At 41.7% G+C, this 57,671-nt stretch carries 54 protein-coding genes and 1 other RNA gene (2 of these 55 only partly in view); 27 read left to right on the forward strand and 28 right to left on the reverse strand.

Going from position 1 to position 57,671, the window contains the following annotated elements; genetic code table 11:
- The 3 genes from CDH51_RS06840 to CDH51_RS06850 form a co-directional block, all read right to left on the reverse strand.
- A protein-coding gene (locus CDH51_RS06840) for a hypothetical protein (protein ID WP_100627972.1) crosses the window boundary here: on the reverse strand, nt 1-504 show its 5' portion. It extends 168 nt beyond the left edge of the window; only the first 504 of its 672 coding nucleotides appear in the window; the start codon lies at nt 502-504; the stop codon falls past the left edge of the window.
- 354 nt (nt 505-858) lie between these two features.
- Nucleotides 859-1,509, reverse strand: a complete 651-nt coding sequence (locus CDH51_RS06845; protein ID WP_100627973.1) for a hypothetical protein — start codon at nt 1,507-1,509, stop codon at nt 859-861.
- 38 nt (nt 1,510-1,547) lie between these two features.
- Nucleotides 1,548-2,648: a serine hydrolase domain-containing protein gene (locus tag CDH51_RS06850; protein ID WP_157807060.1), complete on the reverse strand. Its 1,101-nt coding sequence runs from the start codon at nt 2,646-2,648 to the stop codon at nt 1,548-1,550.
- Between the two features lie 244 nt (nt 2,649-2,892).
- Here CDH51_RS06850 and CDH51_RS06855 point away from each other — a divergent pair, with 244 nt between their 5' ends.
- The 11 genes from CDH51_RS06855 to CDH51_RS06905 all read left to right on the forward strand — a co-directional run bounded on the left by CDH51_RS06855 (nt 2,893) and on the right by CDH51_RS06905 (nt 12,652).
- A complete protein-coding gene (locus CDH51_RS06855; protein ID WP_157807061.1) occupies nt 2,893-3,204 on the forward strand; it encodes an AraC family transcriptional regulator ligand-binding domain-containing protein in 312 nt (103 codons plus the stop codon).
- 120 nt (nt 3,205-3,324) lie between these two features.
- Nucleotides 3,325-3,549 (forward strand): helix-turn-helix domain-containing protein, encoded by a 225-nt coding sequence (locus CDH51_RS06860; RefSeq protein ID WP_100627976.1) that lies wholly within the window; start codon nt 3,325-3,327, stop codon nt 3,547-3,549.
- Nucleotides 3,550-3,766: 217 nt separating this feature from the next.
- A complete protein-coding gene (locus tag CDH51_RS06865; protein ID WP_100629365.1) occupies nt 3,767-4,471 on the forward strand; it encodes a DUF4386 domain-containing protein in 705 nt (234 codons plus the stop codon).
- On the forward strand, nt 4,468-5,424 hold the full coding sequence (locus CDH51_RS06870) for an NAD(P)-dependent alcohol dehydrogenase (RefSeq protein ID WP_100627977.1): 957 nt from the start codon (nt 4,468-4,470) through the stop codon (nt 5,422-5,424). The genes CDH51_RS06865 and CDH51_RS06870 overlap by 4 nt, the downstream gene beginning before the upstream one ends.
- Nucleotides 5,425-5,657: 233 nt before the next feature.
- A complete protein-coding gene (locus CDH51_RS06875; RefSeq protein ID WP_100627978.1) occupies nt 5,658-7,439 on the forward strand; it encodes a tetratricopeptide repeat protein in 1,782 nt (593 codons plus the stop codon).
- Nucleotides 7,440-7,444: 5 nt separating this feature from the next.
- Entirely contained in the window at nt 7,445-8,668 is a 1,224-nt protein-coding gene (locus tag CDH51_RS06880; protein ID WP_100627979.1) for an MFS transporter, read from the forward strand.
- Between the two features lie 97 nt (nt 8,669-8,765).
- Nucleotides 8,766-9,386 carry a CatB-related O-acetyltransferase gene (locus CDH51_RS06885; RefSeq protein ID WP_100627980.1) on the forward strand — a complete coding sequence of 207 codons (621 nt, stop codon included), beginning with the start codon at nt 8,766-8,768 and terminating at the stop codon, nt 9,384-9,386.
- 224 nt (nt 9,387-9,610) lie between these two features.
- A complete protein-coding gene (locus tag CDH51_RS06890; RefSeq protein ID WP_100627981.1) occupies nt 9,611-9,826 on the forward strand; it encodes a hypothetical protein in 216 nt (71 codons plus the stop codon).
- Between the two features lie 132 nt (nt 9,827-9,958).
- Nucleotides 9,959-10,519 (forward strand): hypothetical protein, encoded by a 561-nt coding sequence (locus CDH51_RS06895; RefSeq protein ID WP_100627982.1) that lies wholly within the window; start codon nt 9,959-9,961, stop codon nt 10,517-10,519.
- 83 nt (nt 10,520-10,602) lie between these two features.
- The gene (locus CDH51_RS06900) at nt 10,603-11,772 is read left to right on the forward strand and encodes a serine hydrolase domain-containing protein (protein WP_100627983.1); all 1,170 of its coding nucleotides are present in this window, start codon (nt 10,603-10,605) and stop codon (nt 11,770-11,772) included.
- Nucleotides 11,773-11,788: 16 nt separating this feature from the next.
- A complete protein-coding gene (locus CDH51_RS06905) occupies nt 11,789-12,652 on the forward strand; it encodes an SDR family oxidoreductase (RefSeq protein WP_100627984.1) in 864 nt (287 codons plus the stop codon).
- Between the two features lie 33 nt (nt 12,653-12,685).
- Here CDH51_RS06905 and CDH51_RS06910 read toward each other — a convergent pair whose 3' ends face one another.
- The 3 genes from CDH51_RS06910 to CDH51_RS06920 form a co-directional block, all read right to left on the reverse strand.
- On the reverse strand, nt 12,686-13,837 hold the full coding sequence (locus tag CDH51_RS06910) for an aspartyl protease family protein (RefSeq protein WP_100627985.1): 1,152 nt from the start codon (nt 13,835-13,837) through the stop codon (nt 12,686-12,688).
- Nucleotides 13,837-14,517, reverse strand: coding sequence for a DUF2306 domain-containing protein (locus tag CDH51_RS06915; RefSeq protein WP_100627986.1), 681 nt, complete (start codon nt 14,515-14,517; stop codon nt 13,837-13,839). The genes CDH51_RS06910 and CDH51_RS06915 overlap by 1 nt, the downstream gene beginning before the upstream one ends.
- Before the next feature lie 118 nt (nt 14,518-14,635).
- The gene (locus CDH51_RS06920; RefSeq protein ID WP_100627987.1) at nt 14,636-15,511 is read right to left on the reverse strand and encodes a LytR/AlgR family response regulator transcription factor; all 876 of its coding nucleotides are present in this window, start codon (nt 15,509-15,511) and stop codon (nt 14,636-14,638) included.
- Between the two features lie 331 nt (nt 15,512-15,842).
- Here CDH51_RS06920 and CDH51_RS06925 point away from each other — a divergent pair, with 331 nt between their 5' ends.
- Nucleotides 15,843-16,760, forward strand: coding sequence for a hypothetical protein (locus CDH51_RS06925; protein WP_100627988.1), 918 nt, complete (start codon nt 15,843-15,845; stop codon nt 16,758-16,760).
- Nucleotides 16,761-16,972: 212 nt separating this feature from the next.
- Nucleotides 16,973-20,116 carry a PKD domain-containing protein gene (locus CDH51_RS06930; RefSeq protein ID WP_100627989.1) on the forward strand — a complete coding sequence of 1,048 codons (3,144 nt, stop codon included), beginning with the start codon at nt 16,973-16,975 and terminating at the stop codon, nt 20,114-20,116.
- A gap of 312 nt (nt 20,117-20,428) precedes the next feature.
- Here CDH51_RS06930 and CDH51_RS06935 read toward each other — a convergent pair whose 3' ends face one another.
- Nucleotides 20,429-20,977: an outer membrane beta-barrel protein gene (locus tag CDH51_RS06935; RefSeq protein WP_100627990.1), complete on the reverse strand. Its 549-nt coding sequence runs from the start codon at nt 20,975-20,977 to the stop codon at nt 20,429-20,431.
- A gap of 86 nt (nt 20,978-21,063) precedes the next feature.
- On the opposite strand from CDH51_RS06935, the gene CDH51_RS06940 reads away from it, so the two are divergent.
- The 3 genes from CDH51_RS06940 (at nt 21,064) to CDH51_RS06950 (ending at nt 24,100) form a co-directional block, all read left to right on the forward strand.
- Nucleotides 21,064-21,624 carry a Crp/Fnr family transcriptional regulator gene (locus CDH51_RS06940; protein WP_035483143.1) on the forward strand — a complete coding sequence of 187 codons (561 nt, stop codon included), beginning with the start codon at nt 21,064-21,066 and terminating at the stop codon, nt 21,622-21,624.
- Nucleotides 21,625-21,701: 77 nt separating this feature from the next.
- Nucleotides 21,702-22,997, forward strand: a complete 1,296-nt coding sequence (locus tag CDH51_RS06945) for a parallel beta-helix domain-containing protein (RefSeq protein WP_100627991.1) — start codon at nt 21,702-21,704, stop codon at nt 22,995-22,997.
- Nucleotides 22,997-24,100, forward strand: a complete 1,104-nt coding sequence (locus CDH51_RS06950; protein WP_100627992.1) for an SO2930 family diheme c-type cytochrome — start codon at nt 22,997-22,999, stop codon at nt 24,098-24,100. The genes CDH51_RS06945 and CDH51_RS06950 overlap by 1 nt, the downstream gene beginning before the upstream one ends.
- A gap of 1 nt (nt 24,101) precedes the next feature.
- Here the strand turns inward: CDH51_RS06950 and CDH51_RS06955 are convergent, their stop codons facing one another.
- The 6 genes from CDH51_RS06955 to CDH51_RS06980 form a co-directional block, all read right to left on the reverse strand.
- A complete protein-coding gene (locus CDH51_RS06955) occupies nt 24,102-25,175 on the reverse strand; it encodes an alanine racemase (protein ID WP_100627993.1) in 1,074 nt (357 codons plus the stop codon).
- A 1-nt stretch (nt 25,176) separates the two neighbouring features.
- Entirely contained in the window at nt 25,177-25,617 is a 441-nt protein-coding gene (locus tag CDH51_RS06960) for a GNAT family N-acetyltransferase (protein ID WP_024281459.1), read from the reverse strand.
- Nucleotides 25,604-27,055 carry a sodium:solute symporter family protein gene (locus CDH51_RS06965; protein WP_100627994.1) on the reverse strand — a complete coding sequence of 484 codons (1,452 nt, stop codon included), beginning with the start codon at nt 27,053-27,055 and terminating at the stop codon, nt 25,604-25,606. Before CDH51_RS06965 ends, CDH51_RS06960 begins: the two co-directional genes overlap by 14 nt.
- Before the next feature lie 338 nt (nt 27,056-27,393).
- Nucleotides 27,394-28,143, reverse strand: a complete 750-nt coding sequence (locus tag CDH51_RS06970) for a succinate dehydrogenase/fumarate reductase iron-sulfur subunit (protein ID WP_026945459.1) — start codon at nt 28,141-28,143, stop codon at nt 27,394-27,396.
- Nucleotides 28,144-28,161: 18 nt separating this feature from the next.
- Nucleotides 28,162-30,096 carry a fumarate reductase/succinate dehydrogenase flavoprotein subunit gene (locus tag CDH51_RS06975; protein ID WP_100627995.1) on the reverse strand — a complete coding sequence of 645 codons (1,935 nt, stop codon included), beginning with the start codon at nt 30,094-30,096 and terminating at the stop codon, nt 28,162-28,164.
- Nucleotides 30,097-30,125: 29 nt separating this feature from the next.
- Nucleotides 30,126-30,809, reverse strand: a complete 684-nt coding sequence (locus CDH51_RS06980; RefSeq protein WP_100627996.1) for a succinate dehydrogenase cytochrome b subunit — start codon at nt 30,807-30,809, stop codon at nt 30,126-30,128.
- Between the two features lie 314 nt (nt 30,810-31,123).
- Between CDH51_RS06980 and CDH51_RS06985 the strand changes: the two genes are divergently transcribed.
- Complete coding sequence (locus CDH51_RS06985; RefSeq protein WP_100627997.1) at nt 31,124-33,901, forward strand: T9SS type B sorting domain-containing protein; 2,778 nt, start codon at nt 31,124-31,126, stop codon at nt 33,899-33,901.
- Nucleotides 33,898-34,326 carry a thiol-disulfide oxidoreductase DCC family protein gene (locus tag CDH51_RS06990; protein WP_100627998.1) on the forward strand — a complete coding sequence of 143 codons (429 nt, stop codon included), beginning with the start codon at nt 33,898-33,900 and terminating at the stop codon, nt 34,324-34,326. The genes CDH51_RS06985 and CDH51_RS06990 overlap by 4 nt, the downstream gene beginning before the upstream one ends.
- On the opposite strand, the gene CDH51_RS06995 is transcribed toward CDH51_RS06990, so the two are convergent.
- Nucleotides 34,314-35,276 (reverse strand): sodium-dependent bicarbonate transport family permease, encoded by a 963-nt coding sequence (locus CDH51_RS06995; RefSeq protein ID WP_100627999.1) that lies wholly within the window; start codon nt 35,274-35,276, stop codon nt 34,314-34,316. The genes CDH51_RS06990 and CDH51_RS06995 overlap by 13 nt on opposite strands.
- An 86-nt stretch (nt 35,277-35,362) precedes the next feature.
- Here CDH51_RS06995 and CDH51_RS07000 point away from each other — a divergent pair, with 86 nt between their 5' ends.
- Together CDH51_RS07000 and fabD are read left to right on the forward strand one after the other, a co-directional pair.
- Nucleotides 35,363-36,277 (forward strand): LysR substrate-binding domain-containing protein, encoded by a 915-nt coding sequence (locus tag CDH51_RS07000; RefSeq protein ID WP_100628000.1) that lies wholly within the window; start codon nt 35,363-35,365, stop codon nt 36,275-36,277.
- A gap of 57 nt (nt 36,278-36,334) precedes the next feature.
- Nucleotides 36,335-37,210: an ACP S-malonyltransferase gene (gene fabD / locus CDH51_RS07005; RefSeq protein WP_100628001.1), complete on the forward strand. Its 876-nt coding sequence runs from the start codon at nt 36,335-36,337 to the stop codon at nt 37,208-37,210.
- A gap of 36 nt (nt 37,211-37,246) precedes the next feature.
- Here fabD and folK read toward each other — a convergent pair whose 3' ends face one another.
- On the reverse strand, nt 37,247-37,732 hold the full coding sequence (folK, locus tag CDH51_RS07010) for a 2-amino-4-hydroxy-6-hydroxymethyldihydropteridine diphosphokinase (protein ID WP_100628002.1): 486 nt from the start codon (nt 37,730-37,732) through the stop codon (nt 37,247-37,249).
- Nucleotides 37,733-37,800: 68 nt separating this feature from the next.
- On the opposite strand from folK, the gene sppA reads away from it, so the two are divergent.
- Nucleotides 37,801-39,567, forward strand: a complete 1,767-nt coding sequence (sppA, locus tag CDH51_RS07015) for a signal peptide peptidase SppA (protein ID WP_100628003.1) — start codon at nt 37,801-37,803, stop codon at nt 39,565-39,567.
- 40 nt (nt 39,568-39,607) lie between these two features.
- On the opposite strand, the gene CDH51_RS07020 is transcribed toward sppA, so the two are convergent.
- On the reverse strand, nt 39,608-40,501 hold the full coding sequence (locus CDH51_RS07020; protein WP_100628004.1) for a flavin reductase family protein: 894 nt from the start codon (nt 40,499-40,501) through the stop codon (nt 39,608-39,610).
- 113 nt (nt 40,502-40,614) lie between these two features.
- On the opposite strand from CDH51_RS07020, the gene CDH51_RS07025 reads away from it, so the two are divergent.
- On the forward strand, nt 40,615-41,466 hold the full coding sequence (locus tag CDH51_RS07025) for an endonuclease/exonuclease/phosphatase family protein (RefSeq protein ID WP_100628005.1): 852 nt from the start codon (nt 40,615-40,617) through the stop codon (nt 41,464-41,466).
- A gap of 3 nt (nt 41,467-41,469) precedes the next feature.
- Here CDH51_RS07025 and vapC read toward each other — a convergent pair whose 3' ends face one another.
- The 3 genes from vapC to CDH51_RS07040 form a co-directional block, all read right to left on the reverse strand.
- Complete coding sequence (gene vapC / locus CDH51_RS07030) at nt 41,470-41,871, reverse strand: type II toxin-antitoxin system VapC family toxin (RefSeq protein ID WP_100628006.1); 402 nt, start codon at nt 41,869-41,871, stop codon at nt 41,470-41,472.
- Nucleotides 41,871-42,077 (reverse strand): type II toxin-antitoxin system VapB family antitoxin, encoded by a 207-nt coding sequence (locus CDH51_RS07035; RefSeq protein ID WP_232724772.1) that lies wholly within the window; start codon nt 42,075-42,077, stop codon nt 41,871-41,873. Before CDH51_RS07035 ends, vapC begins: the two co-directional genes overlap by 1 nt.
- 72 nt (nt 42,078-42,149) lie before the next feature.
- Nucleotides 42,150-43,439 (reverse strand): aminopeptidase P family protein, encoded by a 1,290-nt coding sequence (locus CDH51_RS07040; RefSeq protein ID WP_100628007.1) that lies wholly within the window; start codon nt 43,437-43,439, stop codon nt 42,150-42,152.
- A gap of 201 nt (nt 43,440-43,640) precedes the next feature.
- Between CDH51_RS07040 and CDH51_RS07045 the strand changes: the two genes are divergently transcribed.
- The 4 genes from CDH51_RS07045 (at nt 43,641) to CDH51_RS07060 (ending at nt 48,341) form a co-directional block, all read left to right on the forward strand.
- Nucleotides 43,641-44,867 (forward strand): M16 family metallopeptidase, encoded by a 1,227-nt coding sequence (locus tag CDH51_RS07045; RefSeq protein WP_100628008.1) that lies wholly within the window; start codon nt 43,641-43,643, stop codon nt 44,865-44,867.
- Between the two features lie 2 nt (nt 44,868-44,869).
- Nucleotides 44,870-45,514: an O-methyltransferase gene (locus CDH51_RS07050; protein ID WP_100628009.1), complete on the forward strand. Its 645-nt coding sequence runs from the start codon at nt 44,870-44,872 to the stop codon at nt 45,512-45,514.
- 233 nt (nt 45,515-45,747) lie between these two features.
- A complete protein-coding gene (locus tag CDH51_RS07055) occupies nt 45,748-47,328 on the forward strand; it encodes a LysM peptidoglycan-binding domain-containing protein (protein WP_100628010.1) in 1,581 nt (526 codons plus the stop codon).
- A 20-nt stretch (nt 47,329-47,348) separates the two neighbouring features.
- Nucleotides 47,349-48,341, forward strand: coding sequence for a DUF3078 domain-containing protein (locus CDH51_RS07060; RefSeq protein WP_100628011.1), 993 nt, complete (start codon nt 47,349-47,351; stop codon nt 48,339-48,341).
- Here the strand turns inward: CDH51_RS07060 and CDH51_RS07065 are convergent.
- Nucleotides 48,338-48,688, reverse strand: a complete 351-nt coding sequence (locus CDH51_RS07065; protein ID WP_100628012.1) for a hypothetical protein — start codon at nt 48,686-48,688, stop codon at nt 48,338-48,340. The genes CDH51_RS07060 and CDH51_RS07065 overlap by 4 nt on opposite strands.
- Nucleotides 48,689-48,912: 224 nt before the next feature.
- The gene (locus CDH51_RS07075; RefSeq protein ID WP_100628014.1) at nt 48,913-50,058 is read right to left on the reverse strand and encodes a DNA polymerase III subunit gamma/tau; all 1,146 of its coding nucleotides are present in this window, start codon (nt 50,056-50,058) and stop codon (nt 48,913-48,915) included.
- Between the two features lie 324 nt (nt 50,059-50,382).
- On the opposite strand from CDH51_RS07075, the gene ssrA reads away from it, so the two are divergent.
- Nucleotides 50,383-50,785: a transfer-messenger RNA gene (ssrA, locus tag CDH51_RS07080) on the forward strand.
- A 98-nt stretch (nt 50,786-50,883) separates the two neighbouring features.
- On the opposite strand, the gene CDH51_RS07085 is transcribed toward ssrA, so the two are convergent.
- The 7 genes from CDH51_RS07085 to tcmP form a co-directional block, all read right to left on the reverse strand.
- A complete protein-coding gene (locus tag CDH51_RS07085) occupies nt 50,884-51,393 on the reverse strand; it encodes a hypothetical protein (RefSeq protein ID WP_087939351.1) in 510 nt (169 codons plus the stop codon).
- 26 nt (nt 51,394-51,419) lie between these two features.
- The gene (locus CDH51_RS07090) at nt 51,420-51,866 is read right to left on the reverse strand and encodes a JAB domain-containing protein (protein ID WP_100628015.1); all 447 of its coding nucleotides are present in this window, start codon (nt 51,864-51,866) and stop codon (nt 51,420-51,422) included.
- A 54-nt stretch (nt 51,867-51,920) separates the two neighbouring features.
- Entirely contained in the window at nt 51,921-52,892 is a 972-nt protein-coding gene (locus tag CDH51_RS07095; RefSeq protein WP_232724773.1) for a DUF3871 family protein, read from the reverse strand.
- Nucleotides 52,852-53,748, reverse strand: coding sequence for an AAA family ATPase (locus tag CDH51_RS07100; protein WP_100628016.1), 897 nt, complete (start codon nt 53,746-53,748; stop codon nt 52,852-52,854). Before CDH51_RS07100 ends, CDH51_RS07095 begins: the two co-directional genes overlap by 41 nt.
- A 267-nt stretch (nt 53,749-54,015) precedes the next feature.
- Nucleotides 54,016-56,103 carry a hypothetical protein gene (locus CDH51_RS07105; RefSeq protein WP_100628017.1) on the reverse strand — a complete coding sequence of 696 codons (2,088 nt, stop codon included), beginning with the start codon at nt 56,101-56,103 and terminating at the stop codon, nt 54,016-54,018.
- A gap of 51 nt (nt 56,104-56,154) precedes the next feature.
- Entirely contained in the window at nt 56,155-56,865 is a 711-nt protein-coding gene (locus tag CDH51_RS07110; protein WP_100628018.1) for a DUF5131 family protein, read from the reverse strand.
- A gap of 1 nt (nt 56,866) precedes the next feature.
- Nucleotides 56,867-57,671, reverse strand: the 3' portion of a protein-coding gene (tcmP, locus tag CDH51_RS07115) for a three-Cys-motif partner protein TcmP (protein WP_100628019.1). Its footprint extends 38 nt past the window's final position; 805 of the gene's 843 nt are visible here — the last part of the coding sequence; the start codon falls outside the window, past its right edge; its stop codon occupies nt 56,867-56,869.

The following is a 57,671-nucleotide window of genomic DNA, read 5'->3' on the forward strand; positions in this document are numbered from 1 at the left end:
ACCATTGGACAAACTTACCCCAGCAAAAACTGAGCTTTGAAAAAGATTCACCCGATCGCTAAACCAAACGTTGAATTTGTCTGTCTTTCGCTCGTCTACGAAAGTTTTTTCTTTGTAGTTAAAGGCTATTTCTAATTCATAGCCTAGGTAGAAAAAGGTTTTATCCAAATTCCCAAATTTCAAACCTAGTGGAACTCCTAGGTTGTAGGTTCTAAATTTCTTACGGATGGAAGGGCTCTCGTCATAGATAAAACCCACATTTCTCAGATTCACTCCGGTGAACCATCCAAAGTTTTGACTTCTGTCGAAGTTGAGAAAATTCTGAAGGTTGATCACGGGAGACCATCGAACGACATTATTTTGTCCCTCAACGTTTCCAGTAGAAAAAATCCATTCCCCTCCAGAACTCCAATACTTGCTGGGATAGGCGGGTTCAGAATCTTGGGCCTGCAAAAAAGATGTGGAAAGAAATAATACTAATGCAAAGGAGATAAAATATTTCATGGTTGAGGTTTTTGATGATTTGAAAATTAACCAAGAATTTTAAATATGGTTCTAATCAATCAATTAAATCGCAAAATTTTTTATTTAAAAATTGAAATATTACCATTCATTTCAGTGGGAAATCCTTACTAGAATAGATAAAATAGGCTGACCAAAAAATGATCTTTGTTGCCTTGAGTAAAGCAAACCGGAGTTAAATAGAAATCTTGGCTTGGCTTGGCCCAAACTCTGCCTGGAAAAATCCCACCCTCCTTGAGAAATGAATCTTAAAAAAATAAGAACCTGAGCCTGTCTGAAAAAAGCTCCAGACAAACTCAGGAAATTCTACTACAAACCCCTTCACTTTCTAGGCAATCAAAACTTCAGCCCTAAGTAAATATTGGGCTCAAAGAGGAAGTAATTCCTCCATTTATCATCCAATTGTTTGAATGCATCCGGGGTATTTGTATCAAAAACCCAAAACTGGGAATGAACCTGAGGCTCCACGAAGAATCGCTTTTTCTTGCCAAATGCCAAATGATAGCCAAGGTGAAAGGAATTATAGAGTTTAAACCCGTTCCCTATTTTTTCACCCTCCTCATCTAAATAGGTTTTGAATTGTGGCAGAACTTCCACGGTGGCAAAAAGACCTTTCCAAAGCATCCGTTGATAGCTCACTCCCACACCGCTTTCTCGAACGTGCCCGGGATAAAATTCCGTTTCGGACTCTACTTTGTCCAAAAGCCCATCCCACCAAAGAATCCCCATTGGCTGAAATAAACGCCAAGTGGCAAACTTCAACCCGATGATGTTTTTATCATCAATATTGCGCTTAATATGAAATTCTATATGTTGGGTATTGGTTCTATCGTTCCATGATTTCTCAAATAACTGAGGGATGATAATCCCTGGAAAACTGACCCGGTATTCGTTAATAACATCGGATTTTTTTCCTTTTTCAAAATTGCTCTGAGCAAAGGTGTTAAATGTGACTAGTGCAAAGAGGATAAATAACTGCTTTTTCATTTTAGTAAATATTTAATGTTGAGATAGATTTTAGTAATTCAATAATTCTTGAAGAATTCAGTAATGGCTTTGTCGACGTTTTCAGCCAATTCAAAAAAGGCCTTCTCATGTTCTTCGGTAGAAGCATCCATATTTGTCAAAAGGAGATAACCGGCATTTTTACTTTTGTCGAATTGCAAACTGCATGTCGTTCCGGGGTCGCTACCACTATGCTCGATTTCACTCCCGTCCAAAAACCAAAACACACCTTGATTTTCAGCTAACCCTGATGGAACTACACCTTCGGGAAGTAAAGAATTGAATAGCATTTGATATGCTGTATTTGAAAACAATGCAGTTGATTGCCCTCTTAGCCCTTTCATTATATCTATAAGGTATTTGGCCAAGTCTTCATTGCTGGTATGGATACTTCCATCCGGGTAAGAGTCATTGGCGTAATTTGGAAGTGGAGTCGTTTTATCCCAATACAATTTGGCAATGTTGTTTGGAGAAAGTTCTGCCAAACCGTAAGCCGTTTGATTCATGTTCAAAGGGTCCAATAAGTTTGTTTTCACATAGTCTTTGAAGGGGATTTTTGTAGCCGACTCGATCAAAAATGCAGTCAATGAGGTAGCGATATTGGAGTAATTCCAAGCTGTTCCTGGGGTAGTTTGAGCAAAATTTCCCAAACTATAATGATCACCATCTGGAAGGTAGTATTCTGCCAAAAACTCTTGTAAGGCGATGGTTTCCCGCTGTTGGATACCTAATCCATCTATCATCAATTGAGCACCTTCAGTTGATAAATTTTCACCAGGTAAAATATGGTAGGCTTTAAAGTACGTTTCTGGGTTGTCTAGGAGTCCTGAGGTGTGTGTTACAAGATGCTTTACCTGGATGATAGCATTAGGCAGTTTGGGATTTTGTATTGTGAAGGGCAAAATGTCATTGATGTCCGTGTCTAAAGAAAAATACCCCTGCTCTATTGCTTTCACGATTGCTGCCCCTACAAAAGTTTTGCTGATCGAACCTATAGGTTGGGTAGTCTTATTGGTATATGCTTTGCCATTTTGGATATCCGCTTCTCCAAAGGAATGTTGATAAAGCAGACTATCATCTTTTACCACCGAAACTGCAAAACCGGGAACATTCCCCTTCATATAAATTTCCGTTAAAACCGAGGTCAGTTCCGAAGGTGATGATACGGCACTTGAATTTAGGGGTGGACTTTCATTATTCTCGGCACACGATGAAAGAATGAACATCACAAGAAATGAGAAAATGAAAACTTTGAAAGGCTTTTTCATAGATTGACTTTATTAAAATTTTAATTCAAAAGGATGCTTTCCTCTTTCTCCTCCCGAAGAATCAGCAGAAAAACAAATCCTTATCAACTGATCTGTAATGCTTATTTATCAAGTTGACATTGCAAAAATGAAGTTGAAAAACAGGTCAATCGTCCCAAAATGTAATTGCGGACGTTTTGGTGAGATTCGGGACTTTTTGGAATATGTGAAGGGTCAAAAAATTCTTCCCAATGGTGTCACTTTTCAGCACATCCCATCGTCTTCCTCTGGTACTATGGAAGAATTTTTCCAAAGTCCGGTAGAATTCGGTGCTATGAATAATATGCTTCAATTTCGAACAGAAAGTCTTCATATTCGGACAATCAAAGCTGATAAAAGCATCCATCGATTTATTGTGGAACGGTTGTAGGAAGAAAAAAATGGGATAGTTACTGAGTCAGGTCAATGCTTAAAGACATCTGTAAATTAATCTCAGAACGTCTTCCCTAGTGGTATTCCAAGCATCATTCAAATTATAGATCACCTTCATATGAGTACCCGAACGCTCAAGCGTAGATTGGCAGAAAAGGAGCTGACCTTTCGAAATCAGGTACAATTGATTCAGCAAAAGTCTGCGCAGGACTTGTTGACTAATTCATCCCTAAGCGTTGCTGAAATCGCCTTTCAGACTGGTTTTTCGGAGCAAAGTGCTTTCAATCGGGCTTTCAAAAGATGGACTAAACTTTCTCCATTGGAATACAGAAAATCCAAGTAAAAAATCTATTGGCCCCTAAGGTCAAGGAATTGGCCCAAAACGGCAACACTACTTTTCCATCCTACTTTACCTTTACAGCCATAAGCTATTTCCATTTTGAATTAAGGCAATATCCAGATCTCCCCACTTCTCTTAAAGGAATCCATTTATTAGGGGAAATTGAATTGGAATGATTTTTCCTGATTCGAAGGCGATTTCATGCACAACCAACAAAATCATGGAAAAACAAATCCTAAATTCGTCATCTATAAGACTTATTGGACTACTTTATGTCTTGGTCATCATTTTTGCTGGCTTCAGTCAGGGCTTTGTAAGAGAAGGTATTTTTATCCCTGGAGACCCAGTTACTTCAGCCTCTAATATTCTGGAAAATGAGGATCTCTTCAGGATTGGACTAGTCACGGACCTTTTGGCTTTTCTGCTGGATGCCATTATATCTGTTTTGCTTTATTTGCTTTTTAAGCCCTATGGAAAAACATTGGCTTTTATCTCCTCTTCCCTTCGACTCTTAGCCCATCCGGCGATTGGGACACTCAATCTCCTCAATCATTACCTGGCGCTGCATGTACTGAAAAGCGAAACTTTAAGCCTTTCCTTTGACCCGGGACAAATCAAAGCTTTGAGTCACTTTTTTATGGAAACACATGGCTACGGATACCTAATAGCCGGAGCTTTTTTTGGAATTCATTGTATTCTTCTGGGTACTCAGCTCGTCCAAAGCGGTATTTTCCCGAAATTACTGGGAATCCTAATGTTCTTTGCAGGCTTGGGTTATTTAATCGAAACATTTGGTGACTTTGCTTTTCCGGGAAATGAAACGGCATTTGCCTGGATCGTCGGCATTTCTGCTGCACTGGGCGAAGTCACACTCGCATTTTATTTTCTGATCAAAGGTCAACCAAGCAAATCTATTCCATCATGAAAGCTATCATTTATCAAGAATACGGTACTGCCAAAAACCTTACACTCCAAGAGGTGAATCGCCCCGAACCAAAGGAAGATGAAGTTCTGGTAAAAGTTTTGGCTGCTTCAGTCAACCAAGCTGATGGACACCTTTTGAGTGGCACCCCCTTTCCCGTTCGTTTTACAGCTGGATTTTTCAAACCAAAGCATCAAGTTCTCGGGGCGGATATTTCCGGAGTGATTGAGCGGGTTGGAAAAAATGTCACACAGTTTAAAATAGGGGAGCATGTGTATGGAGATCTTTCAGGGATTGGCTTTGGTGGATTTGCAGAGTATGCTTTAGCGAAGGAAAAAGCACTGGCTAAAAAGCCAAATAACCTGACATTTGAGGAGGCTGCTGCCTTACCAATGGCCTCGGTCACAGCTTTGCAGGGATTGAGAGATTTAGGAAAAATCAAAAAAGGAGATGAGGTGCTAATCAACGGTGCCTCGGGAGGTGTAGGTGGATTCGCCATACAAATCGCCAAGGCTTTTGGGGCAAAGGTCACTGCCGTATGCAGCGGGAGAAATGTAAATCAAGCAAAGGCTTTAGGGGCAGATGAAGTGATAGATTATTCAAAGCGCAACTTCACCTTAGAAAATAAAGAATACGACTTGATATTTGATGGCCCTGTAAATCATTCACTCCGTGAAATAGCAGGAGTTTTAAAAGATAGAGGGCGCTATGTAGCCTTCGGCTTTTCCATGGAAGCTCTTCTTATGGGATCCTGGAAGTCATTCCGAATTGGAAAACACTTCAAAACCCTTATGGCCAAAGTGAAACAAGCCGACATGGAACTGATTGCAAAACTTGCTGAGGAAGGAAAGATCAAACCTCATATTCAACAAAGCTTTACGCTAGATGAAGTTCCTCAAGCTTTGGACTTATTGAAAAACAGGAAGGTCTCTGGAAAATTGGTCATCACTATCTAACCTTATGAAAAGGAGCTTAAGACAGTTGACTTTTTATTCAAACGTTGAATTGGAAGTCGGTGTAAAAGAAAACGCGATAGACTAAAACACCTTGGTAAGAGGCTTTTTTTTTCGCTTTATCTCGGTTTTTGGCTTTAATGTTTAGCCAAAAACTTCAGGATGTTTTATCTTGAGTGCTATTCAAAACCTAGTTACCATTACCAAGGCTTATTCTTGGGCTTTTTTTTCTTTGGATGAATCAACGCTCCATCGCTGTACTTCCTTTCGACAACCTCAGCTCTGACCCGGAAAACGAATATTTTTCAGACGGGATGGCCGAGGAAATCATCAATGCACTCAGCAAAATCCAAAGCTTAAAAGTTATCGCACGAACTTCCTCCTTTGCTTTCAAAGGACAGAAAATCGATGTTCGGATCATTGGCAATAAACTCGGAGTTTCATCAGTCATCGAGGGCAGTATTCGAAAAGCCGGAAGTCGAGTTCGCATCGCCGTGCAACTCATCCGAACGGACAACGGCTTCCATATTTGGTCCGAAACCTTTGACCGGACACTCGAGGATATTTTCGATTTGCAGGATGAAATTAGTTTATTGGTCGCAGATCGAATTCGGGAGAATTTTGGACACTTGGAAATAGAGGACAGCCTTGTGTCCAGCAAAACGACCAATCCTGAAGCCTACGACCTTTTTCTGAAAGGCAGTCATCACTTTAAGCGGAAAGATTTGGCCGATGTCAAAGAAGCTTTAGTCTTGTTTACCAAGGCGACCGAATTGGACCCTGACTTTCATGAAGCCTTTGCCTACATCGGGGAAACCTACTTGCATCATGCAGGATTCAATTTGATTTCAGCCAAGGAGGGCTTTCAGAAATCCAGGGAATATGCCCAAAAAGCCCTTGCTATCAATCCCAAGGACATGCGTGCCCATAAAGTTATGGCTTACGTTCATCTTTTTCATGACTGGGACTGGGGAGCTGCTATCGACTCCTACAATCAGGCAGTTGCGGCTGGGTTGAATAATGAGATCGACTTCATCACTAACTACTATATTTTCATCCAAAAGGACTATGACTTAGCCATTGCCATTGCCAAGGAAAATCAATCCCGGGATCCCCTCCACATCATCAGCTACTGGTGGCTGGGACTTTGCTACTACCTCTCTGGTAGATTTGAAGAGGCTCTTCCTGCCTTTGAAGAAAGCCTGCGGATTGACCCAAACTTCAGTGAGGCTCTTCGTTGGAAAGGCTTGGTTTTAGGCTATTTGGGGAGATTTGAGGAAGCCTTTCAAACGCTTGATAAGGCTGTTGACTTAACAAATGGAGAGGGCTTGGTCAAACTAGACCTGATGACTGTCAAAGTACTGAGCGGAGAGACGGAAGGAGTCCTTGAGGAACTCGAAAACAGTCACTACATCGACCCCTGTGACCCTGCGGCTTTGTACAGCCTGATGAACCGACCCGATGAGGCAATACACTTTCTTAAGAAAGGATTGGAAGAGAAATCAAGCATGATGGTCAGCCTGAAATATTGGTGGGTTTGGGATAATATCCGGGAAGACGAGCGCTTTCAGGAAATCTACGATCAGATGAATTTCCAAGACCACAAAGCCCACCGTCAGCATCCCTCCAATCAGCAGCTTATCATCGCCCAAAACAGTCAGATGTCCGAGGAGGAATGTGAACATTTTCTTCAAAGCCTTCGGGAAAAAATGGCCTTGGAAGAAGTGGTGACAGATACCAACCTAACTTTAAGATCTTTGGCAGAACAAATTGAGCTGCACCCCAACAAACTTTCCTGGCTGATTAATATGAAATTGGGCCAAAACTTCAATGACTACATCAATTCCCATCGCCTGGCGATTTTCAAGCAAAAAGTAACCAATAAGGCGAATGCCCATATCACGCTTTTAGGCTTGGCCTATGAAAGTGGATTTACTTCCAAATCGGTATTCAATGACTTTTTCAAAAAATCCACCGGACTTACGCCCAAGGCTTGGGTGAAAGCTCACAGAAATTGATTTTTATGGAAAAACCGGAAAGATTCAGCACTTATCAAAAGCTAGTGATCCTGGGTCTCTCCTGTTTACTTTTCACCGTAGTACTGGATTACATGCTCCTTCCAGCCTTGAGCGGTACCTTGCTTGCTGAGCTTCAGCTTAGCACCGAGGAGTTTGGCCTGATTGCTTCAGCTTATGCCTTGAGCGCCGGGATTTCTGCCCTGCTAGCCTCCGGTTATGCGGATCGTTTTGAGCGAAAATCCTTTCTTTTGGTATTCTATTCCGGCTTTTTGATCGGCATAGTGATGTGTGCCTTATCACCCTCATTCTTCATACTTCTAATTGCCCGAATCATCACCGGTGCCTTTGGAGGCGTAATGGCTTCAATCTGTTTTGCCATGGTAGCCGATTTGTTTTCGCTGTCGCAAAGAGGTCGGGTCATGGGCTGGATTCAAATGGCCTTTGCCGCAAGTCTAGTGATGGGTCTTCCCTTATCCCTGTTTATTGCTAGTTCTTTTTCCTGGCAAATGGCTTATGCGATGATTTTCTGTTTTGGAGTTTTAGCGCTTTTGATGATCATTTTTCTCATTCGTCCTTTGGCTAATTCCACCGAGCTCTCACCTCCTTGGAGCCACATTTTTTCCAATTTGAGAAAATCCTCCTACTGGACCGTGTACAGCACGAATATTTTGATTGTGGGTGGAGATGTGATCTTTATGACTTTCAATGCCGCCTTTCTCACCAATAATCTGGGGCTTGCAGAAAGCCAACTTCCCTATGTGTATGGAGCTATTGGAATTACTAGCCTTTTAGCGGCTCCTATTTTTGGAAAACTAGCCGATCGATTTGGGAAATGGTCCATCTTCGCTTTCGGCACCTTGCTTTCCGTAGGAGCGATTTTGATTTACACGGCGGGAGCAATTCAGAGCTTCGAATGGATTATTTTGGTGCATTCATTTCTGTTTTTAGGGGTAAACGCTCGAATGGTCTCTTCAACAGCCTTGGCTACGGCAGTCCCGAAAAAGTCTGATCGAGGCGCATTTCTGGCAATTGACTCCTCCGTTCAGCAATTAGCAGGAGGCCTTGCTGCTGCCCTTGCAGGTTGGGTTATTTTTCAAGCTGCGGATGGAAGCTTGCTTCATTATCCCCAGATCGGATGGCTGATAACTGTTTTGATGATTTTTTCTGCAGGATTGGTCTTTTTGGTCGATAAACAGGTCAAAGCAGACTCTAGATTGGAGTCAGTTTGAATCGAAAAAGCTTGATGGCAAAAAGTCCGAAATCATATATCCGGACGATTGACCTTGCTATTTCCTCCACCTTTGATTCAAACAAAAAACGTAGATTATGACAGGACCAGATAAAAACCAAGCCTTTCCCTTAAGCGGCTACGATCGACTTTGCTTTCTCAAGAATGTGATCAAAAACCCTCAAATTCAGGTTGGCGACTATACCTATTATGATGATTTTGAAGACGTTCACAATTTTGAGAAAAATGTGAAGTACCTCTTCGATTTTGTGGGAGAACGATTGATCATCGGGAAGTTTTGTATGATCGCCTCAGATGTAACCTTCATCATGAACGGCGCCAATCATCTTTCCAAATCTCTTTCCTCCTATCCCTTTGCTATTTTTGGAAAAGAGTGGGAAATAGCCATGGAAGGCAAAAGCTATCCTCACAAAGGTGACACTATCATCGGGAATGATGTGTGGATAGGATATGGAGCGACCATCATGCCGGGAGTTCAAATCGGAGATGGAGCCATCATTGCCAGCAAGGCAGTAGTCACAAGAAATGTAGAGCCCTACACCATCGTGGGGGGCAACCCAGCTCGGGAAATCAAAAAGCGCTTTTCTGAGGAAAAAATCGAGCAACTCCTAGCTTTGAAATGGTGGGATTGGCCCATAGAACGAATAACCCAAAACGTGCAACATCTTACAGGAGATCAAATAGAAAATCTTCTCTAATCCAGAGTTAACCTTATTCCCATTAACTCAAATGCCAGAAGGAAACCCCTCCTTTTGGCATTTCTTTTTTTAAAAGCACACCCAAAGTCTGACTTTTTTACCTCCAGCTACTCCAAAGTCCGGGATTTCACCAAAAAGTCCCGAATCATAATTCAAGACGACTGGCAGCTATCTCCAGCCCAACTTTGTCCCAGTCATTTATCAAAAACCTAACTCATACAACAATGAAAAATAAAGCAATTACCCTAGGAACAGGAATTGGTGTCGCCATCGGGACACTAATCGGAGTAGCCACCGGTACAGCCATCGGAATCATCGCACTCGGAATATTGGGAGTGGACTTTGACAATCAAATCACCTTCTGGATCAGTACGGGAATGGCTGTAGGCGGAGGAATCAGTCTGGTCAACTTCATGCTCAAGTCCTCAAAAGAAGAATAACTCAGGGGCAAAAGTCCGGGATTTCATCAAAAAGTCCCAAATCATAATTCAAGACGACTGGCCTTGGCCTACAGCCCAAATTTGTCCTATCAATTTGAAACAAACACAAGTAAAACTTAAACAACACAAAAAATGAAAAAGCTAATCTTTATCTTCTTCGTCAGCCTGATTACAACTCTGAATATTCAGGCCCAAACCGAAAAACCACTACGCAAAGGCTTCACTGCCGGCGTCTCTTTAAATGGAAGCGTATTGCATTTCACCCAAGGCATGAGTGAGGATCCAACCCAAGGCGGCATCTCTCTTCCCAACTTGAAAATGGGTTGGTTTGTATCTCCCCGAACAGCCATCTATGTCAATACCGTCGGACAAATCTATGAATCCGAAGGGGTCGACAGGAGCTTTGAAGGTATTATCCCATCCATTCAATATTGGGCTACTGACAAATGGTGGATCAGTGGTGGCTACGGTGCATCCTTGGATATGCGAGCACTTTACGAATCTGAAGCAAACTCCAAAAAAAGTGAGTGGGGAAAGGGAGTTTTGATCTCCACAGGCTATGAAGTACTGCAGCGGGAAAAGTGGGCCTTAGACATCCAAAGCCGTCTCTACATGGGCCGTGTCACTCGAAGTGAGGGTGGAAATCTAGACGCGACCAATTTCTCCCTTGGAGTGGGTATCACGCTCTTTTAAAGGCCAAACCATCCAAATCAGAAGGGAAAAGTGCTGTGTGATTCAGCCGCTTTCCCTTCTAAGTTTCTCCAACTTTATTCACCATGAAAACCCGAACTCTTTATATCTTCCTTATAGCCATGTCCTTCTTCCAATTCCTCTTTGCACAAGACATACTCAAAACGGAGAAAAAGCTAGATAGCCTTTTCCAAAAAACAGCTGGAAAAGAGCTGATTCAGAATGCACTCTTCAGAGTAGATTCCAAAGCCTTGGATTTTCAACAAAGCTGGGCTTATGGGCAATTCAAGGACGGAAAAAAAGTAGAAACCAACAGTCCTTTTCATACTGCCAGCCTGGGTAAGACCTTTACAGCAGTGATTATTGCCCAGCTGGTAGAAGAAGGAAAACTGGGCTATGATTTACCCATGTACCAATTCCTACCCGACTCAGTCACACAAGGTCTTCATGTTTGGGAAGAAAAAGATCGGACCCGAGAGATTACCATCGGGCATCTTTTGCAGCATCGATCGGGCCTTTCGGATTACTTCGAGGATCAGCCTAAAACAGGAAACAACATGTTAGAAGTCGCTTTCGAAAAACCGGATAAGTTTTGGACTCCCCAAGAAATGTTGGACTTCTACAAAGCGGGGTTTCAAGCGCGTTTCGCCCCAGGAACAGATTACCACTACACGGACACAGAATATTTACTGCTCGGACTAATCATCGAAGCATTGGAGCAAAAGCCTCTTCATGAGGTATTCCAAGAACGGATCTTTGGGCCTCTTGGAATGGTACACACTTCCATGCATTTACGGTCGAAGCCTTTGAAAGAGCCTGCAACTCCGCTTACGGAGATTTACTTCGGAAAAGAAGAAGTATCGAAGATGAAAAGCCTTTCCAGTGATTGGGCAGGCGGGGGTCTCCGAAGCACTACAAAAGATATTTCCATCTTTATGAAAGCTCTTTTTGAGGGAAAATTGGTCGATACAGAGATTTTGGAAGCCATGCAAAACTGGACTCCAGCCAGCAAAGGCACCTATTACGGCTACGGCTTAATGCAATGGAGAATCAGAGAGTTATTTCCGCTTTTACCCAATTTGACCCTTATCGGGCATCATGGCTTCACTGGAGCCTTCATGTACTATTGCCCGGAACTTAACACCTATCTCAGCGGCACTTTCAATCAATCTGAATTCCATAAAGGATCTGTGGAGTTTTTAATCAAGGTATTGATGGAGCTAAAAAAAACAAAAACTGATTCTCAAACACCCTAATCTAAACCACACTATTATGCAAGGAAAAATAATACTGGCAGGAGCCACCGGCTATTTGGGAAGCTTTATTGCCCAAGAGCTCAAAGACCAAGGCCATGACTTTTTGGCTTTTGGGAGAAGCGAAGAAAAGCTCAAAAAACTAGGTTTAGCTGAAAAGGAATTCCAGGTCGTCGATGTCACAAAGTTGGCTACCTTTCCAAAAATCGAAGAACCGATAGACACCGTAATTTCCACCGTCGGGATTACTCGCCAAAAAGACGGTTTGAGCTACATGGATGTGGATTATGGTGCCAATTTGAATCTTTTAGAATTTGCCATGCGTCATCGGGCAAGGAAATTTATCTACGTCTCAGTCCTAAACGGAGAGCATATGCGGCACTTAAAAATTACCGCCGCCAAGGAGCGCTTTGTAGATGCTCTGAAAGAATCTGGCTTGGAGTACAGTATCATAAGACCCAATGGCTTCTTCTCTGATATGGAAGACTTCTTAGCCATGGCCAAGTCAGGTAGGATTTACCTTTTTGGAGATGGAGAGTACAAGCTGAACCCCATCCATGGATTAGACTTGGCGCGAGTGGTCATAGATAGCATTACTTCTCCTCAAGAGGAGGTAGAAGCCGGAGGTCCGGACATTTTTACTCAAAATGAAATAGGCCAATTGGCCCTTGAAGCCATGGGAAAGGAAGGGAAGGTCGTTCATTTACCCGATTTTCTCCGAAAAGCAGCACTTGGTATGATGCGGACCTTTACAAGTTCTAAGACCTATGGACCAATTGAGTTCTTTCTGAGTATGATGGCTCAGGACAATGTGGCTCCCCGCCATGGCGTGCATCGCCTAGATGCATTCTTTCGGGAGGAAGGAGATAAAATCCTAGAATAAAGTGTCTAAAATCAAGGATATGGTGAATATTTCTCAGGACTCGATCCGAATTATTGACCCATCCTCTAGTTCCAATTCGAAAACTCCCTGGGCTAGAAAATCGCGAATCCCCAATACATAATCGCAATGACTTGGAAACACCTCCCGTGCTTTCTTTCCATTTATCCTTCTAATTTTTTGCCCAAGCCTCAAAGGCAGTTCAGGAGTGGTTCGGTCGACTACCCATAAGCCATCCGAACCGATTCCAGGAATAAAGTCGATCGTTTCTGGAATTTGAACTTCTTCTCTTGGGAGGAGCGTGATTTCCTTTTTTTGATAATCCATCAGTATTTCAAAATGCTTCAGAAAGTCTGTTCCAATCAATCCCTTACCCAAACTCGAAAACTCTATAGGGATGCTTTGCTCAAAACCTCCGAAATTGATTTTTACCTTTTTGACAAGGATGGAATCTTGACTCGATCCAAAAATCCCCGTAGTCGATTGATCCAAAATTATTTTTTCTACTTCCCCGGGAATCTGATCGGCAAGGGAGAGGGGCAGGACGATCCCCCCATTGTAGCCCAAGTCAAAAATCACTCCGCTGGCCTTTTTTCCTCCCAGGGTGAGGTCTACCTCGGGAATACCGGTGAGCTTTTCATGGTCAAAAGGAATGTGATACTGAACCTCCATCCGGTCAGGCTGGAATGCCGAATCAGAGAAGGAAAGCATTTGATCCTGAAAGTCGACCTTCCAATGGGCCAAACGAATCAAGTTTGATCCTACCAAGCCATGTGGAGCTAGACAAGGGCTGCTAGAGGATTTATCATATACAAGCTTACCAGCTGAGAGATTTCTGAAGGGAATTTGACCCAGCATCCATTCTTCTACTCGGGTGATTTCCAATTCCCGAGAAATCCCTGCAGCGGTCGAATTATCCCTTGTAGCCAAGGTAGGCATCCCCAAGCTCTCGGCTAAGTCCTTCTCTACCTTGCAGTCAAAGGCTCCCGTATCAAAGATAAACTCACGGTTGGTATCACTTCCATTGAGTTTAGCTTGCACGACAATAAGACCCTTTCTCAATTCAAATGGGATTTCCTCTAAGTAATTGCTAGCTCCGACCTCCCCATTTTTGAGAAGGCGAACTTGCGTCAAATAATCACAGCTACACAGACTGAATAAGAATACGATCCAAACTAAATTTTTCATTATGCTTTTTTTGTTTTTTGCTCGAAAGAATGATTAATTTTTTGCTGCCAATAAATGAGAAGAGGAATACCAATAAGACTCGGTAGTGTAAAGGCAAGAAATGGATCCATATAGCCATACCTACTCACCGTAGTAGAAATGAAAGCGGTCAAGGTAGCAATATATCCCCCCATCATATTTCCGATATGGGATAAGTACCAATGCCAAGATTTTTGAGGTTTGAAAATGAAGGGTGACAAATTGGTATAGCTGATAGCCAAGCCTCCAAGCCCAAAACCAATAGACAAGAGTGCTCCACCCGTAAAGAAGCCGTTTTTGAATACATAGAAAAGACCCAAGCCCAGAAAAACGAAGTTTGCCAAAGCATTGATGCTTCCGGCTATCCAGTCTACTTTTTCAGGCTTTTGATCACGATGAAGTTGCTTTAGCTTAAGTGCTCTCACACCCGCAAAGACTGAATAGTAACTTAGGAAAGCGATCAAAAAAAGGAAGCGATTATCACGCTCTACAGCTACCCAAACTCCAGAGATAAATACACCTTTCATAGCGATAAAATAAATCTTCCCTGACCCACGGTGTAGCTTTCCTCCTTTGGAAGCAAGAATAGCAAGCAGCCCCGAAGTCAAGGCAGAAAACCCAAATAGAATATGTAATCCAAGAACGATACTTTGAAGGTTCATCCCCTTTTCTTTTTGATTGAACAGGGGCAAAGATGTTGACAAAAAGAGCTTCCAGATCAATGCTGAAGCTATTTGGGATGAATTGGAAGAGTTTGTGACGAAAGGGAAAGCATTAAACCTAAGATTTAAAAAAAGCCAATAAGTCCTGGGACTTACTTCTAGATACAGGTACCCAATCCGGAAAGGACTCTAGGCGTATTTCGTAGTTTCGGGAATTGCCACGTAGTTCTTTTATGCGGTGGCGATTGACCAAAAAGCGTTTGTGAGCATGAAAAAAATCTTCTGCAGGAAGTCGCTCCACATAAGTCTTTAAGGTATTTCGGATAAGGGTTTTTCGAAGCTCATCCTCCTTAGAAAGATGAAAAACTTCTAAATAATTGCCTTCACTCTGAAAGAGAATTATCTCCTCAGCGGGAAGCTTTGCCAAAGGTTTTCCATTTTCATTTTCCAAAATGATCAAATGATTTGACGCAGGAAAGGTCGGGTCCTTTTTAGCTTCACTACTTTCCTTTGGAAAATGTGCAGCCAGGGATTTGATGTTTTTAAGTTGCTTCCGCTGCTCCAAATATTGCTCTGTCAGTACTAAAATGACTACAGGTAAAAAGCTGGCTAAAAGAGTTTTCAAGACTACATCTTTGAAAACATCAACTATCGGCTGATCCGAAAATCCAAGGCTGACAAATGCAATAAAAACCGACAAGCAAATGAGCAAAAGCACGGACAAAATCAGTAGAATTTCATTCCCCAAAGTCCATTTTTCATCCAAGTATTCCTGACTGACCACTGCCCTCAAGAGCGTCACCATTCCCCAGATAGAGAAAGCCGCAACTGCCGAAATGGAAGCGGCAAAGCCCCAACGCCAGCTATCTTCTATTTCACCCAGACCGAAAGGCGCATAAATCCCCAATATCAGAAAAGTCACCAATCCGGGGATCAGCACGCTTTTCCAGTCGAAAATAAAGGGATGAGGCTTAGACCAGAACTTTAGATTCATGATACAACTATAAGAAATTAGGAGGAAATGCTTCTTAGCACTTTGAATAAAGGTCAACGGACAAGCCGAATTCAGACAAATCTTTAAATACAGACTTCTGATTTCCTGTCATTCCCCCCCTGTATCTAAACAATTTAACAGAATCAGTCTTTCAACTATAGTGAGTTCTCACCTTGCTCGAACTGATTGATTATGAAAACCTTCTTATGAAATCGAGCCTGCCTGAAGCAGACAGGCATGACGCTAGCGACAGACAGAGAGAAGGTTATAAGCCCTGCGAGATTCCTCCCGATAATTATCGGGATGGCCTTTAAAAATCAATAATAATCATATGAAAGTATCGGCTTTTTTTGAAAATCTGTATCATCGTTTTTTATCAGAAAAAACGAAGGAAAAGGGCGAAAGTCTGATCTTGGGAATCGCGATTGGAAGTTTTATCATTCATTTAATTCTCATCTTTCTTTCAGATTTCGGGATTTTGAATTTACAATCAGAATTGTTCCAAAATCCCATCTCTGCCATCTATACTCCCTTTTCTTTTATTCTGGTTTATGAGGTTTACCTCTTGGTCTATTACCTCCCCAAGTCCTTCACCACCTACATTGGCAAGCAGTACGAGATCATTTCATTGATTATCATCCGGAGACTTTTTAAAGACCTTGCTACCTTGGAGCTTTCCTCGGATTGGTTTCAGATCAAGGATGATTTACAGTTCAGCTATGACCTGGTCACTTCCCTGCTTTTATTCCTTTTACTCCTCTTTTTCTACAAAAACAGTAAAAAACAATCTTCAAAAACCATCAAAGCCAAATTCACCAAGGAGCTCACCTCTTTCATTCGTTTCAAAAAAATCACAGCAACAATCCTGGTACCTGTCCTTATCGGCATAGCTTTTTACACGCTAGGGAGTTGGGCTTTTTATGTCATTTCACCAGAAAGCAATACAGGCACCTCATTCAAAGATATCAATGCCATCTTTTTTGATGAATTTTTCATGATTCTGATCATCGTAGATGTGATTTTGCTTCTTGCTTCCTTCTACTATACCGATCAGTTTCACAAAGTGATCCGAAATTCAGGATTCATCGTTTCCACGATCTTGATCAGGCTTTCTTTTTCGGTGGAAGGTTTGATGAATAACCTGCTTATTCTAGCGGCTGCTGTCTTTGGTTTATTGATTTTATTGATTCATAATCAATACGAAAAATCCTACGAGAATGCGCTGGAGCATCAGGATGAAAATTCTTAACCGACATAGCAACTAATAATATTGTTTTATTTCCCCGCTTTTTCAGAAAACTAATGAATGTAGTAGATTTTGTTTTTAATCTGGACTTTAATATCCCTACCAGGAGGAAAGCTGCGTAAAGCTTCAATTAAGACCTTGTAACGGATTTTACTAAATCTTCGTAACTTCTTTAAGCAAAAGCCTTTAATTGCAAGATTATTCAGAAGCACTCAATGCTTAGATCAGCTTTCATTTTAATTTTCTACTGGGTAATTCTATCCGTTTTTCAATTATCAAGTGTAATTGCACAAGTTCTGCCTGACACCAAGGAAGTCAATCATTATTATGTAGGGTTCATGGACAATCTCCAGCAAGGCCCTCCGGTGGTTCCCACTCTGGTCATCACAGCTCTGGAGGATCAAGTCGAGGGAAGGATAGAATTTGATGGAAACGCTGTCCCTTTCGCTTTGGCTATTGGTGAAGAATATATATTTGAAAGCAATCCCAGTCTGATCGTCCAAACAAATCGAGTAGTTGAAAATAAGGGCTTTCATATTTATTCTGAAGGAGAAATATCAGTTTATGCTATCAATATGAAGCCTGATTCATTTGATGGCACCTTGGTTTTACCTTTAGATCAATTAGGTTCTACCTACTTTGCCGCCTCCCATTTTGAAAATCAAACCAAGGGAATCAGGCTATCTGAAAGGCAATTCAACAATGAAAGCCAGATTCTCATCGTAGGAACAAAAGACAATACTGATATTCGAATTGTCCCAAGTTCTCCCATAGGAAACTCTCTTAATCCATTTACAATCACACTCAATCAAGGAGAGACTTACCAGATGAAATCAAAGGGAGATTTGACGGGCACAGAGATCTCAGTCATTAATTCCTCCGAAGAATGTGCTCGAATTGCCGTTTTTTCCGGAAACAAATTTGCCGACATAGGAGATCCGGAATGCGGTCCCTTTTCCACATCTCACATTTTTAATCAAAATGAACCCGTTTCGGCTTGGGGCACAAATTATTTTCACATCCCTCTAAAAGATCGGGCATTGGGTGAGTTGGTGAAATTTATTGCGGCTTTTGACGACACAGAAATCTACAGCGGAGCTAATTTGATGGGGACCATCGATGCCGGTGAGTTTCTGACATTGGATATCCAAAACAATCTGGCTCTACAATATACCTCCAATAAACCTGTTGGTGTTTTTGGCTTTGGAAAATCATACTCTTGCGAAATCCTAGACGAAAATTCGGTTCTTTCACCGGCCAATGTGAATAATTATGGTAATCCTCAAATGGTCAATTACTCCCCATTTGAAACCACCAAAACACAGATCACAGTCAATTTCCATCGAGTTTTTTCCACACTTTTCCACTATGCCCAGCTAGTTACTCGCACGGAAAACGTCCCTCAAATGCAAATTGATGGAGAGTCCGTTGCTGATGAGTTTCAACCCTTTGTCAATAATGCTGATTTTTCATATGCCCAAGTTATCCTTTCTCCAGGCTTGCATACGCTAAGTAATCCATCAGGCTTTTCCGGGTATTTTTATGCTGTTGGGCCTTCACAGTCTTATGCAGTTGACTTTGGAAAAGACTTTGAAAACGAGCGATACGAAATCCTTTCAAGTTTTGATGAACTGACAACGGGCTCGCCTCGATTAGCTTGTATAGATCAGGAAGGAACCTGGTCGGTTAATGTTTCCGATCCTTCCTACACTTTTTTTACTTGGGACTTTGGAGATGATTCAGCTATCAAAACAGGCAAGGAAGTGACTCATACTTACCTCGAACCTGGAATTTACAAGGTCAAAGTTTTTGCTTCAATAGATGCGAGTGGATGCGAAGAAACTGAATTGCACGAGTTTGAGGTAGAAGTCCAGGAATTAGGTGGTAAACTCACAGGCCCACTTACCTCTTGTCCTGAAGTGGAAGAATTGACTTACTCCTTTGAAGGTGAAGGTGAAATAGAAGAAGTCCTCTGGAATGCCGTGGGTGGAGAAGTTATCTCACAAACCAATGAGCAGGCGATCATCCGATGGGGAGTAGCCAATTCTGAGGCTTTGGTGCAAGCCACTCCGGTTGGAACTAATGGATGTCCAGGAGAAACAGTGGAGCTGGCGGTGGTCATCAAGCAGGAACTTGAGCCAGAGGCACCCATTGGCTTGGATTTTATTTGTGATTTGGATCTGGAATATACCTACAACGTATCCCAGACCGTTCCCAATCGGAACTATGAATGGGAGATCAGTGGAGGTGCTTTTGTTGGTGGCAATACTGGACCTGAGGTTTTGGTCAGATGGGATGAAAACGAAAGTCAAGGAGTTTTGAGTTACAGAGAATCCAGCACTTTAGATGAGTTTTGTGAGGGCGTATCTCCAGAATTAACAGTTGCACTGAATACTGGCTTTGAAGCAAAACTATTGAGTTTATCAGATGTGACCTGCTTTGGATCGGGAGATGGGGCGATCAATCTGGAGGTGGAAGGTGGTATTCCTCCCTATACCTTCCTCTGGTCTCATGATCAAAACCTTAACGCTGCTTCAGCTTCAGATTTGGCCCCTGGTAGCTATTCGGTAATTATTCAAGATAGCCAAGGCTGCGAAATATCCCTTGAGAACCTAGAAATCAGCGAACCCGCCTCTTTGGAAGCATCTATTTTGAGGCAAGAAAACCCGTCCTGTTTTGGAAATACAGACGGAAGTTTATCCTTTGAGATACAGGGAGGCACCCCACCCTATCGACTCTCAGACCCACTTATACCCGTCGATCAAAATCAGGTCACTTTAGAAAATTTGGGAGGTGGAACATTTACCTTCCTCATTATTGATTCCAATGATTGCGAGACAGAACTCAATGTGACTTTAAGCGAACCAGACCCTTTAGAAGTTGCACTTACAGTGATAAAAAATCCCTGCCCCGAGGAATCCAATGGGGATTTGATCGCTGAGTTGATAGGAGGCACCGCACCTTATACTTACGAATGGAGCGATGGAAGCACTGGTCAATTGAATCAAAATCTTGAAGCGGGAATTTATGAAGTGGAAGTAAGGGATGCATCCGGCTGCGTCGGTATCGGAAGTATAAGGTTGGAAGAGACAGCTCCTAGTCTGCGGCTTCCTACGGGTTTCGATCCTGATCAAGGAGCCTTCGGCCCAATTTCAAATTGTGGAGAACTGAACTACAGTCTCTCAATCTTCAATCGATGGGGTCAGTTGATCTACTCAGGGATTTCAGCATGGGATGGAAGCCTTGATGGAAAAAATAGTCCTCCAGGAACCTACTCCTATCGTATTCATTATGAATTTGTATTAAATGATCAAGTAGTCATGGAGTCTCAAAGTGGATCAGTAATTAAAATTAAATAGCCCAATTTTAAATCAAGTAAAACACTTTAGAGCTGATTCTCTAAGCCTAAAAACAAATTGATTTACGGTTGATTTGCAAATGTCAAACAATGCTTTTATTAGGTCCAAAAACCTCCCGAATTAGCATCAGTTTCCACTCTATCACACCCGGAAAAGTAATCTGTTTTCCTTAAATATCAAGCTTTTAACTGAACCCCATTTGATAGGGGATAGCTTAAGGTAAAAAGCATTTTGAGAGAATCCTCAGCAATCTAAAAAATAAACCCAGCTTTTGGCTGGGTCCCTAGAGTTTAAGATTTGTAAGACTTGAACTTAAAAATCAAATCCGGCAGATATTTTTAACACTCTATTTTTCACATCAGTGTTGAAATAATTTAAACTACTCAAGCCCAAATCATAGCTCAATTGAAGGTTTATTCCTCCGGGGATATACCCACCGATACCTACCACAGCACCTAAGTCATACCCTCTTATCGGCTCGGTACTAGTTTGGACATTTCCGGGCTCCTCATAATTTCTAGATGCCAAAACACTCAACTGTGGTCCTCCAAAGACATTGATAGCAGGAAGAAAATTAAGTCGGAAAAGAATAGGAACATCTACATAATTCAAGGTTTCTGTAATTACGTTGCCATTTGTCGGGTTATTGGTTTCATAGCCCTTTTGCCCAAATTGAATCCCAGGTTCCACCTCCAAAAGACTGGTGCCAAATCGATAGTAGCCCCCCACGTGAAAGCCAACATTGGCATTAAAATTCGTGTCGGAGAAATTAGCCGAAGACAATCCAGCACGAACTCCGAACTGAGCTTTTGCAGAAAAAACCAATCCCAATAGGAAGAAAACAATCAAAATCTTTCTCATATCTGCTTTATGTTTTAAATTCCCGATAAAACTACTAGATCAATCCCGGAAGTGGACAGTTTATTGGATATTTTTTCTCCTCAACTATGACAAAACCTACCCTGTTTGAAAACATCACTGAAGTCAGTGAGGATGTAAGAAACTTCTTTATCAGCAAACTAGAAGAAATACAGGCTGAAAAAGGCTATAAGCTTGAGACAGCAGGGGAAGTGAGCAAATACCTATACTATATCGCAGAAGGCTCCGCTAGGAGTTTTTACATCAGAGAAAATCGTGACATCACGGTGTCATTTTCCCTGGAAGGGGAATTTGTCACGGCGATGCATTCCTTTATCACCCGAAGTCCTAGCTACGAAACGATCGAGACGCTGGAAAAGTCTTTGCTCTATCGAATTTCGTACAACGACTTACAGGAATGCTTCAAAAAATTCCCTGATCTCGAACGAGTATATCGGATGATTTTGGAGAAATATTACATCGCATTAGAGGAGCAGATGATTTTCTCCAAATTCAAATCTGCCCGGGAAAGGTATTTGGAATTGATGGAGAAAAAACCCAAAATTATACAAAGAGCATCCGTGGGACATATTGCTTCATTTCTAGACATGACGATCGAAACACTCAGTCGTGTCCGCGCCAAAATCTGACATTTTGACTTTTGTCAAGGCTAGTTTAGGTTGAAAAAAAGTAGTTTTGAAGCAACCCTAATGCGAAACCCAAAACTATGAAAGCCAAATATATCCCCTTTTTCAGCCTTTTTTTACTTGTCATCATTACATCTTGTAGCGAGACAAGCAATGAACAACTTTTTGATTCGAGCCTTCTCGAAAAACGTTCAGCTGAGGAAGTCGAAAAAGTGGTAGAGGATTTCATCCTTGCCGAAGACAGTACAACCATAGAAATTGGGGAAGGTTTTTTTGACCTCAAAACCCAACTGATTCTTGACAGCAAAGAGAATATCACGATTCAAGGTGCAGGAATGGAAAAAACTGTTCTTTCATTTCGAAATCTGAAAACCGGAGGAGAAGGAATGAAAATCGTGGGCAAAAATATCACTGTCAAAGACCTAACCATAGAAGATGCACCCGGGGATGGGATCAAAGCCCAACATACGGATGGTTTGACCCTTCGAAGAGTACATGCCACTTGGACTCATGGTGACAAGTCCAAAAATGGAACCTACGCGCTTTATCCTGTACAGTGCAAAAATGTGGTAATTGATGAATGCATTGCTGCCCACTCGCGGGATGCAGGAATCTATGTAGGACAATCTGAAAACATCATTGTGAAAAATTCCTTGGCCTATGGAAATGTGGCGGGAATTGAAATTGAAAATTGCGATAATGCTGAAGTCTTTGGGAATACCGCCCGGAATAATTCAGGTGGAATCTTAGTCTTCAACCTTCCGGGACTTCCTAAGTCAGATGGAAAAGGCACCAAGATTTACAACAATAAAATCATTGATAATAACCACAAAAACTTCGCGACGCCTATCGGAGAAGGGCCAAATGGTAATACGGTAACCATGATTCCTCCTGGTTCTGGAGTTGTTCTTCTTGCTGCCAAAGAAGTGGAAGTATTTGACAATGAAATCCTCAGAAATAAAACAGTTGGAGTAGCCATCGCCAGCTATCAGATTACCGGCTTCCCAACTGACGCTCCAAACTGGTCTCCTTACACGCATGATATTTTCCTGCACGGAAACAGCTATGACAGAAGTGAGGGATTTCCAGATCTTAGCAGAGAATTAGGACAGCTTGTGAGCATGTATAATGCTCATGGAAAAGCCAAGACTCAAGATATCGTCTATGATGGCATCTTTGATGAAAGCAGAGGTAATTCCATTGCTCAAAACCCCATGAATATCTGTATTTCTGAACCTGGTTTGGAAAACCTTTATTTTACACAATTTGACCTCAGTGAAGGTGAAGAAAACATTAAAAGCTCAGCTGATGTTTCTCCTTTCTCAAATTGTCAGGTAAATGTGACTACTGACGTTTCATTTATATCAAGTAAGTAATGACTCGCTTTTCAAAGAAAAATATCGCTTCTTATTTATCCTTGAGCTTTTTGCTTGTCTTCTTTTTTTCTTGTCAGAAAGAAGATCAGGTCGAACAATCGCTTGCCTTTGACCCACAAAAAGATCACGAGGAAGCAGACGGTATGTATCCTTATGATTGGCTTTCTACCTACGGTTTCTTTGAGGGAGATTTAAAAAGCTTAACTCCAAGTCAAAAGCTCATCGAATATGAACCTGCCTCTTCACTTTTCACCGATTATGCTTTAAAAAGCAGATTTGTGTGGATGCCGGAAGACTCCAAGGCAGCCATCATAAATGACAAACTTACGCTTCCGGTAGGAAGTGTTTTGATCAAAAATTTCTACTACCCTGAAGATTTTTCAAAACCTGAGGGAAAACGACGAATCATCGAAACTCGCTTAATGATTCATCAGGAAAAGGGTTGGGAAGCTTTTCCATATATCTGGAATGACAGTCAAACTGATGCCAAACTCAAGGTGGTAGGCGGAGAAACGACGGTAAGTTTTGTAAATGAAAAAGGTGAAGATCAGGTCATCAATTACCTCATCCCAAACAAAAACCAGTGCAAGACTTGCCACAATGAAAACGAGAAACTCGATCCTTTGGGAGTAGAAGTAAAACATCTAAATCACGAAAAGGACTTTGATGGCAAAAAAATCAATCAGCTGGCTTATTGGACAGAAATTGGAAAGTTAGAAGGGTTTGAAGGCGTTGAAAATCACCCTAGCATGGTGGATTACAGCAACGAAAGCCTCCCCTTGGCTGACAGAGCCAAAGCTTACTTAGACATCAATTGTGCACATTGTCATCGGGAAGAAGGACCTGCTTCCACATCAGGCTTATTTTTAAGCTATGAGCAAACAGATCCTCTCAAATTGGGGATAAACAAAACGCCAGTAGCAGCTGGAAATGGTGCAGGCAGTCATCAATTCGATATTGTTCCCGGAAAAGCCGACGAATCCATCCTCGTTCACCGGATGAACAGCACGGCAGTTGGTGTAGCAATGCCAGAAATCGGAAGAACGAGCATCCACCAAGAAGGCGTGGAACTGATCCGTGCTTGGATCAATGAAATGAAGTGATTTAGTCAATCACTTTTTTGTCCACATAATTGGAATTGAGGATACCCAAAGCACCCATGTATTTCAGGTCAAAAGTCAGAACATCACCTACCTGATAGTTATTTGGATTCTCTCCCAAATTCATGATCAGCATATCCGAGGAAGCTCCTAATATCTCGATCGAATCATCGGCTGCCATCAGATATTTTGGATCCACATCCAGTAGTCCAATATCTACAATTGCACGGAAGGAGGTTTTTCCATAGAGACTTTCATCTATTTCTACTACTTCACCTTGAGGATTCGCAGCAAGGTTCCCAACCGGAAGTAATGGCTTTTCCTGCATTTCGATAATTTCAACATGCAGTTCAAAAACATCTCCATGCATTCCTTCAATTACCTTTTCCTCGAAAAGATCCACTCCAAAATAGAGCGTCTCCCCAATTCGGAAGTGATTGATTCCCTTTGGTAGCTGCTGTGTAAGCATCAATGGGATAGTCACAGAAGTACCTGCAGATACCCAAGGAATTTTTTTATTGAATTTCAGTTCGATGATCTGCTTGTAAAGCGCAAGTTGAATCAACTTATCCGTGGAAGGCATCACCCCATTTAGGCAATTGAGATTGGTGCCTAGTCCAATCACTTCAATGTTAGGCAAATTGAATACCTGAGAATAAAAATCAAGCAATTGCTCTCCCATGACTCCTTCTCGCAGATCACCGGTCTCTACCATAATGATGATCTTGTGCTTTTTATCCTGCCTCACTGCTTCATCACTGATCCAATGAATGGTCTCCAATTCACTATTCAGGCTGACGTCCGCAAACTCCACCATTTTACCCACATTCCTCTTGGAAACAGGCTTGATGTAAACCGTCTGTACATCAGGGTTGAGGCGTTTCACCATAGCAAGGTTACTGATTCGGCTATCATGAATCTCATCCACTCCTAGACTGATCAATTCCTGCAAGAAAAGTCTATTCCCGCACATCAGCTTGGATACTACTCCCCAAGCCACGCCATTTTCGTTGAATTTCTTTTTAAGAAACTCGAAATTGTCTTTAAGTTTTGTTCGATTTAATGTCAAATAAGCCATCTTATTTTTTCAATCTCATTTCCAAATACTTATTCGTAAAGCCTAAACGCTCATAAAGTCTTTTGGCTGGATTATCTGGCTCAACGTGAAGGGCAATATCACCTTTGGCCAGTTTGATTGCTGAATCCATAATCTTAGCTCCAATTCCTTTGCCTCTTTGGGCAGCATCCACTGCGATATATACCAAGATATTCTCCGGGATGTAACCTGACATGCCTGTCTGATTCATGACAAGGGCTCCGACTATTTTTTGATTTTCACGAGCTACGACTACAAATCCTCCAGCATGCAGACTTTGGTCCAATGCATAATCGAGGCATTTCATCACATGCTCTTTAGGATCCCCATATTTCCCCAAATGCTCAACCAAAAAGTCGGCAATTTCATTCTTTTGAAGAAAGGTGGCATTATCTATTGCTGATAGGGTCTCAAGCTTTATCATATTCTTTATTTATTATTTCAGGATGAACATTAGTATCAATTTTATCTATCGCTATAAAGGCGATCAAAGAGGCTGTCAAACCATAGAGGTTCGGGTCTAGCCCTAGTGGCATTTCTAGATCCAAAAAGGTAAGGACGGCTGTAATAGAACCTCCTAGAATCATCGAAGTAACAGCAGCTTTCCAGTTTCTTTTTCCAAAAAACAGGCCAGCTACAACGGGGACTAGCAGCCCCGAAACCATAAATGCATAAGAATATAACATTAAGCTGAGCACTTCGTTCATTTGCCAGGCCAAAAGAATAGCCACCACGCCAATTAAAAAGGTGATTAGCTGAGAAAGTCTCATCTCGGAGCGATGGGTTCGGGGCTTTTTAGAATTACCCAGCAAGTCAGTGGTCAGATTACCGGATGCAGCCATCAAACATGAATCCGCAGTGGATAATACTGCAGAAAAATAAGCCGACATCATCAAACCAAGGATGCCCGCAGGAAGAATTTGACTCAGCAATACCGGTAATCCCATCTCGGGATCCATGGCGGTGGTAAAACCATCCAAAGCTCCTTGCTCCACTGCCACACGCGCTAGTAAACCTAGGCTAACACCCATAAAGGCCATGATAGGCCATTCAAATAATCCAGCGATAAACCATGCCTTCTTGGCAGATTTCACATCTCTGGCAGCAAAGATTCGCTGATAGAGAGTCATTCCCACAAACCAAATGGGAATAATGGTTATGGCCCAATTGAATAAATCCTGCCAAGCAAGATTCCCAAAGGAGAAAAACTCTGACGGAACGGTTTCTTGAATGGATTGCCATCCTCCCACGTAGCGGTAAGCCATAGGAATCCCGATAAACATTAATCCGAGCATAAGTATAATCCACTGAACCGTATCAGTGTAAATCACTGCCTTTAGGCCTCCCATTACGGTATAAACTACCGCGATAGCCCCCATAATCAATAGAGCCGTGTGCAGGTCAAGTGTTTCAAAGGTTCCTGATGCTAATTTGGCACCTGCCAAAAGCTGAGAGGCGGTAAAGCCTAAGTAGCCCAAAAAACATATGATGGCAGCCACCTTTGCTGTGGTGGAATTATACAAGTATCCGATAATTTGTGGAAAGGTGAAAAACTTGGCAAAAGCCGGATCGGATTTTACGCGTGGTATCAATAAAACTGCTGCAATCCAAGCTCCCAAAAGTCCAGTGAACAACATCCAGGATCCGGATATCCCCATCATAAAGCCTAGACCTCCAAGACCAATTGAAAAACCTCCACCTACATCTGTTGCTACGACGGAGAGTCCGATATGCCAAGAACCAATACTTCTACCTCCTACATAATAATCTTCCTGCCCGGTATTCTTGCGCATAAAAAAAACGCCCACACCGAGCATAGCTAGCATGTAAACAACAAAGATCACCAGATCTATCCAATGCATTATGTAATTGGGTTTGTATCAAAGAATTTTAAAATATAATTTTTTAAAGTTAATGAAAAGGGCTCAAAAATGAAATAAAATTGGGTTTTTAGACTTATTTTGATATAATTATCCAATTTGAAATTAGAATAGTTAAAAATCTATTTTAAACCTTTCAATTCTCCAGTACGAGAAAAACCTATTTTTTCTACAGGCTTCAAAGTTATAAGAACGAGGATTATCTCTCACTAAACGAGGTAAAAACCGGCACCTTCAAAAGCCAAATAGATTAAAAGCCCTAAACCGTATACAACAAAAAAAGCCGGATTTCTCCGGCTCTTTTTCTGTAGTTGTTTTTATTAAACGTTTTCGGTCGTAACAGCAGCAGTGAAGTACTCCCGATTCATTCGCGCGATGTTTGTCAGGGAAATACCCTTTGGACACTCAGCAGCACAAGCACCAGTATTGGTACAAGCACCAAATCCTTCTGCATCCATTTGAGCGATCATTTTCTCTGCTCTATCCTTTCGCTCGACTTGTCCTTGAGGAAGCATAGCAAGCTGAGAGATTTTTGCTGAAGTGAAAAGCATAGCCGAAGCATTTTTACATGCTGCTACACAAGCTCCACAACCGATACAGGTTGCCGCATCAAATGCCTCATCCGCAATTTTCTTAGGAATCGGAATCTCATTGGCATCAGGAACACCACCTGTATTGACAGATACATAACCACCCGCTTGGATGATTCGGTCAAAAGCAGAACGATCTACCACCAAGTCTTTTACAACCGGGAAAGCTTTAGCTCTCCAAGGTTCGATCGTAATGGTCTCCCCATCACTAAAAGATCGCATGTGTAATTGGCAAGTAGTGGTTTGCTGAGGACCGTGAGGCTTTCCGTTGATATGCAAGGAACACATACCGCAGATTCCTTCTCTACAATCGTGATCGAAGTGAACGGGATCTTCTCCTTTTTCTGTAAGCTGTTCATTCAGCACATCCATCATTTCCAAAAAGGACATGTCTTTGGATATGCCATCTATAGGATAGGAAACAAAACCGCCTTTGTCAGCATTGTTTTTCTGTCTCCATACTTTTAATGTCAATTTCATATGAATTTTGATCTTTAATTATTTGTACGAACGCTGAGTCAATTTCACATTTTCGAATTCAAGAGGCTCTTTATGAAGCTCTTCCTCTTGACCCTCTCCAAGGTATTTCCAAGCAGCGACGTAAGCAAAGTTTTCATCGTCTCTTAGCGCCTCTCCTTCTGGAGTCTGGTACTCCTCTCGGAAGTGACCTCCGCAAGATTCTTCTCTATTAAATGCATCATCGATCATTAACTCTCCCAATTCAAGGAAATCAGCAACTCGATGCGCTTTTTCCAAAGACTGGTTAAGTTCCTCGTTTTCTCCAAGGACTTTCACATCTTTCCAAAACTCCTCTCTCAAGGCTTTAATATCTGCTTTGGCCTGCTTAAGTCCTTCTGCAGTTCGAGCCATTCCACACTCATTCCACATGATCTTACCAAGCTTTTTGTGGAAATAGTCAACCGTCTTACTTCCCTTGATGCTCAGTAGTTTCTGGATCCTTTCTTTTACCTCTTGAATGGACTTATCAAACTCAGGATGATCAGCATTCACCGGACTTGGTCCAATCTGAGCTAAATAATCCCCAACAGTATAAGGAATCACGAAGTAGCCATCTGCTAAGCCCTGCATCAAGGCAGACGCACCTAGTCGGTTGGCGCCATGGTCAGAGAAGTTTGCTTCTCCTAATGCGTACAATCCAGGGATAGTAGTGCTTAGATTATAATCCACCCAAAGACCACCCATTGTATAGTGCACAGCTGGGTAAATCATCATCGGTACTTGATATGGATTCTCACCTGTGATCTGCTGATACATATCGAAGAGGTTTCCATATCTCGCACGAATGGTATCTTCTCCGTCTCTTTTGATCGCATCTCGGAAATCCAAGAAAACTGCCTCTCCTGTTTCGTTTACTCCTCTACCTTCATCACATACGTATTTCGCATTTCTGGAAGCCACATCACGAGGCACTAGGTTACCAAATGAAGGATACTTTCGCTCTAGGTAATAGTCTCGGTCGTTTTCAGGAATATCATTTGCTTTGATTTGGCCTTTACGAAGCTTTTCAGCCATCTCTACAGTTGATGGCACCCATACTCTACCATCATTTCTCAAAGACTCAGACATCAACGTCAGCTTAGACTGATGATCTCCAGAGACAGGAATACACGTCGGGTGAATTTGAGTATAGCAAGGATTAGCGAAGTAAGCACCACGCTTGTGAGCTCTCCAAGCGGCTGTCACATTGGATCCCATCGCATTGGTAGAGAGGAAAAATACGTTTCCATATCCACCTGTACAAAGGAGAACTGCATGAGCAGCATGCTTTTCGATGGCTCCTGTGATGAGGTTTCTAGTGATAATACCTCTTGCATGTCCATCTATTTTGACCACGTCCATCATTTCGGTACGTGGGTAAAGCTTCACCTTACCATTAGCTACTTGACGGCTAAGTGCAGAATATGCACCAAGCAACAACTGCTGTCCGGTTTGACCCCTAGCGTAGAATGTTCGGGATACCTGAGCTCCACCGAATGAGCGGTTAGCCAAAAGTCCACCATATTCTCTCGCGAAAGGAACACCTTGCGCTACACATTGGTCGATAATATTAACTGAGACTTCCGCCAATCGGTAGACATTGCCTTCTCTTGCGCGGTAGTCACCTCCCTTGATGGTGTCATAAAAAAGACGGAAAACGGAATCTCCATCATTTTGGTAGTTTTTGGCTGCATTGATTCCACCCTGCGCTGCGATAGAGTGCGCACGTCGAGGGCTATCCTGGAAACAGAAAGCTTTGACATTGTATCCCAACTCTGCCAAGGAAGCAGCCGCTGAAGCGCCTGCCAATCCTGTCCCCACCACGATTACATCGTACTTTCGTTTGTTTGCCGGATTGACCAGCTTCATGTTGAATTTATGCTTAGTCCATTTTTCCGCTAACGGACCAGCTGGTATTTTGGAATCTAGTATCATCTATATTTGATTTATTTTCCTTTATCAGTTTATAAGCTCTGAATATACATTACGATCGGAATCAGCGCAAAAAGTGCTGGGATCAAGATCGAAAAACCTGTGCCTATTTTTTGGATCAATGGTGAGTACTTAGCATGGTTTAGCCCAAGGGTTTGGAAAGCACTGGCAAATCCATGTGAAAGGTGAAACGCAAGAAAGCCCATAGACACCACGTAGATCACGACATACAGGATATTGGAATACGCTTCAGAAACGATTTTAAACCCATCCTTGTAAATCATACCTCCATATTCAGCGGTAGGCATCTCTCCAAATTTGAATTCATACCAAAAACCTCTCAAGTGAATGATCAAGAAAATCAAAATCACTGTACCCAAGATTCCCATATTTCGGGAAGACCAAGTACTGTTTGTGCTTGCTTTTGAAGTAGCATAGTTGACTGGTCGAGCACTTTTGTTTTGTCGACTAAGAACTGCCGCGTAAATGATATGGATCAAGATAAACGCGAAATTTCCGATGGATACGACCCGGATGAAAGGGTTGTTGGCCATGGTCTCTGCATAAATGTTAAAGGATTCGCCATTGTCAGGAATGAGCAATTGTAGGTTTCCTGCCAAATGCACTACCAAAAACAAAATGAGAAATAATCCTGTCAAAGCCATTAGAAGCTTCCGACCCAAGGTGCTATTCAAGGTTTTTGTAACCCAACTCATAGATTTTTTCTTTGGTTAAAACGAACTTGTTTTTCTAAACTGGAGCCAAATTTACGCCCCGAACAGCTAGTAAACAATCCATTCGTCAAGCCCAATCTTATTTTAAAAGGTTCTAAATAATTTGTGCGATTTTAGAGTCTTTTACCCATAAAATCACATCAAAACAACCTACTGTTTGATTTTATTGTTTGATATTGAAAGGAATTTCTACTTTCTTCCGTTTATTTCGTAGAGAGTTTATATACAAACCATATTGCTTGGTAACCTTTGCCTTGCAAAAGGTGTTTTGATCAACAATAGAGAACTTGAAAAATATGAAGCTCAATCATTTCTTATCACTATTTTTTTGCTTTCTGCTTTTGAGCGTTTCCCAAGCCTGGGCCACTCACATTCGGGCAGGTGAAATCATCGCTGAACGGATCTCCGTCCAAACTCTAACGTACAGAATTACTGTTGTTGGATACACGGATACCCGGTCTAATGTTGTATTTGGTCCTGGTGTGATCAACTTTGGGGATGGTCGAGAAGAACAACTCAATACAGAAAGTGATTTTTCCCTTGTCGAATTGGTTGCGCCACAAGTGGAGAAAAATACCTTTGTCATCACGCACACTTTCCAAGGACCTGGAACTTACAATATCCGATTTCAAGAATTTAACAGAAATGATCTCACGCTTAACATGGACAACTCGGTGGACACACCTTTCTATGTTGAGACTCAAATTACCATTGATCCATTTATCGGGGTGAATAATTCCCCAGTTCTTACAATTCCTCCTGTTGACAATGGAGCAGTAAACGTTCGTTTTATTCATAATCCAGGGGCTTATGATCCGGACGGAGACAGCTTGGCTTATGAATTGGATATCCCAAAGCAAGCTTTCCAAAGACCGGTAAATAACTACCGTGACCCAAATGTCGCTGAGTTTTCTACCAATCAGGAATCAGGAGCGACTCCGGCACTTTTTGGAATAGATGAAGTTTTTGGTGACTTAATCTGGGATGCACCTGGTACAGCGGGACAGTTTAATGTTGCTTTCCGAATCAAAGAATATCGAAAACTCGATGGCGTATGGACTCAGATTGGCTATGTGGTTCGGGATATGCAAATCATCATTGAAAACTCCAATAATCGACGCCCCGAGCTGATTCTACCGCCTGATCTTTGCGTGGAAGCTGGAACACTGATTGAAGAAATTATTCAAGGTCAAGATCCTGATGGCGATCCGGTGAAAATTGAAGTCTTCGGCGAACCCATGGAAATTACTACTTCTCCTGCCAGCTATAGTCCAGAAGAGGCATTTCAGTCTTCCCCTGCCGTGATCGATTTCAATTGGCAGACAGTCTGCAACCATGTGCGTGCACGGGAATATGATGTACGAGTAAGAATTACGGATCAACCCCGTTCGGGACCTTCTCTAGTGGATGTGAAGACTTGGCGAATCAAGGTGATTGGTCCACCACCCGTCTGGGATGATTTGGAGCAGCAGCAAGGCAGAACTGTGGATCTGACATGGGATCCTTATGTCTGTGCAAATTCGGCTTCCGAAATGCAGGTTTGGCGAAGAATCAACTCCGACCCTTATGTTCCGGACAGTTGCGAGACAGGAATCCGTCCTGGTTTTGAGCTAATTGGAACCACGGATATGGAGACTTTCAATTTCACAGATTTGAATGGTGGTGCAGGTTTAGCTCCTGGAAATACTTATTGCTACCGATTGGTGGCAGCTTTTCCAGAACCAAGACTTGGTGAAAGTATCGTTTCTGAAGAAATCTGTATTACGATCGACGTAGATGTACCGATCATCACGAATGTAAGCGTGGAGGAAACAGATGCTGAAAATGGGGAAATCTTTGTGAAATGGACTCCCCCCTATGATATTGATCAAACACAATTCCCTGGACCTTATACCTATGAGCTCATCAGGCAGGATGGATTTACAGGGACCAGCAATCGTGTAAGCCTAGGGACGACAAGTGATACCTTATTTACAGACACAGGACTAAATACAGAAAACCTGGTATACAACTACAAGGTCATTCTTCTAGACAACGGTACCAAAATAGATACATCCTCGACTGCTTCCTCGGTTCGTTTAGAACCAAGTATAATTAATCAAGCTATCGAGCTAAATTGGACATTCGATGTGGCTTGGAATAATTCCATCTCGGAATTTAGGCACGAGGTTTACCGAAACAGAACGGATGCGGATGCTCAGGATGAAGATACTTTTGAGCTCATTGCTGAAGTGGATGTCACCCAAAGCGGTTTTGTCTTCCTGGACGATGGCAGCTTCAACGGTATTCCATTAGTCAGGGATATCGAATATTGTTACTATATCGTCACCAAAGGTGCTTACAATGTGGAAGGGCTTGTTTATCCATTGGAAAACAAATCTCAAATCGTCTGTGCCAAACCTGATGACAATAGACTCCCCTGTCCTCCAGTCCTTACTTTCGAAGGTCCTGAATGCTCCGCTTATTTAGCAGAACAGCCTTGCAACACCAATACGTTTGTTCATGATTTGAGTTGGGAACCTGATTTCTCAGGCGATTGTGATGACGAACTAGCTGGATATAGACTTTATTTCACCCCAGACGGAGAAGAAGGTCAGTTTGAATTGGTGGCTGAATTGAGTTCGCTAGAATTGGCTACAAGAATCAACAACCTTCCAACCTACAGAGGCTGTTACTACATCACAGCTGTCGACAGATCGGGGAATGAAAGTGAGCCGAGTAACGTCGTCTGTGTGGACAACTGTCCTAATTACGAGTTACCAAATGCCTTTACTCCGAATGGTGATGGTCTAAATGACACATTTATCGCCTTCGACAACCCATTCTCTCAATGTCCTAGATTCGTGACGGGCGTAGAAATATTTATTGTCAATAGATGGGGAGCTGAAGTATTCCGCTACAATAGCCTGGAATCTGCCGAGAATGACATATTTATTCGTTGGGATGGTCGAGACCAAAACGGTAATGAATTGGCCGCAGGTACTTATTTCTATTCAGGAAAAGTATTCTTCGATGTCTTAGATCCAAGCCAGCGCGAGCAGGAACTCAAAGGCACCATTCAGATTCTTCGATGAATCGCCAAAAATCAATAATCTTCTTCGATGGAGTCTGCAATCTTTGCAATAGATCCATCGATTTTATCATCAAAAGGGATAAAAACAACCAATTTTTGGTAGGAGCGCTTCAGGATGATTTTTCTAAGAAAATCCTAAGTTACTACGATGTCAAAGAGGATTACCTTGATTCATTGGTACTCCTTGAGGGCGACAATATTTACTACAGAAGCACGGCGGCATTAATGATTTCCAGAAAGCTTTCTGGCTTTTGGCCATTTTTTTACGCCTTCATCATTCTACCCGCATGGCTTCGGGATCCGATTTATGATTGGATTGGAAGGAATCGCTATCGTTGGTTTGGAAAAAAAGAAACTTGCCGAATCCCGACCCCCGAGGAAAAGTCTAAATTTCTTTCCCCTGAAAATTTTTCTCAAAAAGACTGAATAATCATCCAATAAATCGGCATCCCCAAGGTGATATTGAAAGGGAAGGTAATCGCCAAAGCCATGGGAATGTAAAGACCTTCATCCGCTTCGGGATTGGCTAGCTTCATGGCCGCCGGCACTGCGATGTAAGATGCACTGGCTGCCAAAATCGAAAAGATAAATCGATCGCCTGCTGCCGGTGCAATCCAATAACTCAACACCGCCACGATACAACCATTCACCAGTGGAACTAATATGGCGAAAACTGTAGAGAAGTACCCATTTTTGAAAAAAGACTTCAACTTCCGGCCACTACTGATCCCCATATCCAAAAGGAAGACTGCCAGAAAGCCTTTGAAAATATCCGTGACAAAAGGCTTGATTCCTTCCGCCTGCTTTTCGTCAGCGATCAGACCTATCACCAAACTCCCCAAAATCAGTAATACTGATCCATTTGTAAAGGCATGTGTGATGATTTTACTGAGACTACCTTTAGATTTTTTCTTAGTCGAATATTTTCTGAGCAAAACCACTCCTGAAATGATAGCAGGAGCCTCCATCAAAGCCATCACTGCAACCATATGCCCTCCAAAGGTGACCCCTTGGGCATCCAAAAAGGAAGCTGCTGCTACAAAAGTAACTGCTGAAATCGATCCATACGCTGCCGATATAGCCGCTGAATTGGCAGTATTCAATTTGGTACGCAGGATAAAGAAGGTATAAATAGGTACCGCTGCCGACAATACCAACCCGAAAACCAAAGCCCAAACAATGTATAAATCAAATTCACTGTGGGAAAGCTCCTGACCACCCTTGAACCCAATGGAAAGCATTAGATAAAGTGCAATAAACTTGGCTGAGGTAGGTGGTATCTCCAGATCAGATTTAAATCTTACCGCTAGAATCCCCAAGACGAAAAACAGCAAACTTGGGTTGGTGAGATTGTTTATCAGGATTTCAAAATTCATGCGACAAAGATTTGCGGTAAAAAATTTAAAAAAAACAAAAACATAATTTTTTTTTATCGTATTAGTAGGATGTATTATAAAATATTATGAATCTAAACTTCAACCATCTCAAAGCCCTGCAGGCAGTGGCTAAGTATGAAAGCATTACCAAAGCCGCTAAGTCTTTGGATATGACTCAGCCCGCGGTATCCGTTCAGTTGAAAAACCTTCAGGATCAGTTTGATGTCCCGCTTACCGAAGTGATCGGTAAAAAGGTCCACATCACGGAGTTTGGTCTTGAACTCGTTGAAATGTCAGAGCGCATATTCAGCGAAATGAATCAAATCGAGCAACGGATGAAAGAGCTAAAAGGACTCCTGGCCGGTAAAATCCGCATATCAGCAGTCTCTACAGGCAAATATATCATTCCCTATTTGATTTCGGAGTTTATGAAGTTGCATCCTCATGTAGAAATCAGCCTTGAAGTTTCCAATCGCTACAAGGTCTTGGCTCATTTGGAAGAAAACAGCACCGATTTGGCTTTTCTTTCGATTTCTCCTGAGGACTTGGACTTGGATTCAGTGACTTTAGCTGAGAATAAATGGTATTTAGCATGTTCTCCCGAGCATTCAGAAAAATTCCAGAAGCTAATAGATCAAGACAAATGGGGAGAGATTCCGTTTATTTTAAGGGAAAAAGGATCTGGAACCCGGGTCATCATGGAGCGATTTTTTGAAGATCGGGATATTGCTATCAAAAGCCGTATGGAATTATCCACCAATGAAGCTGTCAAACAGGCCGTGATGGCAGGACTTGGAGTGAGTGTTTTATCACTGTACTCTATGCGAAGTGAAGTGGCTGATGGCAGAATCAAACTCCTTGAATTCAAAGGATTGCCCATCAAGGCGCATTGGAGGCTCGTATGGTTAAAGCAAAAAAGGCATCAACCTGCGGTGATGGCTTTTATTCGCTGGCTGACCGAAAACAATCAGGAAGTTTTTGGAAAGCTCCTCAATCCATAAGAAAGGTAAAGGCTTGTGTAAAAGCCCTATATTTGCGCACAAACCAACCTAAAATACATGAACGCATTTGTTTTTCCTGGGCAAGGAGCCCAATTCCCGGGAATGGGAAAAGAGCTGTATGAGACTAATTCTCTTGCCAAAGAGCTTTTCGAAAAGGCTAATGAAATACTTGGATTTCGAATCACAGACATCATGTTTGAAGGTTCCGCTGAGGAACTTAAGCAAACTCAGGTCACACAGCCTGCGATTTTTTTGCATTCTGTAATCTTGGCAAAATGCACTCCTGATTTCAAGCCTGATATGGTAGCTGGGCATTCTTTGGGAGAGTTTTCTGCATTGGTGGCTAATGGAGTCTTGGCCTTCGAAGATGGGCTACGCTTGGTACATCAGCGGGCTTTGGCTATGCAGGAAGCTTGCGAGATTAATCCATCCACGATGGCTGCTATCTTAGGATTGGCAGATGAAAAAGTTGAGGAAATTTGTGCCAGTATCTCAGAAGAAATCGTAGTGCCGGCGAATTACAATTGCCCGGGTCAATTGGTGATCTCAGGAAGCAATAGAGGAATTGAAATTGCTTGTGAAAAAATGAAAGAAGCAGGTGCAAAAAGGGCGTTGCCCCTTCCGGTAGGAGGAGCTTTTCACTCTCCACTGATGGAGCCAGCACGAGAAAAACTTCAAAAAGCCATCGAAATGACACAATTCTCTGTTGGCTCTTGTCCAGTTTACCAAAATGTAAGCACTACGGCTGTCACGGATGTAAACGAAATCAAGGAAAATCTTATCGCCCAGCTCACTGCACCGGTAAAATGGACTCAATCTGTCCAGAATATGGTGAAGGATGGAGCTACCCAATTTACCGAATGCGGCCCCGGAAAGGTACTTCAGGGTTTAGTCAAAAAAATCCATCCGGAAGCGCAGGTTTCTGGGCTTTGATCTTAAAAAGCTAGGCTGTCTTTTTCAGAAGGCAGCCTATTTTTTCCATTTTTTTACTTTTGATTCATCCTCACAGGCTTCGAGAAGCCCCAAAGAATTTTTATTAAGCTTGGGGTGAACCCAATCAGGAAGTAACTCGGCAAGTGGTGCTAAAACAAAACGACGCTTATGAAGGTGTGGGTGTGGAATGATAAGGTTTGGCACCTGAATCTCCTGATCTTCCCAATACAAAATATCAATGTCCATGGTTCGATCTCCCCATGTGACTTCGCGCTCCCTACCCAAATCCCGCTCAATGGTCTGCAAAAAGCTTAGAAATTTAAGTGGTACCTCCTCTGTACTTACCAAGAGCACTTGATTCAAAAATTCACCTTCAGCCTTTCCACCCCATGCTTCCGTAGAAAAAATGGATGATTCCCCTTTAATCAGCGCTTTTGAAACAAGCATTTGTTTAGCCTCTCGAATCAGCTGCTCTCGATCGCCTAAGTTCCCTCCCAAAATCAAAACTACCTCTTGAACCATTCCCCTAGAATTTTACTTTCATTAGTCCCTTAAAATAAACTATTTTTACCCCAACTAATACAACTACTATGAAATTCTTAGGAAATGTTCTTGCTGTTATTGTAGGCTTATTCGTTTTCACCATTTTGAGTATCCTGCTCTTTTTTGGTCTGATTGGCATTATTGCGGCTTCCGGAGAGAAAGAGGTATCGCTGGATGATAATACAGTACTACACCTCAATCTCAACGGCCGAATGCTGGTAGAGCGAACCTCTGAGGATGATCTGAATTTTGGACAATTCGGAAACCCCTTTGGAGGAAGTATGCAGGCAGGCATGATTAATCTCAAAAAAGCTATTCGAGAGGCAAAAACCAACGAGAAGATCAAAGGAATCTATCTCAATACCGGACTGATTCTAGCTGGACAAGCTAATCTACTCGAACTGAGAGAAGAGCTAGAAAGCTTTAAAGAGTCGGGAAAATTCATCCTCGCTTATGACGAAGCTTATGGCGAAGGAGGGTATTATTTGGCTTCTGTTGCTGATGAAATTTACCTCAATCCCATGGGGGCTATTGATTTCAATGGACTCGCCTCAGAAGTAATCTTTTTGAAGGGCTTCTTCGAAAAAGTTGGAATCAAGCCAGTAGTATTTCGGGTAGGTGAATTCAAAAGTGCCGTCGAGCCATACATCTTGGAGAAGATGAGCCCTGAAAACCGTCTTCAAACAGAATATTTCTTAGAAGACATTAATCAGGAAATGATCAAGGCCGTGGCAGACTCTCGAGGTTTGAGCCTAGACAGCATGGCCACTATCAATGATCAAATGCTGGTAAGGGAGGCAGAAGACGCGGTAACATACAATCTGTTGAACAGATTGACCTACGAGGATGAGGTGCGTGCTATCCTGAGAGAAAAACTGGGATTGGATGAGGATGACGACATCCCCACCATCAATGCCACAGACCTAGGTTCGTTGGCAAAAACCAAAAACCTCACATCCAAAAATAGAATTGCTGTAATCCTTGCTGAAGGAGAGATCGTCAGTGGCAGTGTGGATGGGGTAATAAGTTCTGATAAATTTGCCAAGGAGATTCGGAAAGCCAGAAAAGACGATGATATCAAAGCGATTGTTCTCCGGGTTAATTCGCCGGGAGGATCGATTTTAGCATCAGAAGTAATCTGGAGAGAAATGAGTGAAGCCAAAAAGGTAAAACCAGTCTATGTATCCATGGGAGAAGTAGCTGCCTCGGGCGGATATTATATCTCAGCCCCAGCAGATACCATCGTGGCTCAGCCTAATACAATCACAGGCTCAATTGGGATTTTCGGCTTATGGTTCAATGTACAGGAATTGATTAATGATAAACTGGGAGTAACGACCGATGTGGTCACCACAGGTGAGCTTTCGGACTTTATGAATGTAGCCCGACCACTAACAGAAGTGGAAAAAACCATCGTACAAAAATCTATCGAAGATGGCTATGAAAAATTTATCAGCCGTGTAGCTGAGGGTAGAAACATGAGTCCTGAGGCTGTAAAAGAGGTTGCCTCCGGAAGAGTTTGGACCGGAAATCAAGCTAAAGAACGGGGCCTAGTCGATGTTTTGGGTGGTTTGGATACCACCATTGACCTTGCAGCCAAGAGAATTGAGGCAGGAGATGATTACCGGGTGATTTATTATCCGCAGCAAAAGCCTTGGTTTGAAAAACTAATGGAAGACTTCTCCGACAATGTAGAAGCTAGAATCCTTCAGGCTCAACTTGGAGAATATTACGGTCTCTACAAAAATCTAGAAAAAGTAAAAACCTATCAGGGAATTCAGGCAAGGATGCCTCAGGAGATCAAAATCAAATAAAGAAAAAGCCTCGGTCGAAATTTTCAACCGAGGCTTTTTTTCATGCCCTTTGCAGAAGAATCAACCAGGCTTTCTCTACATCTCCCTCTTCCAAAGTCTCTTTGGCTAGCAGATGTAAATGATCTGCCCAACTCGCTGGATCATTTTGGAAACGGACCCGCATTTCTTGTATTTCGGGTTTTTCTCCAAACTTTTCGATTTCTACTTCACTTGGTAGACTCTCTACATTTCCCAACCTTCCCAGATTATTCCCAGTCAGAATAGCACTGTTTCGGATTTCCTCTGGAATTTGATCCACTCCGATTCCTAGGGTCCTTAGTGGCTTTGGAATTTCGAAAAGACAAGATCCGTTGGTTCGTGAATACCAATTCCCACCAAGACGAGCCACCAAATCCAATTTATTGGGATCGATTATACCCTTTTCATCCAAAATATCTTCGTCTACATGGACGCAAAGCACTTCACAAATAACTAGGTTTCCCGCTCCTCCTGTGTCACCTAGTGATTTTACCTCATTGACTTTACACTCCATGGAAACCCTAGCTTCTTTGATCCCGGGAGGTTTGACCTGTGAAGAAGGCACGGCCGTAAAACCTGCCTTCACAAATTCATCCACGCCTTTTGGGTACTCGGTACTCGCCAAAGACATTTGCTCGACCATACCATAATGCACCACATGAACCACCACTTCGGGTACCTCATGGACATTTTCCAAGGTATGCTTGGTGGTATTATCACGCACACGCCGAGAAGGAGAAAAAACCAAAATCGGGGGATTGGTACTGAATAGATTAAAGAAACTGAACGGACTGAGGTTAACATTTCCCTCTGAGTCAATGGTACTTGCAAAGGCAATGGGTCGTGGCGCCACGCTGCCTTGTAACAAAGCATGAAATTCAGGAACTGGTAGGTCTTTTGGGTAAATAGTCTTCATGAATCAGTTTGATTGGAAAAATTCATTCTTTCTTAACAGCATGAATTACCTCAGGATTTTTCTTTTGTTCAAATTAAAAGGCAATTTTATCGGACTAAACCCAGAATTTGAAAATGAAATCTCACGCACTTATCAAAAGCCTTTCCCTCCTTATACTTTTCATAATCAGTTTTGCGCCATTCTCCATGGCTCAAACTCACCAACTAGCCACCTTCAACATCCGATGGGATAATCCTGGCGATACTGGTAATCTTTGGAAAGATCGAGCTCCCCATGTAGCCTCTTTGATTCAATTTCATAAAATAGGAATCGTAGGGACGCAAGAAGGCCTAAAGCATCAAGTCGAACAGCTGAGTAACTCCCTTGGGTTTGATTATTTGGGAGTAGGCAGGGATGATGGCGCTCAAAAAGGAGAATACACCGCCATTCTTTATGATGGATCCCAATATGAATTACTTAAACAAGGTACTTTTTGGCTATCCCCTACTCCGGAGGTCCCAAGCAAGGGTTGGGATGCCGCGCTTAATCGGATATGCTCCTGGGGGAAATTCAAAAGCGCTGAGAAAGAGGAGTTTTACGTGTTCAATATCCACTACGACCATATCGGGCAGGAAGCAAGGGAAGAGAGCAGCAAATTAGTTATTCAGAAAATTGAAGAAATTAATACTGAAAAGCTTCCTGTAGTTTTATTGGGTGATTTCAATGTTACACCAGATAATGCTGCCTACACCACCATTACCTCCTCTGATGGCTGGAAGGATGCCCGTTTAATTTCCAGAATACCTTCCTACGGACCATCAGGTACTTTCACCGGGTTTGATTGGGAAAAAATGCCTAACGGAATCATAGACCATATTTTCGTGAAAGGTCAGGTTCAAGTAATCAGACATGGTATTCTAACCGATAATTATGGTAAAAAATACCCGTCTGATCACTTTCCTGTGATGGTTGAGGCCCAATTTTAAAATTTAAGGCTTGTAAAGTTTTAAGTCAGTTCCTCGCTGAATCAATTCAAAATCACGGTCAAATTCAAAAATTGGGACTTTAAAGTGTATAGCAAAAACTGCGATTTGACAATCCATGCTTTTTCTAATGGAAATCCCTTTGGTTCTTAGAGAAAAAAACAAATTTGCCGCTCGAAAGGCTAAGTCCTTGTAGGGTATATCCAGCCATATCAGCGCGTCTAAAAGGTCCCTCAATCTATCAAACTCGAACTCATCTTTTACCCCCTGGAGAATCTCCTGATAAATCGGCGGACAAATGCATACTTGATTTTCCAATAAGAGTCGATTGATTTCCTCTCTGATTGATTCATTTCCACCCCTGAAAAAGGAAATCCAAACACTTGTATCAATTAATACTCCATTCATCAGGTTTCCCGCATTGATTCCAGGTCACCTTCCCAAGCAATTTTTCCTGCAAGAGACGCTAACTCTCTTCTTTTCAGCTCATTGAGATAGGATTTCAAAGCTTTATTAACAATATTTTTTTTTGTCTTCAACTTTGAATGCAATTTAATTTCCTCAATTAATTTATCATCTATTTCAATATTTGTTCGTATCATCTCTGTCTTCATACACATATTTCAAACAAAATATACACAAAAAGAACCAAGAGCAAAAACTAAAATCTCAAACTCTAAGACCTATTAGGAATTCATAATACTCTCAATTTCTTCCGCTTCAATCGGGATATTCCGCATCAAATCGAAGTATCCATTTTCTTGGATGACGATGTTATTCTCCAAACGCACCCCAAGGTTTTCTGCTGGAATGTAGATTCCCGGCTCAACCGTAAATACCATTCCCGGTGTAATCGGGCCATGCATAGTCCCCACATCATGCACATCCAAACCCAAATGATGGGAAGTACCATGCATAAAATACTTTTTGTATGCTGGCCATTTTGGATCTTGGTTTTTCACATCGGTCTGATCGATTAGACCAAGCCCGATCAATTCGGATTGCATGATGAGCCCTACTTCTTTATGATAGTCTTGAATGTTAGTCCCCGGTCTCAGAATATTCATCGCCTCTCGCTGCACACGAAGGACTGCATCATAAACAGCTTTCTGACGCTCTGTAAATTTCCCATTTACAGGAATAGTCCGAGTCATATCTGCGTTGTAGTTACCATACTCCGCCCCCACATCCATCAGCAATAAGTCGCCGTCATAGCAAGGGCGGCTATTCTCGATATAATGCAAGACACAGGCATTGGCACCCGAGGCGATGATCGGCTCATAAGCAAAACCCTTGCTTCGGTTTCTCACAAATTCATGCAAGTACTCCGCTTCAATCTCAAACTCAGTCACTCCGGGCTTCACGAATTTTAAAATTCTTCGAAATCCCTTCTCCGTAATATCACAGGCAATTTGGAGTTGATCGATTTCAGCCTGCTCCTTGGCGCCACGGAGTTCATGCATAATCGGAGCCAGTCGCTCATACTCATGAAGTGGAAATCGCTCCTTGCACGACTTGATAAATCGGGCATCTCGAGTCTCTACCACCACTCCCGCTCGGAGATGCTCATTTGTATTCAGGTAAACGCGCTCGGAAAGCGCCATTACTGAATTGAAGATTTGATCAAAATCTGAAAGCCAATGAATGTTTTTAATTCCCGAAGCTGCTTCTGCTTCTTCTTTGGTGTATTTATGCCCTTCCCAAACCGCGATATGTTCATTTGTCTCCCGCAGGAAAAGTACCTCTCTCCAAGCTGGATTAGGGCAGTCAGGTGCGATCAGGAGAATAGTCTCTTCCTGATCTATGCCACAGAGATAAAAAAGATCATTGTTTTGTCGAAAACGCATCGTGCCATCAGCGTTGGTTGGCATGATGTCGTTCGAATTGAAAATTGCGACCGAATCTTTGGCTAGTTTTTGAGCCAGTTTTTCTCTATTTCGAATGTAAAGCTCCGCGGAAAGTGGTTGGTATTTCATTGTCTATCTTTTATTTTTTTGATCAAAGGGATTTTCAGAATTAGCTCCGTAAAGCAGAATCTGGGATAATTATATTTGATTTGAAACAAGACCGGGATAGAAATTTGTTTTCTTTGTGTTACCGGAAATTGAAATTGAAACAAACTTCTCAGGAATCCAAGTTTGTTTAGAAATCTTGGTTTTTGGTTTTCAAAATAATTTATGCATCAGATAAAAGAGCTTGCAAACGGCATTCGGATCGTTCATCAGGAAGTCTCTCATACGCGCTTGGTCCACTGTGGATTTGTACTCAATATTGGTAGCCGAGATGAGACCAAGGAGCAGGAAGGATTGGCTCATTTCTGGGAGCACATGGCTTTCAAGGGTACCAAAAGACGAAAAACCTTTCACATCCTTAATCGCCTGGAATCCCTCGGTGGAGAGCTCAATGCCTACACAACCAAAGAAAAAATCTGCTTTTATGCATCGGTCCTGAAGGATCATTATTCCAAAGCTGCCGAACTGCTCTTTGATATCACTTTCAATTCAACTTTTCCAACCAAAGAAATCGAGAAGGAGCGACAGGTAATCTTGGAAGAAATGGCCATGTACCGAGATTCACCGGATGATTCTATTCAGGACGAACTCGACGCTTTGGTCTTTGATAATCATGCCCTAGGTCGAAATATCCTTGGAAGAGAAGAGACAGTGGGACATTTCACCCAACAGGATTTCTTTGAGTTTATTGGGAGTCGCCTTGACACCTCCCAACTTGTTTTTTCCATTGTTGGAAACATTTCCTTTGCCAAAGCTTTGAAGATCATTGAAGGCCCACTTTCCGAAATTCCAGCCAAGCGAACTCTCTACCTACGAAGCCCTTTCAAGGGATACCAACCCAAGCTAGAAAGACTGAATCGGGATATCACGCAGTCTCTTTGTGGAATCGGAAGACCAGCCTATTCTCAGCATGACCCAAGAAGGTATAAACTTTACCTCTTAAACAATATCCTCGGCGGACCGAGCATGAATAGCCGCTTGAATATGGCGCTTCGCGAAAAGCACGGGCTTGTTTATAGCATAGAGTCTACTTTCCAGCCTTTCTCGGATGTAGGCTTTTTTGGGATCTTTTTCGGTACGGAAGAAAAGACCCTTCCCAAAGCCAAAAAGCTGGTTCAGAAAGAACTCAAGCGACTTCGGGAAAAAAAACTTGGCAGCCTACAACTGCATATGGCCAAGGAGCAAGCAATCGGTCAGATGGCGATGGCGGAAGAAAACTATGCTGCCCTCATGCTGGTATTTGGGAAAAGCCTGATTGACCATGGCAAAATTGATCCTTTGGATAAGATTTTTGAGCAAATCAAGAAAACAACAGCTGAAGACTTACTCGAAATCGCGAATGAAATCCTAGACCCGGCACAATTAACCTCATTGACTTATTTACCCAATTGATCATGGAATTCATCGATCCGGAACTCCTAGAATATTGTGAAGCCCATACAAGCGAAGAAGATGCGCTTTTGAAAAAAATCACCCGAGAAACGCAGGCCAAGGTACTTATGCCTCGGATGCTTTCAGGTCAACTTCAGGGTAAATTTCTAGAGTTGATGGTCAAAATGCATCAACCGAAAACCATATTGGAAATCGGTACTTATACCGGTTATTCGGCTATTTGCATGGCAAGAGGTCTATCGAAGGGAGGTAAACTCATTACTTTGGATATCAATGACGAGTTGGAGAAAATGGTCAGAGGCTTTTTTGAAGAAAGTGGGTTGATTGCTCAAATTGACTACCGACTTGGGAATGCGCTTGACTTAATTCCAAGTATTGAAGGTGATTTTGATTTTGTATTTATAGATGCCGACAAGGAGAATTACCTTCCCTATTACCAGCTCGTGATAGACCGGGTTTCAAAAGGCGGTGTAATACTCGCCGACAATGTACTTTGGTCGGGAAAAGTCCTTCCCAAAGGCAGAAAAAAACTCGATAAGGATACAGCTGCCCTGCTGGAATTCAACCGATTTGTACAAGAAGACCCACGAGTGGAAAATAGTCTTTTGCCCATTCGGGATGGATTGATGTTAGCTAGAAAGCTTTAAACCCGAAATATGCATTAGACTTCTTATTACGAGTCCAAACCGCTTCAAAATCAATCCGCTTTGCTGCATTTAGCTCAATCACCGTCCCGAGCAGTCGGGATGCCTCATTCGCTAAATACTTGATTTTATTGCGGTTTGATCTCTCACTACAGATTCTAATGCATAGTCCGGGTTAAAGAAATTTTAGGAATCATTTTTGCAGAAGGTCAGAAAGAAAAATCTTTACTGTCCCCATGAAGCTGATTTCTCGCATCATTTTTACCAAAATCCTATTTATTAGCCTTTTTTCGAGTCTTTTCGCTCAAATCCCGCAGGTTCCTGCTGAGATGGAATTTGCCGATCTTATTCTTCGGATCAATCCTCAAGCAAGAAGGGAAATTCAACTCGATGTGGATGCACTTCATCGCAGTCCCAAGCACTTTCAGGTAAAAATGGACCGATTCAATTTATATCGTCCCATAATCGAACGGGAATTTAGGGCTGCAGGAGTACCTGAAGATCTCAAATATTTGGTCATTCAGGAAAGTGGATTGATTGCAGATGCTGTCTCTACATCCAATGCAGTTGGATTTTGGCAATTCAAACAAGGGACGGCTGAGGAAGTATCTATTCGGGTAGATAGGCAGGTAGATGAAAGGAAAAATATCGTCAACTCCTCTCGCGGAGCAGCTTTGTACTTAAGAGGACACAATCGCACTTTTGACAATTGGATGGTATCCCTGATCGCCTATCAAATGGGTGCAGGAGGTGCCAAAGCTTATTTCGGTGATCGCTATCGGGGTAAACGCATAGTCGATGTGGATCGAAATTCACACTGGTATTTCAAGAAATTCCTGGCGCATAAAGTCGCCTTTGGGGAGCAGGTTTTTCAACTCACAAGTAATACCAATTCGCTTCGACTTGCAGAGGTGAAGGTAAATGGCCCTACAAGTTTGGATGCCTTGGCTAAAAAGTACAAGGTCAGTGAGGAGCATTTGAAGGAAATGAATAAATGGACTTCCAACGGAAAAATTCCCGCCGGTGGCCCCTACTACTTGGTTTTTGTGACTGATGATCAAGTAGAGTTTGAAACGGGCATCGAGCCTAAAAATCCAGCAAAAAGTAGTAATGCGGGCAAATCAAGCACCAAGTACAGCACAGCTAACTCCTATCCCCGCATTGCAGGCAACACTACCAAAGCATCCCAACCAGACCAAATCACTGTGAACAATCTAGATGGCGTTCAGGCGGCATCTACCACCACACAGGATACTTTTGCTGAAAAGATCGGTATCAAAGAGAAGCGATTCCGTCGATGGAATGACCTGGAGCCAGGAGAGCGAGTAGAAGCAGGTGAATATTATTACACCGAAAAGAAAAAGGCGAAAGCTGAGGTAGCTACGCACATCGTTCAACCGGGAGAAACCCTCTGGAGCATCTCACAAAAGTATGGAATCAAACTTTCGTCCTTGAAAGCTAAAAACCGTATCCGAAGAGATCAGGATTTGAAAGCTGGCATGGTATTGAACCTCCAAGAACACCGAAAGCGTGGCGAGGATATCCCAGTGGTACAAATTTCCAACCCTTCAAAAACAGTCATTGCCAAAAACGAGCAGCCTGTCACTCAGCCGAAGTCAAACCCGGTCACCTCAGCCTCTTCCAACCAGAAGGCTACGGACCCAGCTAGTTTGACTCATACTGTTTCTCCGGGAGAAACATTGTACGCGATTTCCAAAAAATATGGAGTGACTGTAGATCAACTCAAATCCTGGAATCGAATCGGAAGTCAAAATATCATTAGCGTGGGGCAGAAATTAACTATCTTCAAGCCCTGAAACGCGTCTGTTTTAATCCCATGAACCGATTTCTTCTACTTTTAAGCCTTATTTTCATTGGGCTTGGGGGAAAGCTTCTTGCCCAAGACCAGCAGATTATCCCGGATACGGTTTTGATAGCCGGGGATACCCTGCTCATGATTGGGGATTCCTTGATTGTAGAAGAACCAAAAAAGGAGATTTTCTGGAAGACGGGTGGAAATTATAACCTCAACATTGTACAAGTAACCCTAAGCAATTGGGCTGCGGGTGGAGCTTCCTCCTTCGCGCTGAATACCGGAGTTTCCCTTTTTGCCAATTACAAAAAAGACAAAAAGGTATGGGACACTCAGCTTACCGTCAATCTGGGTTTTAGTAGGCAGAATGACCGGGTTTTCCCTACGCGAAAAACCAATGACAACTTTCTTTTTGTGAGTAATTACGGTAGAGAACTCTCGGAGACGTTCTACCTTTCCACGCAGTTGGAAGCTCGAACCCAACTTTTGGAAGGATTTAAATATGCCCGCCCTTCGGGAAGTGAATCGGATACCCGCACAAAAATATCCGATCTATTGTCCCCAGGCTATGTGCAGTCATCCACGGGTCTCAACTACCGGAAAACCTATGAGAAAAAAGGGAAACTATCAATCATCCTCTCCCCTTTTACAGGTCGTTTTACCATCGTCCTAAATGACTCTTTGAGTAATGCCGGAGCCTTTGGTGTGACCCCAGGTGAAAATGTACGAGCCGAGGCAGGGATGTCTTTGGCTACTTCGATCGCAGACTTCCAACTGATGGAAAATGTGACCTGGCGTGCTGATCTAAATCTTTTCTCAAATTATGAGCGATTCGGAAATATGGTTGTAAACTTCAACTCCATCATTCGAATGAAGGTAAACAAATACATCTCCACCCGAATAGAGACGACTTTGATATATGATGAGGAGGTGTTTATCAAGCAAGATGACGGCCCAGCAAAACAAGCTGTTCAGCTACAGAATCTCGTCAACTTTGGCATATCGCTGGACTTTTAGAAGTCCGGGTCTAGGTCAAACTTCTTCGAAAACTCCAATAAGGCCGGATGCTTTTTGAGCAGATGCTTAAATTTATCCTGATCGGTGTAAAGCTTGGGCGCTCCAGCATCATCTTCTTCCTTGACATCCAATTGGATGGAGATTTTTCCAGCCCCACTTTTTTTACGGAAGATCCCAATCAAATCAGGCTTCATTTTTTCAGCAATCTCTTCCTGAACATGGCCCATGACTTCTATTAAAATCGTCCCCTCCTCCACTTTCTTGACTTGATGTAGGATGGCCAACTCCAGGTTCCGCTTTTCAGACTTCCAAAGTTCAATCACCTCAGGCAGATATTGATCTAGCATTTCCTGCGTAAATACTCCTACAGAAGTGGTAGGAATTAATTCTATTGGAGTCTTCTCCTCTTGGGAAGGCTCCTTTACTTCCGGCTTTACCTCTTTCTTTAAAAAAGTTTTTGCCTGGGAAAAATTCGTAGGAACCGAGATAGTCTTTTGGACTGGAGTCTTTTTGGAATGGACTTCGGCTACTTCAGGTTTTGGAGTTCCGTTCGAAGCCTCAGCTTTGGGGGCTAAGCTTTTTTTTTTGAATCCTCCACAGCAAGCGCTGCAAGGCTCAAAGCGGCAGGAATTTTAGCCATTTTCATCAAAGCCAATTCGACATGAAGCCGCTGATTCTTACTACTCTTGTAATGAATATCGCATTGATTGGCGATGGATAGCGCACTCAAAAGGAATGACTGACTACTCGCTTTGGACTGCTCAATATAGTTGGCTTTCACCTCATCAGACACTTCCAATAGATTCACTGTCGCAGAATCTTGTACCACCAACAAATCTCTGAAATGCTCGGCCAGCCCAACAACAAAATTATGCCCATCGAACCCCTTTTTGAGGATTTCGTCAAAGATCAACAAAGTGTCTGCAATATTTCCAGCGAGAAGCGCCTCTACCACTTTGAAATAATAGTCATAGTCCAAAATGTGGAGATTTGCGATGGTCTCTTGATAGGTGACTTTCTTCCCCGCGGAATAGGTAACAATCAAGTCAAAAATCGAAAGTGCATCCCGAAGTGCTCCATCTGCTTTAGCCGCAATTAGCCGCAAAGCCTCATCCTCATAATCTACGCTCTCCTCTTTGGCGATGTATTGCAAATGCTCCGCAATGTGCTTGATCTGAATTCGGTTGAAATCAAAAATCTGACATCGGGAAAGGATAGTAGGTATAATCTTATGCTTTTCTGTAGTTGCCAGAATGAAAATCGCATATTTTGGAGGTTCTTCCAAGGTCTTCAAAAAGGCATTAAAAGCTTGATTGGAAAGCATGTGAACCTCATCAATGATATAGACTTTGTATTGACCTTTTTGAGGAGCATAACGAACCTGATCAACCAGATTCCGGATATCATCTACAGAGTTGTTGGACGCCGCATCCAGCTCATAAATATTGAATGAAGCATTGTTTTGGAAGGAAAGACAGGACTCGCATGTACCACAAGCTTCCTGATCTTCACCTCGATTTTCGCAGTTGATGGTTTTGGCAAGGATCCGGGCACAGGTAGTTTTCCCTACTCCACGAGGACCACAAAATAAAAAAGCTTGAGCTAAGTGATTGTTTTTAATCGCATTCTGAAGCGTAGTAGTAATGTGCTGCTGCCCTACGACACTTTTGAAGTTTGCCGGTCTATATTTTCTTGCCGAAACAACGAAATTTTCCATCGCTGCAAGATATAAAAATCTCTTTGATTGGAAGGTGGATTGGAGAATTTGAAAATTGAAAAATTGAAAGATTGGTTGAAAAGTGTAAAAGTTTGAAAGTTGAAAAGTGAAAAAGTTGGAAGGTTGGAAAGTGATCGTCTCGGTGGAAGCGATACTGGGACTTCAAGCAAGGTTTCTAACTCAAAAGAACACTGAACTAAGAACGATGAACCGTAATTATGGAAATAAAGACTTCTACTACTTACAACTAACCATTTACCATTTACTTACCCTCCACTCCTTGAGTGGAACCAAATTTGCCTTACCTTTGTCTAAGTACAAAATGGGGCTGACCGGTATTGACAGTAAGTGTAAAGATCGGGCTCGCATGCAGGCTGGAGTATGTACGGCCTTGAAAGATTCATACGAACCATAAATGGCGAAACTTCTTACGCCATGGCTGCCTAATCTAACCTACTAGGATAGATTGCTTAAAGGGTTGAGTTACAAACAGTAATTCCCCGGCCACATCTCACCACCTGTGGTCTGATCCGGGTGGAGTTGAGGTGTCGATCAGGTCAGACTGCTGCTTGCGATGCGATTAAGCAAGCTTAAGACTCAGTCGCTAAGCTAGACTCAGGTGTGTCACCCAGCATAGTCTAGTCGAAAAACCAATCGGTGACTAAGCATGTAGACGGTACGGTGTTTCCTTATCTGGACGCGAGTTCGAATCTCGCCAGCTCCACGTTTTAGATTAAATAGGCCCTGTAAAGACTTAATTTACAGGGCTTTATTTTTTGATGATGTTTTTCCAGTGGATATTCAGTGGTACAACCTGGTTAAACATTAATTTGATTTGATACTTTTTACTAAGTTAAGGAATTCTGATTCAACTTTTGGGTTCACCACGTTTCCACTCAGATTTATAAGATAAGCATTCTTTCCCAAAATAAATGCAGCAGTGCATTCCTTCATAGTCAGTTCTGAATCAACCCTAGCTGTGCTGACATATTGAACTGAATTTTGAGAAAGGATCTTTCCAGTAGAAATTAATCTACCTCCACTGCTCAAAACCCCTTCCTTAATATTTGCCAAGAAACTAGAAATATAAGTTTCACGGGTACTAGAGAATTGAGTAAGATCCTTGGAGAGGTCAATTACAGAAATACTGAAAATATAGACCTGCCCAGCTTTTTGGTAATTACAGGTATAATACACGTTACTTCCTTGCCTTTGACTCATTTTAGGATTGCACTCCCATTGAATAGAAATGTCCTGATTTTGAAATGAAGCTTGACTGTAGGAATTACTCAGGCTAAGCAAGAGCCCAAGAATTGAGAATAATAGATTTTTCATTTTGATTGAATTTATAGTTTTTAAAATTAGATTAATCCTTCATCTGCAAAGCTGAAATACCCTTCATCTGAAAGAATCAAATGATCAAATAGATGAATGTCCATCACCTTGCATCCTTTTGCTACTCTCTTGGTAAGATTTAAATCACTAGAAGATGGTTTCAAATTGCCTGAAGGATGATTATGGCTTAAAATAACGCTGGTAGCAAGGCTTTTTAACCCCACACCAAGGATTATCTTCATGTCACAGGTAACACTTGATATACCTCCTGTAAATGCTTTAAAATAACCCAAAATCCTGCCTCCATTATTGAGATACAGAATGATGAATTCTTCTCTTGCACAAATCAGGTCTTGATTGTATAGCTCTTTCAATACCCTGTAGGCATCTGAAGAGCTTCTGATAGACCCTAAACTTTTATTTTTGTGATTAGGTCTATATGAAATATTGATTTCTGAGATAGATTCGTTCATGTTCAATTTTTTATATAAAAGAAAAAACCTACCCCGATTGAGGTAGGTCTTAGATTAATTCAAGTACCAGAATCCATCAGATTTATTCTCTAAAGCATTCTGTATCTGCAATGTAAAATCATAAGCATTGACTTCTCTTTCAAGAAATTTGTCAATGTAAGATGATTTCACTGCACCAGTCATCAGATTGTATAACCTCCACAGGTCAATTCTACCAGATTCATACCTAGAGAAATTCTCATCACTGTAGTAGGATTCTGCTACTCTGGAAATTTGAGTATCATTGATCAGTAGCTCTGGAATATGAAGCTTCTCTTCCTTGGGTAGATACTGATACATTCTAGCTCTTCCAATCAACTTGGCAAACTGTGATTCAGATAAATCCATTTCTGGGAGTTGCTCCATTCTGGAGATTTGATCTACTGCATCATAGCCAGTGAATAATTCATAGGACTTTGCATACAACTCCTGCAAGGACTTCACTTTCAGATCTAACTTTGACCCATCTGTAGAAATGCAAAGGTTGGTACAGACCGTATTTTTGAACCCCACAAAGATTTTGAAGTGCTCATAACTTCCTTTGTTAGTGTTCATATTGTCCAGATTGTAGGCCTTCACACCTCCAACAGTTAGCTCTAGTAACTGCCCATTGACATCCTGCATGATCGTAGGAATGGTTGCCATAAAAGCTAAGCGCTCGTAATAGATGGTCTTTTCATTCGGAAATAATTCACTAGCTTTTTTGTGTCTAGCTTCATAAACCCTCCCTTTTACTGCATGAGAGACCCTAACTGAGGGTGCTGAAAGATCTCTAATAGAATAAGCATCTTTGGCAGCTTCAGTCACAGCCTCCACAAATTCTACTTGAGAAATAGCAGGTTCATTGTCTTTCAGAAATACAGGAATGATGTGTTTATCCCTGATCTCATTTAGATCCATTTCGATGGTATTGGCTTGTAGGAATACATTCCCCTTGCCAACTTCTTCAGAGTTGAGGTTTTGAGGCCTCACCAGTGTATTTTCCATTGGTTTCAAAGGGTTTTGGTTTCAATAATTCCTGCTTTTTCATAGAAAAGGTTTGAAGCTGATCCTCAGTGACCTTACCAGATTGCTCATACAGCTCATACAGCTCCTGTAGATTTTTACAGGAATTGATGGCTTGCAATAGATCCATTTTTTCCTCAGGTAATTTGGTATCAGCTGACTCACACCACTCTTTGATCTTTAGACCTGTTTCTTGAGTGATTATAAATTCATGCTGAGAGGAAAATAAACCAGTTCTATCCTTAGATGCTCTTGCATGGTGTCTGATATTGATGTCAAATACCACCGTGAACTCATAGTCCATCCCATCTCTGGTGACTCCTTTTAACCCTACCTTTTCAGGTACAGCTTTGCCATTCTTCTCCATCATCACATAATCTTGCTTTGACCTGATCGTAGCAATCACGTGAACAGGTGTATAAAGAATTGCATTAACGAATGCATTGTGTCTTGGAGTAATTTTTGCCCAATTGGAGAAACTGTTCCCAGCCATATTTCCATGGATATCCAAGATTCCACCGTCACCCTCCCATTCATGAGAAATAGAGTCCAGAATAATAGCTTCCATACCCTGAGCATGACACATTTTGATTGCTTCCATGTACTTCTCCGGAGTATAGGGAGCAGTAATTCCAAGTACATTGTATTCTCCAAGATGTGAGTAAAGATCAGCTGAACCATTTTCACTGTCTATCACTGCAATCTTGGACCAATCTCCTACCAATCCATAGGCAAGGAGTAGCGCACTGGTAGTCTTACCTGATCCACTTGGACCTTGTAATCCCACTTTAATTTTGGCCTGCCTTCGAGCAGCCCTACGGAATACTAAGTTTTCCATAAGTGTTATAATATAGTTATGTGAAACACAAAAAGCAGCCCACTCGGACTGCTCTAAACCAGGTATTTAGCCACCTCCACGTTTGAATATATAAATCCAAAAATTTGAAAAACTCAAACAATAGATGGCGGGGTATGACCCAATTCAAGACTTATGGGGGGTAGTGATCCAATGTTATTTTGGTAAATTCTGAATCAGAAGTTCAAAATTTTTTATATAAAAAAATTTGGAAAAGTACAGATGTATTAATTTTAATAGATTAGATTCCTACACCTGCACATTATTAAAATCTGTATCAATCAAGTGTTCAAGATTTATTTTCCCAAAATCTAGTCCTTTACTTTTAGGCGTTTTAGACACATCTTTCAAATGATCTGTTAGACTCAAGATTTTTTCTACTATGGATGGTTTTTCTAAATCTTTTTCTTCAAACTTAAATTTAGGCCTATCACCACCTTCCTTTTTAAGTCCAAAAAAATGCTCCATCAAAATAGAAGCGTTTTCAGTTGGATTACCAACTTGAAAAAATGATCTGAAGTGTTGTCGAATAAATGCTTTGTTTTCTAAGATTTTTGGAATTTCGGAGGAGGATAGATATTTCTTTTGTGTTCTTTTTTGGGTCAGAATTTTCACTAATTCACTAAATGCTGCAGGATATCTAGTATAAAGCCTTAGTCCATCAACCACTACAGAGGAAATTTGATATGGTTTTTTTAATCTCGAATAATGGCTTGCTAATCCCCAACAATTTTCTTCTTCCAATGAAAAAGCTCTTCCAAATAAATACCAGTAGGCAGCTACTTTTATGGATTGCTTGGATTCATCATCAAGAAACCTGTCTACTAGATTTCTACTTTCATAATCAGCATCTAGGTTATCCAAAAACTTATCCAGCGTTTCTGCCTCTTTCTCCTCATCAGTTCTTTTATCAGGTAGTATGGAATACTTGGAATTAGTATAATCCAAATATTCTATCTTATACCTTTCATTTAGCTTTGAAATGAGAATTTCACCTTTCTTCTTATAAAGCTCAACCTTATCCAATTCATGATTTTCTAGATCCTCCAATAGCCAGTTTACTGCTGGTTTTCCCTCATTATTGATATAAATCAGACTAGATTTTGTCTCTGAGATTGCCTTGATAAGATCTGCCCTATCTTTTTCCTCCTCAATTTTTGTAGTGACGTAATCAATTAAACCATTTAGGTCCTCTTTCCTTTTACCTAAAGGAACTTTCGGTAATTGGTAGTTAATATTTCCCTCTAGCGATAAAGCAAAAGTATAGGGTGGTTTTTGTTCCTTAGTCCTTGATCTACCAAAGAATTGAACCAAGTTCTCAAAACTGAATGCATGATGTACTTTGCCTTTCAGGGTTATTGCAACGGCATGAATATTTTCATGAATGTCAATTCCACTGAAATTTATGCAGGAAGTTAGATTAATGGGAGTGGGCAATATTCCTGATTTAATTTCAAACTTGTTGTACTTTTTGTAGAACCTTTCCTTGCTATTAGAACTTACATGGACTGAAACTAGATTTTCAATTTTAGCTTTTTCAAATATCTCAATCATCTCTGATAAACCTTCTAAAGAATTGAGACCAATTAGGAACTTATTGTCTTTAGATTGGCCATTTTTGCTTTTAAAAAAGTCAACCAACTGGTTAGCAATTCCCCAGTGTGGGTGTTTCTTAAAAGTTCGAATCTCTAGCCTCTCCTTGTCTCTTGTATAAGGTATACCTAATTCATCAGTCTTATGGGTAAAAACTTCCAGATCATACTGAGGCAATTTCTTTAGTTCTTCATCAGAAAAATCTAATAGGGTCGCAGAAACCAAGCATTTTCGCTTAAACTTCTTGAAGTAGTCAAAACATAGCGGAAGTTTAGATCTAAATCCTGATTGCATTTGGAGCAATTCCACTTCATCCAATACCAGAAAAAACTCTTTGAAAGGATTACAACCAACCTCGTGTAATGCCTCCACCAACTTCTCAATACTATCTGCTACAACTGAGAATTTAGGATTTTTAGACTTATTTCTGGAATACCAGTCCTTGATTTGATATTTACTAGTTGATTGGTTATTGGGATCTGTTCCCACAAAAAAAGTATTCCGTCCTTTCTTTTTGTAGTCTTCGAACTTTTCAAAAGCTAATCTTCTAAATGGAAACACCAATATAGAAGGTCTATCTGCATGGAATTCACAGAAGGTAGCCCCCATGCCAGGATACTTCTTATTGAATATCCCTTCAGGTAGGCCATTTCTAAAATTGAGCTTTTCTCCTATATAATCAAATAGATACTGATCCTCACGGAGCCAAACAGATTCTCTTACCTTTTCAAAGTCAATTTCCATTTAATTACCTTTATTCTTAAAATCAATAAGTATTATCGATTGCCTTAAACCTTAACTGATTGGCATATCATTAAAAGTCTGTCCATTTAATTCTCGTCCTGCTTTTTTCTTATTTGTTCCACCCCATTGCTTAAAAAAGAACGCAGAACCAAAAATCTCACATTGTTCTTTTATTTCTAAAACCCATTCCTTTTTCATTGGTCTTGGATTTCTTCCACTTTCTCCACCAACAATAACCCAATCAATATATGATAGATTGATTCCTGCGAGAGATCCAATTAATGGTTCGCAGGAAAGGAATTTAACCGAAGCATTATTTAACCTTAAAAGATCAATTCTATTGATAACTCGTTCGTCTTCTACAGATGTGCCCAGCCAGATATTTTTGCTCCATGTTAAATCCTCATTTAATTCCAGTGCTCTTTCCGGACGTTTCGTAAGGACTTGAAATACATGACTCAAATTATCATTCATGACTTTGAATACGTCCTTTATAAAGTCAACTGGCACATCAGGATGGAACAAATCACTCATAGAGTTTACAAATACCATTTTTGACCCTTTCCATTCATAGGGATCAGCCAATGTTGTCGGATGGGTTCTTACTTTCTTAAAGCCGTCTTTATATTTTTCCAACCCCATAGCTTGTAAGCGTCTCGACATTACTTCTGCATAGCAGAACTTGCATCCAGCCGAAACCTTTGAACAGCCCGTTACGGGATTCCATGTTAATTCTGTCCACTCTATTGATGATTGTGCCATTTTATTTCTCCTTTTTGATAATGTCGTTTGCAATCTTTATCGCTACCGGTACATTAGAGGCTGCCATGAAATGAAAAAGTACTGCATTTGTGCTATTCCGTAAGGGTAAAGGATCAGATACATGTTTAAATATCGTCTTTAAACGTTCTTGGTAAAGTTTTGCTGCTGCATCAACTGCATTCTCAATTTTCTTGAATTTCCGCTCTCCAAATAAGTCCATTTGAGGGTCTTCATAATAGAATCTATCTTCTATTTCTTTTGGGTCAAGGCCGAAGAAATTCCCCAAGGTCTCAAACCAAACCTGCCCTGATTTTTCCTTCTTTTTTAAAAGCCTATTGATGCCAATTCCTGTAGGCACTAAAATCCACAAATCAACTCCCCGACCTTTTAATGAATCTAAAGCATCCCATTTTACTTGCATGCCGTACGGATCAATAAAGGCAATAGCCTTGAAGTTTTTACCTTTGGGACTTTTAAGAAACCCTGCCATATCCTGTAGTTTCTGATTACAGTCATCTCCGCCAGCAACCACTGATTTATCCGTTAAAGCAGGAAATTCCTTGTTTATGATTCTTTGAAGTAATTGTGCATTGTCTAAATCCTTCTCAACAAAGTAGTAGAAATCAAATTTTCTAGGTTCATCAAAGCTCAGGACATGTCGTGCCGTACCTTCAATAACTTCCTCTGTTTCCTTTTTGGTCTGAATGTCTCCTGATCCAGCAAAGCCATCAAAATAGATAAGCTTCCAGGGCTTATCTTTCATGATTTGCATGTATGCGTACAAGTATTTCTTGAATACTCTAATT

The organism is Algoriphagus formosus (assembly GCF_002807035.1).
Lineage (GTDB): Bacteria > Bacteroidota > Bacteroidia > Cytophagales > Cyclobacteriaceae > Algoriphagus > Algoriphagus formosus.

Bases quoted from the DNA above. Each gene is read 5' to 3' on its own strand.
- CDH51_RS07090 (WP_100628015.1), bottom strand. From the start codon at position 51,866: ATGAACGAATCTATCTCAGAAATCAATATTTCATATAGACCTAATCAC.
- CDH51_RS06975 (WP_100627995.1), bottom strand. From the start codon at position 30,096: ATGATACTAGATTCCAAAATACCAGCTGGTCCGTTAGCGGAAAAATGG.
- CDH51_RS06915 (WP_100627986.1), bottom strand. From the start codon at position 14,517: ATGAACCTTCAAAGTATCGTTCTTGGATTACATATTCTATTTGGGTTT.
- CDH51_RS07040 (WP_100628007.1), bottom strand. From the start codon at position 43,439: ATGAAATACCAACCACTTTCCGCGGAGCTTTACATTCGAAATAGAGAA.
- CDH51_RS06895 (WP_100627982.1), top strand. From the start codon at position 9,959: ATGAAAAAGCTAATCTTTATCTTCTTCGTCAGCCTGATTACAACTCTG.
- CDH51_RS07060 (WP_100628011.1), top strand. From the start codon at position 47,349: ATGAACCGATTTCTTCTACTTTTAAGCCTTATTTTCATTGGGCTTGGG.
- CDH51_RS06990 (WP_100627998.1), top strand. From the start codon at position 33,898: ATGAATCGCCAAAAATCAATAATCTTCTTCGATGGAGTCTGCAATCTT.
- folK (WP_100628002.1), bottom strand. From the start codon at position 37,732: ATGGTTCAAGAGGTAGTTTTGATTTTGGGAGGGAACTTAGGCGATCGA.
- CDH51_RS06935 (WP_100627990.1), bottom strand. From the start codon at position 20,977: ATGAGAAAGATTTTGATTGTTTTCTTCCTATTGGGATTGGTTTTTTCT.
- CDH51_RS06955 (WP_100627993.1), bottom strand. From the start codon at position 25,175: ATGGCTTATTTGACATTAAATCGAACAAAACTTAAAGACAATTTCGAG.
- CDH51_RS06980 (WP_100627996.1), bottom strand. From the start codon at position 30,809: ATGAGTTGGGTTACAAAAACCTTGAATAGCACCTTGGGTCGGAAGCTT.
- CDH51_RS06870 (WP_100627977.1), top strand. From the start codon at position 4,468: ATGAAAGCTATCATTTATCAAGAATACGGTACTGCCAAAAACCTTACA.
- CDH51_RS07020 (WP_100628004.1), bottom strand. From the start codon at position 40,501: ATGAAGACTATTTACCCAAAAGACCTACCAGTTCCTGAATTTCATGCT.
- CDH51_RS07110 (WP_100628018.1), bottom strand. From the start codon at position 56,865: ATGGCACAATCATCAATAGAGTGGACAGAATTAACATGGAATCCCGTA.
- CDH51_RS06890 (WP_100627981.1), top strand. From the start codon at position 9,611: ATGAAAAATAAAGCAATTACCCTAGGAACAGGAATTGGTGTCGCCATC.
- CDH51_RS06865 (WP_100629365.1), top strand. From the start codon at position 3,767: ATGGAAAAACAAATCCTAAATTCGTCATCTATAAGACTTATTGGACTA.
- CDH51_RS06970 (WP_026945459.1), bottom strand. From the start codon at position 28,143: ATGAAATTGACATTAAAAGTATGGAGACAGAAAAACAATGCTGACAAA.
- CDH51_RS07095 (WP_232724773.1), bottom strand. From the start codon at position 52,892: ATGGAAAATACACTGGTGAGGCCTCAAAACCTCAACTCTGAAGAAGTT.
- CDH51_RS06885 (WP_100627980.1), top strand. From the start codon at position 8,766: ATGACAGGACCAGATAAAAACCAAGCCTTTCCCTTAAGCGGCTACGAT.
- CDH51_RS06920 (WP_100627987.1), bottom strand. From the start codon at position 15,511: ATGAATCTAAAGTTCTGGTCTAAGCCTCATCCCTTTATTTTCGACTGG.
- CDH51_RS07035 (WP_232724772.1), bottom strand. From the start codon at position 42,077: ATGAAGACAGAGATGATACGAACAAATATTGAAATAGATGATAAATTA.
- CDH51_RS07045 (WP_100628008.1), top strand. From the start codon at position 43,641: ATGCATCAGATAAAAGAGCTTGCAAACGGCATTCGGATCGTTCATCAG.
- CDH51_RS06965 (WP_100627994.1), bottom strand. From the start codon at position 27,055: ATGCATTGGATAGATCTGGTGATCTTTGTTGTTTACATGCTAGCTATG.
- CDH51_RS06930 (WP_100627989.1), top strand. From the start codon at position 16,973: ATGCTTAGATCAGCTTTCATTTTAATTTTCTACTGGGTAATTCTATCC.
- CDH51_RS07050 (WP_100628009.1), top strand. From the start codon at position 44,870: ATGGAATTCATCGATCCGGAACTCCTAGAATATTGTGAAGCCCATACA.
- CDH51_RS07055 (WP_100628010.1), top strand. From the start codon at position 45,748: ATGAAGCTGATTTCTCGCATCATTTTTACCAAAATCCTATTTATTAGC.
- CDH51_RS07105 (WP_100628017.1), bottom strand. From the start codon at position 56,103: ATGGAAATTGACTTTGAAAAGGTAAGAGAATCTGTTTGGCTCCGTGAG.
- CDH51_RS07075 (WP_100628014.1), bottom strand. From the start codon at position 50,058: ATGGAAAATTTCGTTGTTTCGGCAAGAAAATATAGACCGGCAAACTTC.
- CDH51_RS06875 (WP_100627978.1), top strand. From the start codon at position 5,658: ATGAATCAACGCTCCATCGCTGTACTTCCTTTCGACAACCTCAGCTCT.
- CDH51_RS06960 (WP_024281459.1), bottom strand. From the start codon at position 25,617: ATGATAAAGCTTGAGACCCTATCAGCAATAGATAATGCCACCTTTCTT.
- CDH51_RS06910 (WP_100627985.1), bottom strand. From the start codon at position 13,837: ATGAAAAATTTAGTTTGGATCGTATTCTTATTCAGTCTGTGTAGCTGT.
- CDH51_RS07025 (WP_100628005.1), top strand. From the start codon at position 40,615: ATGAAATCTCACGCACTTATCAAAAGCCTTTCCCTCCTTATACTTTTC.
- CDH51_RS06985 (WP_100627997.1), top strand. From the start codon at position 31,124: ATGAAGCTCAATCATTTCTTATCACTATTTTTTTGCTTTCTGCTTTTG.
- CDH51_RS06880 (WP_100627979.1), top strand. From the start codon at position 7,445: ATGGAAAAACCGGAAAGATTCAGCACTTATCAAAAGCTAGTGATCCTG.
- CDH51_RS06860 (WP_100627976.1), top strand. From the start codon at position 3,325: ATGAGTACCCGAACGCTCAAGCGTAGATTGGCAGAAAAGGAGCTGACC.
- CDH51_RS06950 (WP_100627992.1), top strand. From the start codon at position 22,997: ATGACTCGCTTTTCAAAGAAAAATATCGCTTCTTATTTATCCTTGAGC.
- CDH51_RS06845 (WP_100627973.1), bottom strand. From the start codon at position 1,509: ATGAAAAAGCAGTTATTTATCCTCTTTGCACTAGTCACATTTAACACC.
- CDH51_RS07065 (WP_100628012.1), bottom strand. From the start codon at position 48,688: ATGCTAGATCAATATCTGCCTGAGGTGATTGAACTTTGGAAGTCTGAA.
- vapC (WP_100628006.1), bottom strand. From the start codon at position 41,871: ATGAATGGAGTATTAATTGATACAAGTGTTTGGATTTCCTTTTTCAGG.
- CDH51_RS07085 (WP_087939351.1), bottom strand. From the start codon at position 51,393: ATGAAAAATCTATTATTCTCAATTCTTGGGCTCTTGCTTAGCCTGAGT.
- CDH51_RS06855 (WP_157807061.1), top strand. From the start codon at position 2,893: ATGCTTATTTATCAAGTTGACATTGCAAAAATGAAGTTGAAAAACAGG.
- CDH51_RS06995 (WP_100627999.1), bottom strand. From the start codon at position 35,276: ATGAATTTTGAAATCCTGATAAACAATCTCACCAACCCAAGTTTGCTG.
- fabD (WP_100628001.1), top strand. From the start codon at position 36,335: ATGAACGCATTTGTTTTTCCTGGGCAAGGAGCCCAATTCCCGGGAATG.
- sppA (WP_100628003.1), top strand. From the start codon at position 37,801: ATGAAATTCTTAGGAAATGTTCTTGCTGTTATTGTAGGCTTATTCGTT.
- CDH51_RS06850 (WP_157807060.1), bottom strand. From the start codon at position 2,648: ATGAAGGGGAATGTTCCCGGTTTTGCAGTTTCGGTGGTAAAAGATGAT.
- CDH51_RS07000 (WP_100628000.1), top strand. From the start codon at position 35,363: ATGAATCTAAACTTCAACCATCTCAAAGCCCTGCAGGCAGTGGCTAAG.
- CDH51_RS07100 (WP_100628016.1), bottom strand. From the start codon at position 53,748: ATGGAAAACTTAGTATTCCGTAGGGCTGCTCGAAGGCAGGCCAAAATT.
- CDH51_RS06945 (WP_100627991.1), top strand. From the start codon at position 21,702: ATGAAAGCCAAATATATCCCCTTTTTCAGCCTTTTTTTACTTGTCATC.
- CDH51_RS06900 (WP_100627983.1), top strand. From the start codon at position 10,603: ATGAAAACCCGAACTCTTTATATCTTCCTTATAGCCATGTCCTTCTTC.
- CDH51_RS06905 (WP_100627984.1), top strand. From the start codon at position 11,789: ATGCAAGGAAAAATAATACTGGCAGGAGCCACCGGCTATTTGGGAAGC.
- CDH51_RS06925 (WP_100627988.1), top strand. From the start codon at position 15,843: ATGAAAGTATCGGCTTTTTTTGAAAATCTGTATCATCGTTTTTTATCA.
- CDH51_RS06940 (WP_035483143.1), top strand. From the start codon at position 21,064: ATGACAAAACCTACCCTGTTTGAAAACATCACTGAAGTCAGTGAGGAT.